This window comes from Trinickia violacea, from assembly GCF_005280735.1.
GTDB classification, from domain to species: domain Bacteria; phylum Pseudomonadota; class Gammaproteobacteria; order Burkholderiales; family Burkholderiaceae; genus Trinickia_A; species Trinickia_A violacea.
The window spans coordinates 2,910,786-2,967,689 of the sequence record NZ_CP040078.1; the positions used below are offsets into that span (position 1 = coordinate 2,910,786).

The following is a 56,904-nucleotide window of genomic DNA, read 5'->3' on the forward strand; positions in this document are numbered from 1 at the left end:
CGCGCGCAGATGCTTCGGGAAGTTTTCCGGCATCAGCGCGTAGGCCGGCGCTGAGCCCATCGTGTAGCAGAGCATCAGCACGATCAGCGCAGCGAGCACGACCGGCAGCGACGGGAAATGCGTCATGATCCAGAACGCCGGATACAGCAGCAGGATCAGCGCGATGCGGCCGATCACCGTGAGCGGCTTGCGGCGCCCCATGCGGTCCGACCACGCGCCGTAGACCGGGCACATCACGAGCGAGATCGTGCTCGACGCGACGCCGGCCAGCATCGACATCTTCGGCGGCAAGCCAAGGTACTGGATGCAGTACGTGGGCATGTAATACATCATCACGTAGGTCGATACCGACATGCCCATGATCGAGAAGATCGTCAGAAACCAGTTGCGCACGTACAGGCCGCGCTTGGGATCGTCGCGGCTTGCCACGGCTTTCGCTGCGGGCGCCTCTTCGCGGATGTGGCGGCGCAGGTAGATGCCCACCGGCGCGATCAGCGTGCCGACCAGGAACGGAATGCGCCAGCCCCAGCTATGCATCGTCTCCGCCGACAACAGGAAGCCGAGGCTCGTCGCAAGACCCGAGCCGAGCAGCGCCGCCGCGCCCTGGCTCGCGAGCTGCCAGCTCGCGCGAAAACCCCGGCTCGCGGTGCCGCCCATCTCCAGCAGCGTCGCGGTCGCCGCACCGAACTCGCCGCCCTGCGCAAAGCCCTGCACGAGCCGCGCGACCACGATCAGAACCGGCGCGGCCAGCCCGATCTGCGCATAGGTCGGCGCGAGCCCGATGGCGGCCGATCCAATCGCCATCAACAGGATGGTGAGCGTGAGCGCAGGCTTGCGGCCGGCGCGGTCCGCGTAACGGCCGAGCACGATGCCGCCGAGCGGACGCATCACGAAGCCCACGGCGAACACCGCGAAGGCGAGCAGTGACGACGTGATCGGGTCGTTCGCCGGGAAGAACTGGTGGCCGATCGTCAGCGCGAAGTAGCTATAGACGGTGAAGTCGAAGAACTCGAGCAGGTTGCCGATCACCGCCGCCAGCACGATCTTGCGCTGTTGTCCCGGCGACATCAGAGGCGCTTCGGCACCCGGCGCAGCGACGCCCGGAGCTTCCACGTCCGTGCGAGCAAGCGAATTCGTCGCCGTGTTCATGCGCGCTCCTTGCTGAGAAAGCGTTCGACGAGACGCGTCCAGAAGGCCGCGCCGATGGTCAGGTTTTCGTCATTGAAGTCGTAACGGGCGTTGTGCAGCATCGGCCGTCCTTCGCCGTTGCCGAGCCGCACGAAGCAGCCGGGGCGCTGTTGCAGGTAATACGCGAAGTCCTCGCTGCCCGCGATCGGCGGGAACGGCGCGATGACGTGCTCCGGCCCGACCAGCTCTTCGGCCACCCGGCGCGCGAATTCCGTCTCGGCCTCGCTGTTGACGAGCACCGGATAGCCGCGGATGAAGTCGATCTCGGCCGTCGCGCCGTAGGCTTGCGCCTGCGAGTCGACGATCGCGCGGATGCGCGCTTCGAGCGTCTCGCGCACTGCCGGCGAGAACGAGCGCACGCTCATTTCGAGCACGGCGTCTTCGGGAATCACGTTCGGCGCGTACCCGGATCTGAACGAGCCGACGGTCACCACGGCGGCTTCGTTCGGATCGACGTTGCGGGCCACCACCGTTTGCAGCGCCATCACGATACTGCTGCCCACCACGACGGGATCGACGGCCAGATGCGGCCGCGCCGCGTGACCGCCACGGCCGACGATACGCACCTTGACGGTGTCGGACGCGGCCATCAGCGGCCCCGCGCGAAAGCCGAACGTGCCGACCGGCACACCCGGGTGATTGTGCAGTCCGAAGATCGCATCGCACGGGAAACGCTCGAACAGGCCGTCGGCGATCATGCGCACGGCGCCGCTGTCCGACCCGGCCTCTTCGGCCGGCTGGAAGATCAGGTGCACGGTGCCGTCGAAGCGGCGCGTCTGCGCGAGCTGCTGCGCGGCACCGAGCAACACGGTGGTGTGGCCGTCGTGACCGCACGCGTGCATCTTGCCGTCGTGGACGCTCGCATAGTCGAGGCCCGTCTGCTCGTGGATCGGCAACGCATCCATGTCGGCGCGCACGCCCACCGTGCGCGGGCCCGTCCCCACCTTCAGCGACGCGACGAGCCCATGCCCGCCGACGTTGCGCGTCACGTCGTAGCCCCAGGCTTCGAGCTTGTCCGCCACGAAGCGCGCCGTCTCGGCTTCCTCGTAGGACAGTTCGGGATGCCGGTGGATGTGGTGACGGATCTCGTCGAGTTGCGGACGTGCGTCGGCCAGATCGGCGACGGTGCAGTAATGGCTTTCGCTCATGGTTCGGTGCGGCTCCTTCTTGGACGCGTGCGCAATGAATGCGGTGGATAGGCGGTGGCTCATGGCGGCGAAAGGAAAATGTCATGCACGAACCGCCAACGATTCCGGCCGAGTATTGCACCGACGAAAAATTCGACCCATGACGGAAACCAAGCGAAAATGTTGCCTTTAAGGCAACGATTGGCGTGGCGGCGCAAGCTGCATTCACGCGGGAGGGACAGCGGCATGGGCGAGACAGATCGCGGCGTGAGTACGCCGGCGGACAGAGGCATCGACGAGATCGGCGAGCGCTCGCTGCGCTACCTCGCCGAAATCGCCGCCAGCGGAGGGGTGCGGATGGCGGCCGAGGCGCTCGGCGTGAACGCATCGGTGATCAGCCGGCAGGTGGCGGCGCTGGAGCGCCGGCTGCGCTTTCCGCTGATCGAGCGGCGCGGGCGCCACGTGGTCGTGACCGAAATCGGCCAGGTGCTCATCGATCACTACCGCGACGGCCAGCGTCGCCAGCGCGATCTGGCCGCGCGGCTCGAAGAGTATCGGCACCTGAAGCGCGGCCGGGTCGCGCTCGGCGTCGGCGAGGGCTTCATCGGCAACCTGATCGCCCGCGCGCTGCAGCGCTTTTCGAGGACGTATCCCGACATCCTCGTCGAGATCCGCTCGGGGCCGACGCCCGTCGTGCTTTCGCTGGTGCGAGACGATGTCGTCGATATCGGCCTGTGCGCGCGTTCCGCCGACGACCCGGCCATGCGGATCCATCCGTTTGCGGCGAGACCGCTCTGCGCGGTAGTCGCGCCGTCGCATCGCTTCGCGAAAATGACGATGGTGCCGCCGGCCGAACTTGCGCATGAGCGCCTCATCTTCATGACCGAAGCGTTCGGCGTGCAGCACTTCGTGCAGTCATTGCTCGACGACGTGCGGTTGAACGTGATGCCCGCCTATCGCGTAGACCTCTTCAACACGGCGCAGACGCTGGCGGCTGCGGGTCTCGGCGTCGCGTTCATGTCCTCGATCACCGCGCGGCGCGGGATCGAACTCGGCGAGCTGGTTGCGGTGCCGATCGATCACCCGATCGCGGCGGGCTTCGCGAGCCAGATGATCACGCGCGTCGGGCGGCGGCTGTCGCCGGCGGCCGATCATTTGTGGAAACAGCTGGCGCAGAGCTTTTTGCAAGGCGGGGGGAAATAGACATGACAATGCATCCCGATCCCCGGCCCGCCACTCTCGCCGACCGTCAAGCCATCGAGGCGATCGTCCGAGACGCCTGCTGGACAGAGACTGTCCGTCAACCGAACATGGCCGTTATGTCGCGTCCCGCTTGCTCGGCTTCCCCGATTAGCCAGTCGAGAAATTGCCTGGCTATCGGGGAGTCCGCTACGGATTGCTTCCAGCAAATAAAGTATGGGAATGGCATGGGTAGAGCAATCTTGAACGGCAAGACAAGATCGTGTCGCTTGATGCTATCAATGGCAAAGAAGCCCTGTCCCAGCGAAATGCCTCTCCCTCTAATCGCCGCATCGATTGCCATGCCGGACACGGAGTATGTGAGTGGTGCCAACACTTCAGGTAGCGGTACGCCAACCGCATGAAACCAGTCTTTCCACGTGGGCGGCGACATCTTTCCCCATCCCCACTCAACGTGAATGAGCGGGTAGCGCAAGATATCCGCTGGTTGCGAAATCGGCGCTTCCGACTGCAGTAGCGAGGGCGCGCATACGGGTGCGACTCTGTCGGTGAAGACAATGTGATAGGGCGTTCCGTCGTCCGGAGGCGCGCCATAAGTCAGCCGGACATCGGCACTTCTCGCACCGATATTGGTTTCGTGGTCGACGACCTCGACATGAACCTGCACGTAAGGGCAAATGGCGTGCCATTTGTCCAATCTGGAGGCAAGCCAGTGGGTCGCTACCGACGGAAACGTCATCAGGGTGAGCCGGCGGCCCGTCTGTGCCTTGAGCGCTGCCTGGGCGTCATGGAAGCACTCGAATCCCCGGGAAATGTGCGAGTGGTACAACTCGCAGAGTGGCGTCGGTCGCAGACCGGTATTCTCCCGGTCGAAAAGCGTAACCCCGAGAAAGTCTTCAAGCACGCGAATCTGCTGACTAATCGCCCCGGGCGTAACGTGAAGCGCCTCTGCGGCGGCCACGGCACTACCGTAACGAATGACGGCATCGAATATCTGCAAGGCTCGAAGAGGCGGAAGGCGATTCATGTCGTTGACCTAGACAATGCCGATGGGAATGCCAAGCCGGGAAGCATTGTCGACTCGCGAAGCCAGTCTAGCAAGGACTGGCGCGTGACGGGTCGCTTGGAAAACGGTCGCCTTCAAGACATCGCATCAAGAGGTGATCACGTCATGCACTGCCGCACGCTTACGGTTGTACATCGGTCTTGAACCACTTTTCCGAAAGCCGCTTGACGGTACCGTCCGCCAGTGCTTCCGCGATGGCCGTGTCGAACTTTGCTTTCAGATCCGTATCCTGTTTGCGAAATCCAAGACCTTCTCCCGGCCCCCAGATCGCACCGCCGATCGCGGGTCCGGTGACTCGGATTCGGGCGGTGTCCTTGTTGTCCGCAATTCCGGCGTAATAGGTGATGTCGTCGAATGCCATGTCGATGCGTCCATTGACCAAGTCGAGGTCACGTTCGGCGGAGGTCTTGTAGAAGCGTACGGACGCGACGTTCTTGAAGTTGTCGGTGATGAACTTGGTGTAAACCGTGCCGGATTGGATACCGATCGTCTTTCCTTTCAGCTGATCGCGTAGCGGGGCGATCGTGGGCCCGTCGGTCTCCGGGTCACCCGTCAGCTTGAGGAAACCGGTTTTTCCGGCCGTATTCGTCAATCCGTGCCCATCCACCACCGCAAACGCGGCCGGCGTAGCAGCGTAGGGCTTGGAGAAGGCAATGACCTTTTCGCGATCCGGTGTGATGGCAAGCGCGTCCATCACGACGTCGAATTTGCCGGCCTGCAGGCCGGTGATCAGTCCGTCAAAGTCCTGGGCGACCGTCTCGCACTGCAGGTTGACGCGCTTGCACAGATTGTCGAGCAATTCGGGCTCGAATCCCGAGATTTTTCCGTTCGGCAAAGTCAGGTTCCAAGGGGCGTAACTCCCTTCCAGGGCGACCTTGACGGTCTTCCATTCCTTCGCTTGAACACCGTTTCCCGTCAATGCCAGTGCGCTGAGCATTGTGACGAAAGAGACCTTCAACGCATTTGCGAAAACCGTCTTCACTCCACACCTCCATATCCTTGATATCGAACCATGGCCGCCGGCTCGCCGTCCTGGCTTCACCATCGTTGCCGGCGGTATCCGCTTCAGCTGTGCAACGTGCCCGCGATGTTCTCGACGATGCTCAACAAGTCGCCCTGCTCGACCAGCTTGTGCACTTCCACCATGTCCGGATAGAAAAAACGGTCGCCTTCCGCGGTCGGGGCTACCTGCCGAATTCGTGAATAGACCGCCGCCGTCGCCGGTGACGCGTCGGCGGGATCGAAGAAGTCAAGCGCCTGCGCGGCGGTGAGCAACTCGATCGCCAGAACGTGCTGCAATTTGCGGGAGGTGGCGTAGGCTTTCCGTGCGGCGTGATAGGCGAAGCTCACCGGGTCTTCCTGATTGCCGCTCGTCGATACGCTGTCGACGCTGGCGGGTTGCGCGAGGTTGCGCATCTCGCCGAGCAATCCTGCCGCCGTGTACTGAATGATCATGTAACCGCTGTTCAGCCCCGGTTCTTTTGCAAGGAACGCCGGCAGTTCGCTGAAGTATGGGTTGACGAGCCGATCAGTCCGGCGCTCCGAGATCTTCGCGAGTGTCGTCATCGCAATACAGAGGAGATCGCAGGCAATGCCGACGAACGTGCCGTCGAAGTTGGCACCGGAAATCGCGGTACCGTCGTCTTCCTCCGGGTAGATCACGGGATTGTCGCCGCACGATCCCACCTCATCGAGAATCGCGTCATATGCGTCATTGATCGCCCGCTTGGACGCCCCGTGCACCTGAGCAATGCCGCGAAGGCTGTAGGTGTCCTGCAATCTGTAATCCGAAAAGCGATCGCATAGCGCACTTCCGGCCAGCATTCGCCGGATGTTGTCGGCGGTGTTGCGTTGATGGACATGCTTCTTGACGGAGTGGTACCGGGCATCCAGCGAGCGAGTGGTTGCCTTGAGCGGCTGCAGAGACATCGATGCCGCAATGTCGGCAGTCTTGGCAAGCTCGATCGCGTTGTAAAGCGAAAGCATCCCGATCGCGGTTACCGATGTGGTGCCGTTGGTGAGTGCAAGCCCCTCCTTGCATCGCAGCGAGTGCGGCTTTAGCCCCGCGCGCTCCAATGCCTCGGCGCCACTCATGCGCTCACCGCGGTAGTCAGCCTCTCCTTCGCCGATCAGCACGAGAGCCATATGTGCCTCGGGTGCGAGATAGCCGACCGATCCGTCGCCCGGCGCGAACGGCGTGATGTCGTTGTTCAATAGCCCGGCGATTTGCTGCAGCAATTCAATGCTTACGCCGGAATAGCCCTTGCCGAGGCTGATCAGCATCATGAGGAGCGTGGCGCGAACAATTTCGCGAGGCAGCGGCTCGCCGACCGAGACGGCATGCGAGCGCACGATATTTCGTTGAAGTTGTTCCGCGTCGCTCGGACTGATGACGCGTGTCGAATTCGCACCAAAGCCGGACGTTACGCCATAGACGAGCCGATTCTGGCTGAGAAAAAGATCCACCAGGCGGCGCGAATTCAACACGCGTTCGCGATAAGCGGAAGAAAACGACACGCGCGCGCCATATCGGGCTATTGCAATGAATTGCTCGATCGAAATGTCGACTTGATCGAGATTGACCTCCAAAATTTTATTTGGCCGAGATTGAATGTGCGCCAAAGACATTCTAAATATCCTCCGTCGAATGCGTGCAATGAAGCGGGCAGCAACACCGGGTTGAAGGTGGAGCGCTTGCTTGAGATCATTGCTGGCAAGCGTAGAGTCGCTTGCCGCGGCACACAAACGATTTAATTTGAGGCTCGGGTTTAGATATTCTAAAGCGCGTATTTCGTTCGATGCTGGATTTGTCCGAACAAAGGACAATTGCCGCACACCTCGACCAATGAGATGCGCGGACCAAAGGAGAGATAGCGTTATCGGAGATTCTCGATATTTTGATTTTTTATCAATTGAAATCTCCCTTCATTCTCACATGCTTGGTGCGTAAGCAACCCTCACAGCCGCTGCCCTTCTTTGACTCGCAATCGTGCCGGCAAGCCGTACATCAGAATCGCCGCACAGAGCAGTGAAAGGCAGCCGATGACATACAACGCAGGTGTCGTGCTGCCGGTGACGTCCTTGATACGCCCCACCATTACCGGGCTGACAATGCCTCCCAACTGGCCCAACGTGTTGATCAGCGCAATCCCTCCCGCGGCGCCGACGCCCGTGACGAGTTTAGGAGGCAATGCCCAGAAAGCCGGGATAGACGCGATCGTGCCGGCGCCCATGATCGCGAGCGCGGCGATAAGGAAGCTGACGTGCTTATCGAATATTCCCGCAGCGAAGAAGCCGATTGCAGCGAGGAACATCAGCGCGACGACGAACCGGCTGCGATGACCGCTGGCGTCGGATAGACGGCCGACCAGCACCATCGTGGCCGCCCCGCACAGATAAGGCACCGCCGTGAGAAAGCCAATGGTGGTCGGATTGACGATCCCCGAAGAGCGAATCAACTGAGGCGCCCAGAAATTGAGGCCGTACGAACTGACTTGAATCAGGAAGTAGATCAACCCGAGTGTGAGAAAGCCGGGAGTCTTCAATGCTTCGAGCAACGAGTGCCCGCAGATGTCCTTGTTCTGCTCGGCGATACGCTGGGACAACAAAGCCTGCTCACTGCATGTGAGCCAAGCGGCGTCCTCGACACGGTCTTTGAGCATGTTGAGCACAAGGTAGCCGAGCCCGACACATGGCAAGCCGCCGACCAGAAACAGCCAGTGCCAGCCGCGCATCGATAGGACGCCTTCCATGCCTGACAGGACGAGTCCCGCGACAGGCGCGCCGACGATTCCAGCGAAAGCCGAGGCCAGGAAGAGCAGCGAAGTGATGCGGCCGCGATAGTCGACTGGAAACCATAGCGTCAGGTAGAACAGAACGCCGGGCGCGAACCCCGCCTCCATCGCACCGATCAAAAATCGCAATGTGTAGAACTGCCACTCGTTATGGACGAGGGCCATCAGGGCGGTGGCGATGCCCCACGAGATCATGATTCTGGCGATCCAGCGGCGCGCGCCAACCTTGTAAAGCATCAGGTTGCTGGGCACTTCGAACAGCACATAGCCGACCACGAACAAGCCCGCGCCCAGGCCGTAAGCCGTGTTGCTCAAGCCGAGATCGCTCTGCAGCGCGAACTTGGCAAAGCTGATGTTGATGCGGTCGAAGAACGCGAACAAGTAGCACACCATGACAAGGGGCATGATTCGCCACGCAACCTTGCGCACGACATGCGATTCATTGGCATCCGCCAGTCGTGTCTCACGCAGGGTCGATGATGTGATCTCGTTCACAAGTGTCTCCAGTAGTCGCCGCGCCCATTGGTGCATGGGCTGGGGCGATCAGTTAGTCAGGCGCTCTTGACGGCGCTGGGAGACATCTTGCTGATGCGGTCGGTCGCGGAGAAGGACAAAGAGACGAAGTCAGCTTTCGCGTTTTGCGAAAGCACGCGCTCTGCTCAAAGCCAAGTGCCCCCCTGACGTTCATTCGGCTCCTCCGAAAGCGCATCGAAACCGTGAATCCAGTCCAAGTGATGCATCACGCTCTCGCGTTCGCCGAGCCGGGCATTGCGCGCCTCGGCGGCCGGCCCGTCCGGCAGATGCAGCACGTCCGCAGTCGTGATCGAGGCGTACTGCACCTTGCGCGTGCGCCCCCGGCGCAAGCGCTCGTAGGCCTCCTGCGCCTCGCGCCAATTCCCCGGACCCGCCTTGGCCAACTGCGCAGCCAGCACCACGGCATCCTCGATCGACTGGTTGGCGCCCTGGCCGTGGTGCGGCACCAGTGCATGCGCGGCATCGCCGATCAGCGTCACACGGCCCCGGCTCCAACGGCCGAGCGGCGGACGATGGAACAGGCCCCAGCGTTGGCTGATGGGCACCGCCCCGATCATCTGCACCACCGCCGGATGCCAGTCCCCGAACACGCGCAGCTGCTCGCCCTCGCTAGCCGGCATGACCCACTCGCGCGACGGCCACGGCGACGGATGGCGCTCGACCAGCAGAAAATTCTGGTCGCCTTTGCCGCCGATCGGATAGTGCAGCAGATGGCCCTGCGGCCCGATCCAGAACTGGATGGTCTCGGGATCGGGCAGCAAGTCCATTCGCTCGGCCGGCACCACGCCGCGAAAGCCCGAGCAGCCTGAATACAGGGCGTCGTCGTAGCCAAGCATCCAGCGCCGCGTGATCGAGCGAGCGCCGTCGGCGCCGATCACCAGATCGGCCTCGATGCGTTGACCGTTATCGAACGTCAAGCTCACGCGATCCGGGTGCTGCGCGAGATCGATCAGCCGATGGCCGAGGTGAATGCGATCGAGGCCCACCGCCTGGGAGAGCACGGCCTGCAGATCAGCACGATGAACGCCCCAGTACGAGCCGCCGAATTGCTCGCGATAGCTGGGTGCGCCCCGGTGATGTCCGATGACCGCGCCGCTGCGTCCGTCGCGATAGACCAGCGCAGGGATTTCCGCGCACACGCTGTCGAAAGCCTCGCGCAGTCCCATGCGATCGTAGAAGCGCGTCGCATTGGCCGACAGCGCGACAGCCGCCCCGACCTCGCGCAGCTCGTCGGTCTGTTCATAGAGCTGCGCATCGATGCCGTGCTCGCGAAGCGCGAGCGCAAGCGTCAGGCCGCCAATGCCGGCGCCGATGATGGCTATCCTCAGATCCATCTGCTTCATCACTATGTCTCCGATATCCAGGTTTATAGGCTTGAGGTGGCGAGGCATCAGGCGAGAAACGTGTCGAATGCGTGCGCCGTGTCAGTATTTTCAGGACGTGAGACTCATCCCACAATAAAATGCAATGAATCTGCTTCATCACTGGATTGAATGAGCGAGTGCGAGGCCCAAGCCATGGAACTGAGCGATGTCGACCTTAATCTGCTGCTGCTTTTCGAACGGTTGATGCAGGAGCGGCGCGTCTCGACCGTCGCCGAGCAGATGAACATGAGCCAGCCGGGCGTCAGCAATGCGCTCGCCAAGCTGCGTCGCCGGCTCGGCGATCCGCTGTTCGTGCGCGGGCCCGGCGGTGTGGTGCCCACGCCCTTCGCGCTGCGTTTGGCGGAACCGGTCTCGCAAGCGCTCGCGACCCTGCACGCCGCGCTCAATCCCGAGACCGGCTTCGATCCGTTGCTTGCCACGCGCACGATGACGATCGGCATGACCGATATCGGCGAGGTCGTATTCCTGCCCGCACTACTCGAACGCCTGTCGCGCGTGGCGCCTGGCATCGCACTGAATACCGTCCGAAACGCGAGCGTCAATCTGAGCGACGAGATGGCAGATGGCCGAGTCGATCTCGCCATCGGCTTGCTGCCGCAGCTCAAGGGCGGCTTCTATCAGCGGCGCCTGTTCGATCAGCGGTACGTCTGCCTGTTCCGGCGCGGCCATCCGCTCGAGAACACGCCGCTCACGCTCGCTGCCTGGCGCGAGGCCGAGCATCTGGTGGTGGTCTCGGCGGGCACCGGCCACGGCCAAGTAGAAGACTGGCTGAAAAGGCGCGGCGTGCGGCGCCAGGTACGACTGACGGTGCCGCACTTCATGAGCGTGGGCTACATCCTGCAACGCACCGATCTGATCGCCACGGTGCCGGAGCGCCTCGCCCTGCAATTGGCCACGCCCTTCTCGCTCAGCGCGAGCGCGTTGCCCATGTCGCTGCCGGCCGCGCCGATCCATCTGCTTTGGCATACACGAGTCCATCAGGACGAGGGCAATCGCTGGCTGCGCGCGGTGGTAGTCGATCTGTTCGCGGACACCGCAACGCCTGCGCGCAAGGCGAAGTCCGGGCAAAAGAAAGCGTGAATGGGGGCGAAAAGCGGGCCGTAAATCCATCGCACCTTTTTGCAGTCGCAACATGCGCATCCGATATCTTTATCTGAATTTACTATTTAGCCTTTGCATAACGCGGTGTTAGCCTGAATTCGACTCGCAGACGTGCCGTTGCCCAACCCCGTCTGCTCCCACAGCCATTCCTTCAATGCGGCGGATACCCGCAAGGAGCCAACGTGAGCGTCGAATTCATCGGCATGATCCAGCAGCGCAAGGTATCGGAAACCCATCTTCCGCAGGGCCCCGCGATCGATACCGAATACGTGCGTGCATTCGCGCAGGCGCACGAAAATGCCGGCTTCAATCGCATTCTGGTGCCCCACAGTTCGACGAGTCCCGACGCGACCATCACGATCGCGTACGCGGCGAGCGTCACGTCTCGGGTTCATTTCATGCTCGCGCATCGCCCGGGTTTTGTCGCGCCGACGCTCGCGGCACGGCAGATCGCCACGCTCGATCACTTCTCGGGCGGCAGGCTCGCCGTGCACTTCATCTCCGGCGGCAGCGACGAAGACCAGCGGCGCGACGGCGACTATCTGAGCCACGACGAGCGTTACGCTCGCACCGACGAGTATCTGCAGATCCTGCGCCGAGTCTGGACCGAAGATCAGCCGTTCGATCATGAGGGCCGTTTCTACCGCTTTGAAAAAGCTTTCTCCGATGTGAAGCCCAAACAGACGCCGCACGTGCCGATCTATTTCGGCGGCGCGTCCGAGCCTGCGCTCGCGGTCGCCGGCAAACACGCGGATGTCTACGCCTTGTGGGGCGAATCGAAGCAGCAGGTGCACGAGCAAGTGACTCGCGTGCGCGCCGAAGCCGCGAAGCATGGCCGGACCGTGCGCTTCTCGGTGTCGTTCCGCCCCATTCTCGCGTCGACGGAAAAAGCGGCCTGGGAGCGTGCCGAGCACATTCTCGAAGAGACGCGCCGCCTGCGCGTCGAACAGGGCTTCTCACGCGGCGGCCCGCAGCAAAGCGAAGGCGCACGGCGCTTGCTCGCCGCGGCGGGCGACGGCGTGCGCGCGGACGAGCGGCTTTGGACGGCTGTCGCGAAGGAGATCGGCGGCCGCTCGAATTCGACCGCCCTCGTCGGGACGCCCGCGCAGGTCGCGCAAACGCTTGCCGAGTACTACGAACTCGGCGTGACGACCTTTCTGATTCGCGGCTTCGATCCGCTCGAAGATGCCATCGACTATGGACGCGAACTGATTCCCGCCACACGCGAGCTGACGTCACGCGTACGCCGCGCTGCTTGATACCGCTTGATTCCGCTTGATACCGCTTGATACCGATCACCATCGCGCCATGAGCACCCTCGCCACTGAGCAACCCAAGCTCTCGTTTCGTAACCCGCCCATCCGCAAGTTCTGGTTCGACAACGACGATCAAGCGCCCCAGCGCTCGTTTGAGGAAGAACGTTTGCATCGGCAGCAGCGCCTGGCCGGGGCCTTTCGTCTGTTCGCACAAAACGGCTTTGCACAAGGGCTGGCAGGCCACATCACCGCGCGCGATCCGGAGTGGACCGACCATTTCTGGGTCAATCCGCTCGGCCGGCATTTTGGGCGCATGCGGGTGTCGGATCTGTTGCTGGTCAATCGCCATGGCGAAATCGTGGTGGGCGAAGGTCCTGTGAATCAGGCCGCCTTCGCCATTCACGCGGCGATTCACGAAGCGCGCCCCGATGTCGTCGCTGCGGCGCACACGCATTCGCTGTATGGCAAGGCATGGTCCACGCTCGGCCGCAAGCTCGATCCGCTCACGCAGGACTCGTGCGCGTTCTACGAAGACCACGCACTGTTCGACGATTTCCGCGGCGTCGTGCTCGACACGACGGAAGGCGCACGCATCGCCGATGCGCTCGGGTCCTACAAGGCGGTGATCCTGAAGAACCACGGCATTCTGACGGCAAGCCCTTCCGTCGAAGCCGCGGCATGGTGGTACATCGCGCTCGAAAACGCATGCCACACGCAATTGCTGGCCGAAGCCGCAGGCGCCCCGCAGCCGATTCCGCACGACATGGCGGACTTGACGCATCAGCAGATCGGCCGCGCGAACGGCGCACGGCATGCGTTCGAGAGTCTGTATGAAGGGCTCGTCGAGATCGAACCGGAGCTGCTCGACTGATGGCCATCGACAAACTGCGGCGCTTCGTCGGCGAGATTGCCGCGCTCGTCGATTCGGGGGCGTGCGAAACCGAACTGCTCGAACACGGCGCGAATGTCTTGCGCGAACTGGTCCGCGTCGACGACTGGCTGCCCGACGCTTACGCCCAACCTTCCGTCGAGCGCTATCAGCAATTCCTTCTGTTTGCCGACGCGCGCGAGCGCTTCAGCGTCGTCAGTTTCGTGTGGGGTCCGGGGCAGCAGACACCGATTCACGACCACAGGGTATGGGGCCTCATCGGCGTGCTGCGCGGTGCCGAGCTGGCCGCGCCGTACGCCAGACACGACGATGGCACGCTGCGTCAAACCGGCCATGAAGTGCGTCTTGATGCAGGTGATGTCGAAGCGGTGTCGCCTGCCATCGGCGATATTCATCGTGTGCGCAACGCATTTGAAGACCGCACGTCGATCAGCATTCACGTCTATGGCGCGAATATCGGCGCGGTGCTCCGCTCGACCTACTCCTCCGACGGCCGGCCAAAGCCTTTCATTTCCGGCTACTCGAACGAAACGCTCCCGAATCTGTGGGACATCGGCAAGGAACTGCAACACTCATGACGTCATATCCAGTCCGCACCTATGAAGACGTGCGCGAAGCGCTGCTGGCGCGACGTGAAATCGCCCTGCTCGACGTTCGCGAAGAAGACCCGCATGCACAATGCCATCCGCTCTTCGCCGCGAATTTGTCACTCTCGAAGATCGAGCTCGACGCCTATACGCGCTTGCCGCGCCGCGACGTGCCTATCGTCCTGTTCGACGCGGGCGAAGGCTTGGCCGAAGAAGCCGCCGACAAGCTCGCCTCGCTCGGCTACACGCGAATCGCGTTGCTCGCGGGCGGCCTCGATGGCTGGATTCGCGCCGGCGGCGAGGTGTTTCGCGACGTGAACGTGCCGAGCAAGGCGTTCGGCGAATTCGTCGAAGCGAAGCGGCATACCCCATCGCTGTCCGCCGAAGCGGTCGATACGCTGCTCAAGGACGGCGGCGACGTCGTGGTGCTCGATGCCCGGCGCTTCGACGAATATCAGACGATGAACATTCCGGGCAGCGTCAGCGTGCCCGGCGGCGAACTCGTGCTGCGCGCGCGTGCGCTCGCGCCGAATCCCAAGACGCGTGTGATCGTCAATTGCGCGGGCCGCACGCGCAGCATCATCGGCGCGCAATCGCTCGTCAACGCGGGGTTGCCGAATCCCGTTGCGGCGTTGCTCAATGGCACGATCGGCTGGACACTCGCGGGACAAACGCTCGAACACGACAGCCAACGTCAGTTCGATCTCCAAGCCGGGCTCGACGACGCGTCGCTCGCCGCTTCGCGCAGCGCGTCGCGCGCGCTTGCCGACCGCGCCGGCGTGAACCGCATCGCGCTCGCCGAGGCCGCGCGCTGGGCTGCCGATTCGTCTCGCACCACCTATCGCTTCGACGTGCGCACGCCCGCCGAGTACGAGCGCGCACACGCGCCAGGTTTTCAGAGCGCACCGGGCGGGCAGCTCGTGCAAGAGACGGACATGTTCGCGCCCGTGCACGGTGCGCGCGTCGTCCTGTTCGACGACGATGGCGTGCGCGCGAACATGACGGCCTCGTGGCTCGCGCAGATGAACATCGAGGTGGTTGTCGTCGATGGTGCTTCGGCTTCGGATCTCACCGAAAGCGGCACTTGGCGGAGCGCAAAGCCTGAGCCCGTATCGACACCCATCGTCTCCGCAAGCGAACTCGCCAAGCTCCTCGCGGACCCGGCGAGCGGCACGCTCGTCATCGACGTCACGTCGAGCGCGAATCACGTGAAGGCGCATATACCGGGCGCGTACTGGATCGCGCGTTCGCGTCTCGTCAACGCCATCGACGATCTGCGCGCGCTGCCCGATGCGAAGCGCTACGTGGTCACGTGCGCAACGAGCGCGCTTGCGCCGTTTGCCGCGCCTGACATTGCCGCGCTGACGGGCAAGCCCGTGCATGTGCTCGAAGGCGGGACGTCGGCGTGGATTCGCGCTGGCCTGCCCACGGAGAGCGGAAGTGAACGCTTGGCGTCGCCGCGCATCGATCGCTATCGGCGCCCGTATGAAGGCACCGACAACGCACGTGAAGCCATGAACGCGTATTTGGAGTGGGAATACGGGCTCGTCGCGCAACTCGAGCGCGACGGCACGCATGGGTTCTTCGTGATTTGACGACAGCGCCCAAATGCAATGCTCGCAATGCGGACAACCCACATAGGCGGTCCGCTTGCTTCGACCTTATCGTCACGCGGCTCGCGAAAGCTGCGCCGCCTTGAAGCTCTGCTTCACACTCTCGGCAAGCACGGCAAGCGCCGACTGCATCTTCCCGAGCGCTCGCGCCCGCACGATCCACACCGCGATCTCGGGCTTAAAGTCGCTGACCTGCACCACATCGAGTTGCGCGGCATGCGCGCTGACGCGCAATAGCGGCAGCGGCACGAGTCCCAACCCGACCCCATCGGCCACGAGACCCAATTGCAGTTCCATGCCGAGGGTCTCGAGATTGAGCTTCAGCGAATAGCCTTGCGCCGCGAGCGCCTGCTGCAACCCCGCACGAAATCCGCAGCCGTCGGGGTTCAACACCCAACCGTGCGGCTGGCATTCGGCAAGCGTCAGCGAGCGCTTCTTCAAACGGCCCTTTTGCGCGACCACCGCCATTTTCAGGGTACCGAGCGCCTCGCCCGCGAGCGTCTCCGGCAACATGCGATTGGCCGGCAGCAGCACGATCGCCGCATCCAATTCGCCGTCTTCCACCTTCTGCAGCAGCGGATTGCCCCATCCTGTCGAGACACGCGCCTGCAGTTCCGGATGCGCGCCGCGCAGCGCGTGTAACGCCTTGAGCATCGCGAAATCGGCGACCGTCTGCGCGACGCCCAGGCGCAGGACCCCGGCGAGCGGCGCGTCGTCCGTCACGAGCTGCCTGAGCGCATCCACTTCGCGCACGATCGCACGGCATTGCTCGTACACGACGCGGCCCATCGGCGTCGTCTTCAGCGGCTTGGTGTTGCGGTCGAGCAGCTCGACGCCGAGCGCTTCCTCGAAGTTCTGGATACGGCGCGTGACGGCAGGCTGCGTCAGCTCGAGAAAATCGGCCGCCTGACTCAGCGACTGACTGTGGACAACGGCGACGAATGCCTCGATTTCATCGAGTTTCATGGATGATTTTTGCTCAATGGTGCGTTGAAACCACCTGCGGCTGCACGGCGGATGCGGGAGCTTAACGCGTTGTTGCCGCCGCATTCAAGCGCCTGCGCGCTTTTCTCGCTCGCATATTAGTAAAGAAGAACAATGCGTTTGCCTTATAAAAAGCGCGTACGTATCGTGTGCTTTTCGGCGACTTCGCTTATGCAACTTCGCCTACGCCACTTCGTTCAGCCACCGCATTTCTCATGCCCCATTCCGCGCATCGTTTCCTGCCAAGCCTTGTTGCCCGCCTCCTGCTCGGCACGCTCTGCGCCGCCGCAACGCACGCCGTGCTTGCCGACACCACCTTGAAGGTCGGCGATCAGCAGTTGCAGACACGCGGCATTCTCGAAGCGTCGGGCAACGTCGACGCGTGGTCCACTTGGGACCCCTACGTCGCGCTCGCCGAGATACGCGATCACGACCGCAGCATCGCGAACGGCGTGAACCTGTCTTCCGGCCTCAGCTTCCAGGCCGCGACGGAAACTTCGATCAAGAGCAAGCACGCCGAAATCGCGGACTTCCTGAAACGCGTCGCGGCGGGTCAACGCTGGGCGCTGTCGCATCCGGATGAAGTGGCGGCGATGCAATCGAAGGTCACGGGATTGCCGCCCGACGTGCTGAAGACCATGTATCAGCGCGCGCAGCTGCATCCCGTTTCCATCGACGGTGGCCTCATCGCCGAACAACAAAAGACGGCTGACCTCTATCACCGCGCGGACGTCATCAAGACACGCCTCGATGTGGAACCGAGTTTCGACAAGCAATTTCCGCTTGCCGCGCCTTGACTTCGCGCCCGCGTCCGAACTCATCGATACGGACTTTGCCCATGACCCGCCGTCATCCCGATAGCGCACTCGCCGACGTCGAGCGCGACGCCGTGGCGCTGGAGGCGCTCGCCGACCTCGACCATCCGCGCGCCGACGCCTGGCTCGCCGCGCTCACGGACGAATTCAGCGCGAGCGCCGCCGCGCTCGACGCCGGCCCGATCTTTCCTCACGACAACCTCGCACGCCCGCGCCGTGCCGGCCTGCTTTCGCTGACGGTGCCGAGCGCGCTCGGCGGACGCGAAGCGAGCCTCGCGCAAACACTGAAAGTGATCCGCGCCGTCGCGCGCGGCGAGCCGTCGACGGCGCTGATTCTCGTGATGCAGTGCCTTTACCATCTACGATTGCAGGCCAATCCGAATTGGCCTGTGCCGCTGAAAGAACGCATCGCGCGCGACGCCGTCGAACGCGGCGCGCTGATCAATTCGCTGCGCGTCGAGCCCGAACTCGGTTCCCCTTCGCGTGGCGGCCTGCCTGCAACGGTTAGCCGGATCGAAGGCGATCACTGGATTCTGAACGGGCGCAAGCTCTACTCGACGGGCAGCCCGGGCCTTACCTGGTTCGCCGTTTGGGGACGCACGGACGAAGCCTCGCCGCGTGTCGGCACCTGGCTCGTGCATCGCGACACGCCGGGCATCCGCTTCGGCGAGCCATGGAACCACCTTGGCATGCGCGCGACGGGCAGCCATGAAGTGATCTTCGAGAACGTGCGCGTTCCGCTCGATCATGCGGTCGATCTGCAAGCGCCGGGGCCAGGGCAAGGTCTCGACCCTGTGACGAACGTCTGGATGAACGTGCTGCTGCCGGCGATCTACGACGGCGTCGCTCGAGCCGCGCGCGACTGGTTCGTGCAATGGGCCGCGCATCGCGTGCCCTCGGGATTGAGCGCACCGCTTTCCAGCCTCGACAGCTTTCAGCAGACCGTCGGCCGCATCGACGCCTTGCTGTTCAACAACCGCGTCTTGCTCGACGCCGGCGCGGCGGGTCACGTGAGCGCGGCGGAGGCGCCGACGATCAAGTACCTCGTCAGCAAGCACGCAATCGACGCCGTCGCACTCGCGCTCGAAGCCAGCAGCAATCCGGGCCTGAGCCGCAACAACGCGCTGGAGCGCCACTATCGCGACGTGCTGTGCGCGCGCATCCACACGCCGCAGAATGACACCGTACTCGGCAATCTTGGACGTGCGGCGTTTGCGGGGGGTTGAGACCGGGTCAGCGCAGCGGTGCTGACCGCCGACGGATCCACTCGGCGAACGCCTCGTCTTCGATACGATAGTCGCCGAGGGCAAGCCGCGTTACCGCATTTTGCGTCTGCAGCCGCCGCAAGGCATGCGCGGCGGTATTCTTCGTGGCCGGCTTGCCAAGCAGCGCCGATAGCCTGCCGAGCCCGGCAACGCCATGTATATCGGTTTCGCCACGTGCGATTAGCGCGATGACGGCCTGATCGGCTGGGTTCATGCCAGACCACTGTTTAAGGAAGTTTTCGTCCGAGAAAACGGAGGCCCGGGTATGCACGAGCGCGGCCTCTGCGCCCTGAACCTGGTACAGCATGTATCGCTCGATGAACCGTTTAAAAAACTCCGGTGTGCGGTGCAGCTCGTCAAAGGCATGCTTCCCCTGCTCGAGCGTCAATCGGTTGCGCGCCATGCTATTCATCAGCTTGATCGTAAACGCGACGAACTCTTCACCGAGCAGCGGAAATGACTCGAGTGCCGCCCAGTTATAGAACGGCTCTGAAGCGCGCGCGAACATTTCTCGCAAGGTGGTTTCGGAGCTGCCGGCAAAAATCACCTTGATTCGATCCTTGCGAATGTCGAGCGCAGCGCGCAAAGCGTGGGCGAAATCACTGTGGTCGGCGCGCGCGAGCACCTGCGCTTCATCAATGACCAGCAGCAGCGGTTTCTTCTGGCGGTCCAGCTGCCGGAGCAATTCGCGAAGTGCCGAGGCGCGGTCGATTTCCGGTGTCGAGAGTTCGGCCTCGAGCGAACCTTCGGCGCCGCCGGGAATTTTGGCGCTCGCCTTGACTTTGCGGATCGGCTTGCCCAATCGCGCGAGCACGGCCTTGACGCCCTGCGGCTCCAGCGCTTCCGCGAGCGCCGACACGAGCGCCGAGTCAGGCGAAGAGCGGCTGTCCCACAGGTTCGTATACGCGACGAGGTAACCATGCTCCAGCGCTGCTGGCAGCAGGTCCCGTCGCAGGAATTCCGTTTTGCCCATGCGGCGGCGGGCAAAAAGACCTCGGGCCGACGAAAGCTTGAGATCAAAGGCTTGCAGATAGGCATCAGCCAGTTCGGGCCGGGCAAAATGCCACGGATCCGGCTGGAGAGTTTCATGCGGTTTCATGGATTACGATAAGTATCAAAATCGATGATACTTCATGATACCGGCAGCGGATATCCTCGTAAACGGAAGAACTCGGCGGGACAACCTCGCGGCAAGCGCCGCTCAAACCAGCACATCCGCAAACACCCGCGCGGCAAACCGATCCGAACTCGTCCCTTCATTCAACACGCCGACCGATTTCAGATCGTCGGCATACAGCGCGATTTCCTTGAACGCGTCGCCCACTGGGTGATGGCGGTCCGTATGGCTTTTGAGCATCGCGGTCAGTTGCTCCACATTCGCCCCCGGCGCATTCGGCGCGAAGATCGCAGCGGCTTCGGCCGGGTGATCCGCGGTCCACTCGGTGGCTTCGAGCAGCGCTTGCGTCAGCGCCTGCGCAGTCGCGCGGTCCTTACGGACGAGCGAGCCGCGCACACCCAATACGCAGCACACGCGGTTGGCGTACTCGCCGCACAAGTTGTTCGACACTTCTTGCAAATGGTCCGTCTCGCGCAGCGTCCAGATGGTCGGATCGCCATCGGCGATCGCGTGCACTTCGCCCTTTTTCAGCGCTTCGCCCAAGAGCGGCGCCGGATATTGCCGCCAGCGGACCTCGTTGTCGGGATCGACACCGATCTTCTTCAGCGAGATCGCGAAGAAATTCTTCGCCGGGCTTGCCATGTCGCTCACGCCCACCGTGCGGCCCTTGAGTCCTTGCAGATCGACGATGCCCGAGGCCCGCGTCGCGAGCAGCCGCATGCAGCCGCCGTGGATGCCCGCCGTCAGCTTGACGTCGAAGCCCTGTTCCAGCGGCTTGATCCAGCGCAGCGCCATGCCGACACCCGCGTCCGATTTGCCCGTCGCGATGGCTTCGAGCAGCTGATCGGTCGAGCCCGCGAAGTTGACGAGTTCGACCTCCAGACCGTGCTTGCGAAAAAAACCCTGCTTGACGGCGACCGGGACGGGTGCGGTGCAGATCGCGCCCGCGTTCCACGAGAGCTTGAGCGGCTTCAACCCCTCGTCCGCGGACGCGCGCACGGCGGGCAACCCGAACGCGGCGCCGGAAAGCGCCACCGCGCCCGCCGCCCGTGCCGTGTTGCGCAGCCACGCGCGGCGCGCGAGGTTCGAAGGTGTGTTCTCGTCAAAGAGAGTCATGACGTTGCTTCCCCAATGTGTGATGGGATCTTTTTTCGCGCCGCTGCCTTTGCTACGTATCGAGGCCCAACATCCCCAAGACCTCGCGGCGCAACGATACGAGTGCCGGGTCGTCGCGATGACGCGGATACGGCGCGTCGTTGCGGACCTGCGCCACGATGCGCGCCGGCCGCTCGCTCAGAACGATGACGCGGTTCGCGACAACCAGCGCTTCTTCCACGTCATGCGTGACGAACAGCACCGAAAAGCCTTCTGCCTGCCACAAGCGGACGAGCTCGCCCTGCATGCGGATGCGCGTGAGCGAATCGAGCTTGCCGAAGGGCTCATCGAGCAGGAGCAGGTGCGGATCGTTGACGAGCGCGCGCGCCAGCGCCGCGCGTTGCGCCATGCCGCCCGAGAGCTGATGCGGAAAAGCGTTCGCGAATGTTGCGAGGCCAACCAGTTCGAGCGCTGCATCGATACGCTCGCCGGCGTCGTGCCGCGCGCCGCCGACAAGCGCCTTGCGTTTCGCACGCTGCGCCTGCGGCCCTAGCGCGACGTTGTCACGCACGGTGCGCCACGGGAACAGCGTCGGGTCCTGGAATACGACGACGCGCGAGGGGTCCGGGCCCATGACCCGTTCGCCGTCCGCATGTATCGAACCGCGCTCGGGCGCATCGAGGCCCGCGACGAGACGCAGCAAGGTCGATTTCCCGCACCCGCTCGCGCCGAGTAGCGCGACGAACTCGCCCGGCTCGATGGTGAGGCTGAGATCGTCGAGCACGGGCAGCACGTCGCCGCGCAGTGCGAACCGATGACTGACGTTGCGGATATCCATGCGAGCGCCCTGCCGCTTTCGAGGGGGCGCGGAATGGACGTGAGAAGGGGCGAGCGAAGCGGCTACCATTTGAGCAATCCTTTTTGCCAAGCGAGCACACGGTCGCGCACGCGGAACAGCAGCGTGATGAGCCCGGAGCACATCAGCGCCATCACGAGCAGCGCCGCGTACATGTTCGGATACGCCGCCCAGCCTTGCGCCCATTGCAGATACCAGCCGAGGCCCGCTTTCACGCCCATCATCTCGGCCACGATCAGCACCGCAAACGAGGCGCCGAGCCCCATGAAAAGTCCCACGAACACGGAAGGCAATGCAGCGGGAATCGCGACGCGCAGAATCAGGAACGTGGGCCGCGCGCCGAGTGTGCGGGCCACGTCGTAGTAGGCCGAATTCACGCTCGCGACGCCCGACCACGTGAGCACGGCAACCGGGAACGCGGTCGCGAGCGCGGTCAAGAACACGCTTGCGCTGAAGCTCGACGGAAAGAAGAAGAACGCGAGCGGCAGCCACGCGGTGGCAGGCAACGGGCCGATCAGACGCAACACGGGATGCAGCCAATAGCCGACCGCTTTCGACCAACCGATGCTGACGCCAATCACGAAGCCTGCGAGCGCGCCCGCGACGTAGCCATAGGCGAGCAACACGAACGAATGCAGGACGCTCGACGCGAGCCTCGGCAGATCGTCGGCGAACACGGCGATCAACGCTTGCGGCGGCGCGAAGAACGGCCGCGGCAGCCATTCGAGTTGCGCGGTGACGACCTCCCACGTGGTCAGCCCCAGCGACAGTGCAAGCAGCCACGGCGTCGCGTTCAGCCAGGCTCCGAGACTCAAACGGCCCGGCTGCGTCCGCACCTTTGCCGATGCACCAGAACGCCAAGCAACGACAGCGATGGCCAGCGACAGCGCGGCAAGCAACAGCTTGACGATCAGCAGCTCGCGCGTGTGGGGCCAGTCGTCGAGCGCCGGCCACCATTGCGTCACGGCCGCGCCGCCAAGCCATCCAAAGACGGCCAGCACTGCGACGACTCGCTTGCCGCTCGCGCGCGAAACGGGTGTGTCGTCCGCGGGGAAACGGGCGACGTCGAGAGTCTGAGTTTGCGTAGACATGGTGATGCGTTCCGTCAAAGCGAGGTCATGCGGCACCGGCAATGCGAGTGTCCGAAATCGCGCGCACATCGATGCGGCGCGGCAGGATCGCATCGCGATACGCGCGGTCGGCCACTTTCTGCAGCGCCTCGATATCGGCGTCGTTGACGAAGCGCTGCTTTAGCGACGCGCGCTTCGTGATTTGCCTCGCGGCGTCGAGCGGCGAGCGCGTGAGCGTCGCGTAGATCTGCGCGTAGGCGTCGGGATTCGCGAGTGCCCAGTCGCCCGCGCGCTGATAGCGAACGAGGACGTCGGCGATGGCCGCGCGTTTCTTCGCGTCTGCCAGCGCCTCGCCCGACGCGGTGATGAAGCCGAGCCCGCTGTTGATGCCGGTGCCGTCGCGCAGAATCCGCGCTCCATGCTGCACGGCGATGCCGTAGTACGGATCGAAAGTCGCCCACACCTCGATCGCACCGGATTCAAACGCGGCAAAGGCATCGACGGGCAGGATGAAGCGCACCGACACGTCGTCTTTCGTGAGCCCCGCTTCCGCGAGCGCGCCGTACAACTGGAACTGCGAAATGCTGCCGCGCGCCGACGAAACGTGAACCGTGCGCCCTTTCAGATCGGCAACGGTGCGGATCGTCGAGCGGGGGCCGACGAGAATGCCGAGCTGCGCGCCCGAACCGACGCGCGTCGCGACGATCTTCAGCGTCGGGTCGCCGACGGCCGCCGCGAGAACCGGCAGGTCGCCCGCCGGCGCAAGATCGACGGAGCCCGCGCGCTGCGCTTCGAAAAGCGGCGCCGCGCCCTGGAAGTTGGCCCAGCGGTAGGCGTACGGTGCGCCGTCCAGCGCCTTGGCGGCTTCGACGAGCGCCCGGGTGCCGCCGGCCTGATCGCCGAGCACCAGCGTCAAGCTGTCGGCGGCGCTTGCGCGGCGCACACCCGAGGCGAAAGCGGTCGCGGCCAGCGGCGCCGCCGCGAGCGCGCGCAGCACGCGCCGTCGCACGAATAAAGACGTTGAAACAGAAGCGGTCATAGGTCCTCGCCGTCGATAGTGAGCACAGCGTAACGACGAAGGACCGGCGTGAGAATTATTCTATTTTTATATGTTTATCTCGATCCAATATTTACCGTTTGCATGTTTTGGCGTGTGGGTAAAATCGGAGTCGGCCGTGCGTGCCGGTCACCTTCGCCGGCCGCCCCCCCGACGAAAGAGGCGGTCCGCTCGTGCCTCCCGTCAACCCGGCGTATCTGACCGGCTGCTGGAGTCGCCGGACGCCTGATCGCCCCGCCTGATTGCCCCCTTCCCCCGCGACACTATGACCTAAGTAAATTTTTTCTATCGCCCAGATAGACACTATCGATTTGCAAAAACGATAGCGTTCCTTCAGTATAGAGCCTGGTTACACGCCAACCGTTCTATCCACCCACTGCTGAAGGAAACTCTATGTCGCTCATCAACACCCAAGTCCAACCGTTCAAAGCACAAGCATTCCACAACGGCAAGTTCGTGGAAGTCACCGAGCAGTCGCTCTTGGGCCGGTGGTCGGTCGTGATCTTCATGCCGGCTGCCTTCACTTTCAACTGCCCGACCGAAGTCGAGGACGCAGCAGAAAACTACGCCGAGTTCCAAAAGGCCGAGGCGGAAGTCTACATCGTCACGACCGACACGCATTTCTCGCACAAGGTGTGGCACGAAACGTCGGAAGCCGTGGGCAAGGCGAAGTTCCCGCTGGTCGGCGACCCGACGCACCAGCTGACCAACGCGTTCGGCGTGCACATCCCGGAAGAAGGCCTGGCGCTGCGCGGTACCTTCATCATCAACCCGGAAGGCCAGATCAAGACGCTGGAAGTGCATGACAACGCGATCGCTCGCGACGTCTCGGAAACGCTGCGCAAGCTGAAGGCCGCGCAATTCGTCGCCAAGAACCCTGGCCAAGTCTGCCCGGCCAAGTGGAAGGAAGGCGCGAAGACGCTGACCCCGTCGCTCGACCTGGTCGGCAAGATCTAAGGCTCTCCCGAGTCTGCATCGTCAGTCATTGATTTGACGAACCGGCCGGGGTCCTCCCGGCCGGCACCGAAACACCACGTTCGTAACCTCTCAAGCATCGGGGATCATCATGTTGGACGACAACCTCAAAGCCCAGTTGGAAGCCTATCTGCAACGCGTGAACCAGCCGTTCGAAATCGTGGCATCGCTGGACGAGCAGCCGAGCTCGCGCGAGCTCGAGACGCTGCTGCAGGCCATCGGCGGGCTGTCGGACAAGATCACCGTGCGCACCGACGGCAACGACGCACGCAAGCCGTCGTTCAGCTTGAGCCCGGTGGGCGGCAAGCAAAGCCTGCGCTTTGCGGCTATCCCGCTCGGCCACGAATTCACCTCGCTCGTACTCGCGCTCCTCTGGACCGGCGGCCATCCGCCCAAGGTCGAGCCCGAGCTGATCGAGCAAATCAAGGCACTCGACGGCGACTATCGCTTCGAGGTCTACATGTCGCTGTCCTGCCATAACTGCCCGGACGTGGTGCAAGCGCTGAGCCTGATGGCCGTGCTGAATCCGCGCGTGCAGACCGTGGTGATCGACGGCGCGCTGTTCCAGAGCGAAGTCGACGAGCGCCAGATCATGGCCGTGCCGAGCGTGTATCTCAACGGCGAGATGTTTGGCGCCGGACGCATGGACCTCGCGGAAATCGTCGCCAAGCTCGACACGGGCTCCGCCGAGCGCGAAGCGGCCAAGCTCGACGCCAAGGACGCTTTCGACGTGCTGATCGTCGGCGGCGGCCCCGCCGGATCGGCGGCTGCGGTCTACGCGGCGCGCAAGGGCATCGACACCGGCATCGCCGTCGAGCGCATGGGCGGCCAGGTCAACGATACGTTGTCGATCGAGAACTACATCTCGGTGCTCGAGACCGACGGCCCGAAATTCGGCGCGGCGCTCGAAGCGCAAGTGCGCCACTACGGCGTCGACATCATGTCGCAACAGCGCGCCGTCGAGCTGATTCCGGCCGCGCAGCCGGGCGGCCTGGTCGGCGTACGGATGGAAAACGGCGGCGTGCTGCAGAGCCGCAGCGTCATCCTCTCGACCGGTGCGCGCTGGCGCAACGTCAACGTGCCGGGCGAGCAGGAATACAAGAACAAGGGCGTGGCCTACTGCCCGCATTGCGACGGCCCGCTCTTCAAGGGCAAGCACGTCGCAGTGATCGGCGGCGGCAACTCGGGCGTCGAAGCGGCGATCGATCTGGCGGGCGTCGTGGCGCACGTCACGCTGATCGAGTTCGCCGACCAGCTCAAGGCCGACGCGGTTCTCGTGGCGAAGCTCAACAGCCTGCCCAACGTGACCGTGAACGTGAACGCGCAAACCACCGAGATCACGGGCGACGGCAACAAGGTCGATGGCCTGCGCTTCAAGGACCGCGTGAGCGGCGCGGAACACACGGTCGCGCTCGAAGGCGTGTTCGTGCAGATCGGCCTGGTGCCGAACACCGAGTGGCTCAAGGGCACGGTGGAGCTGAGCCGGTTCGGCGAGATCGTCGTCGATGCCAAGGGGCACACGAACGTGCCGGGTGTCTTTGGCGCGGGCGACTGCACGACCGTGCCGTACAAGCAGATCGTGATCGCGGCGGGCGACGGCGCGAAGGCGGCGTTGAGCGCGTTCGATTACCTGATTCGCACGCCTTTGGTCGAAGAGACGGCTGCGATCGAGGCATGATGCGCCATCACTGATGGCCGCGTAATCCGCGGGCACGTGGTATTTCCCGCGGAATGCGCCAACCCGGGACCTGAGATCCTCGCACGAGAGGCTCAGGTCCTTTGTCATTTCAGGCGTGGGAAGCAAGGGCGCGGATCGTGGCGATCAACCTATACTGACCACTCCATGTCTTGCGGATGTCACCGTGTCAAAAACGCTCCATTCGGATCCATCGCTCGACGACCCTCGTCCGACACCGCCGCAACAACCGGATCTGGACGATTGCTGCCATAGCGGCTGCTCACCCTGTGTGTTCGATTTGTATGACGAGGCGCTGGAACGCTATGAAGCGGCGCTTGCTGCTTGGGAAGCGCGGCAAGCGGGAAAAAAGAAAGGGCGTCGATAAACGGCTCACAGAATCGCCATCGATTCCGTCATGTTCTGCCGCATGTAATCGAGGAAACGCTTCTGGAACAGCATGGTGTGCTCGTGGGCTGCTTTTTCTGCCGCATCGCCGTCTTTACGCGCGATCGCGTCAATCAACTCCTCATGGTCACGTCCCAGCTTCCCTGCCGTGGGCGAGCTGACCGTGAAATCAAAATGCAGATGCAGCAACCGCTGCCCTTCACCGAGAAGCCGCTCGTAATAGCCGACGAAGTAGGGATTGTTCGCCGCGTGCGCAATGGCCATGTGCAGCGCTTTGTTCGTTTCGGACATCGCCTGGAAGTCGCCGCTTTCGACCGCCCGCATGTAAACGTCATCCGCTTTGCGGATGCGCGCGAGGTCGGCGTCCGTGCGATGCAAGGCGGCCAGCCGGGTCACCGCGCGCTGGATGAGGTCCAACGCCGAAATGTACTTCGGGAATTCGGCGATTTCGAACGGCGTGACGAGCGTCGTCCGGTTCGGAAGTATGGTCACCAGCCCTTCGCTGATCAACCGCGCGAGAGCATCGCGAACCGGGGAGCGAGAAAGACCGAACTGTGCCGCGAGCGACACTTCGTCTAATGGGGCCCCGGGTCTGAGTTGCAGCGTCAAAATCTGCTTTCGCAACTCCTCATAGATGTACCGTCCGCCATGTCGACGGCCGTTGGACTCAGTCTCCGTCGTGCCTTTGTTCATCGTTTCACCACCATCGTCGTGGGCCCGAAAAGACGGGCGCGCGTTCAAGTTTAGCATCGCGCGTACCACGCCTCTTAGGCTTTCGGAAAGCCCGAGCCCCACGTATCGCTCAGCATGAAGCCCGCTGCCAGCGGGTCGTCCGGGTCGACGCCGATTTGCTGAAAACCGTAGACCCACGCCCGCCCCTGAACACGCGGAAGCACCGCCGGCTTTCCTCCCACGTAGGTCTTGCCAAGCAGCTCGACGTTGAACTCCCCGCCTATCGTCGAGCGCGATTTCAGCCGGCTGCCAACGTCCGCCAAGCCCCGAGCAGCCAGCGTCGCCAGATTGGCCGAGCTTCCTGTTCCGCACGGCGACCTGTCGACCCGGCCGGGAGGCAGTGTCGTGCACGTTTGATACAGCTCGTCGCTGATGCGATGACGAAACATCACATAGGCGACTTCGTTGATCTGCGGGTAAAGAGGATGCTGTATCCGAATCTGCCGATTGATGATGTCCTTCAGCGCAACGCCAAGCTCAGCCAGTTCGCGGGCGTTCTCGGGGGCAATGGCCAATCCCGCTTGCTCGACGTCGACAAGCGCGTAATAAACACCGCCGAACGCGATGTCCGCTTTGATTTTTCCGAGCTGCGGCGTATCGAAGCTGAAGTCCAGCTGCTCGACAAACGCGGGAACCATGTCGAGCGAGACCCCCGTGCAGCGCCCGTCCTTGCATGTTGCGCGAGCGGTGACGAGGCCCGCCGGCGTGTCGAGGACCACGGTCGTTTCGGGCTCTTGCATCTCCACCATGCCGAGCTCGAGCAGCGCGGTGACGACGCAGATGGCGTTGCTCCCGGACATCGGATGCGCCTTGTCCGCCTGCAGCACGATGAACCCGGCATGCGCCTCCGGGCGAGTCGGCGGCAGCAGAAGATTGACCGACATCTGGAGGCAGCCTCGCGGCTCGAGCACGACCAGCCTGCGCAGACTGTCGTCGACCTCGTTGATGTAGTTCATCTTGTCGAGCATCGTTTCACCGGGGATGCCGACCACGCCTCCCGTGATAACTTTGCCGATCTCGCCTTCGCAATGGACGTCGACGAGTTGAAGTGTTTTCTTCCAGCGCATGAATGCCCCACGTTACTTGATGTACCAGCCCCACGGCTTGTCGCTGTCATACCGCGTGATCTGCTTCGTTTCGAGGTAGTTGTTCAGGCCCCACTCGCCGAGTTCGCGGCCGATGCCGCTTTGCTTGTAACCGCCCCACGGCGCTTCGGTAAAGGTAGGCTGGCTGCAGTTGATCCAGACGATGCCGGCGCGCAGCGCTCGCGCCACACGCTCGCATCGCTCCGTATCGCGCGACATCACGGCTGCGGCAAGACCAAAGCGCGAGTCGTTTGCGGATCGTACCGCTTCGAGTTCATCGTCGAACGGTCGAATGCATACGACAGGTCCGAATATCTCCTCCTGCCACACCCAGCTATCTTCGGGGACGTCCGCAAAAACGACGGGCTCCATGAAGTAGCCCTTGTCGAGATGCGACGGCCGCCCGCCACCCGTTACCAGCCGAGCGCCTTCTTCCTTGCCGCGCACTACCGCTTCGAGCACTTTCTCGTACTGTCCCTGGCTGACGAGAGGTCCGAGCAGCACGCCTTCTTCAAGACCGTTGCCGATGGTGATGTTGCGTGTTTCCTCTTCGAGCCGCTGTAGCAGACGATCGTAGATGCCGCGTTGCACGAGAACCCGGGACGTTGCCGAGCAAACCTCGCCCTGGTTCCAGAAGATTCCGAACATGATCCACTCGACGGCCGCATCGATATCGCTGTCGTCAAAGACAATGAACGGCGACTTGCCGCCGAGTTCCAGGCTCACGTTTTTGATGTCGCGCGCCGCGGCCTGCATGATTCGGCTGCCGGTTGGGACGCTGCCCGTGAACGCCAGTTTGTCGATGCCGGGATGCTCGCTCAACGGCGCTCCGGCTTCTTTGCCAAGACCGGTTACGACATTCAGCACGCCGGGTGGAAGATCCGCGGCCGTAGTGATGTCCGCCAGTTCCAGCGCAGTCAGCGGAGTCAGCTCCGAGGGCTTCAAAACCATCGTACAACCGGCCGCCAATGCAGGCGCGACCTTCCATGCGGCCATCAGCATCGGAAAATTCCACGGGATGATGGCCCCGGCGACACCAATGGGCTCCTTGCGCGCGATCGAGCGGAAGCGGTCGTCCGAAAGCGCGATTGTCGTTTCTGCGTTCTCGTCGAGCTTCTCGGCGAGACCCGCATAGAACTCGAAACAACCTGCCGCATCGCCCAAATCCCAAAGCGCTTCGGGAAGCGGCTTGCCGTTGTCGCGAACTTCGACTTCAGCGAGTTCCTGGAGACGATCGCGAATGCCCTTGCCGATTCTGCGAAGAACAACCGCGCGCTGCGCACCGCTCATACGTGGCCATGGCCCCTCGTCAAAAGCCTTGCGAGCGGCCTTGACCGCAAGGTCGATGTCTTCCGACGTTGCGGCAGCGACCTTCGCAAGCACTTTCTCGTTGCTCGGGTCGACTGATTCGAAGGTTCCGCCTTTGATGGGAGCAACCCACTGGCCATTGATATACAAATGCTCGTACGATTTCATGACGTTGGTCTCTTCAGGAGAAGCGGTACGCGCTAAAGGGCGTGAGGTTCTGTTTTACTGGACGACCGGCAACCATATCGGCAATGAGACGTCCGGTCGTGGCGCCCAGCGTGAGACCGAGCTGTCCGTGGCCAAATGCCATGAAGACATTCTGCAGACGGCGCGAGCGATCGATGATGGGCTTTGTGTCCGGCAGGAACGGACGGTAGCCGACGCCATACTCGACAGCGTCCGTTCTGAGCTCCGGCAATACCCGCTTGGCCTTTTCAAGAATGATGTCGGCGCGCTTGAAGTTAGGCTTCGCGTCACGCCCGGCGAACTCGATCGTCCCGCCAATCTGAAGGCCGCGCGTCATCGGAGTGAAGCAGAAGCCGCCGTCGGCATAGATGATGGAGTGGCGGAATTCGACGCCGGGATTCGGCAGTACCGCTTGGTACCCCGCGATTCCCTCCAAGGGCACGCTGACACCCAGCGCGTCGAAAAAGCGTCGGGAGCCCACACCCGCGGCGACGACCACGCTGCCAGCCTGAACGCGCTCGCCGTTTGCCAGCGTCACACCGGTTGCTCGTCCATTCGACTCGTCGATGCGGGCAACCTCGGTCCGCACGCGCCGGCCACCTTGCGAAACGAAGCTCTCCGTCAGCGCGGCGATAAAACCTTCGGTATCGCTCACCGCACGCCAGTCGGGAAACAGCAAACCGTGAGCGAAGCGTCCCGCCAATGCGGGCTCCAAGTCGCCGATTTCTTTTGCGTTCAGCCGCTGCGACTTGAAACCGAGGGATGTGCGCAGGTCGAGATGCGGTTGCTCGTGAGCGATGCCGGCAGGGCTGTCGAACACTTCCAGAATCGGGCGTTCGCCCATCAAAGTCTTGTCTTCACAGGCATCCAGCAGAGGGGCAAAGTCGGCATAGACGTCATGTGTCAGGGTCGCCATCGCTTGAGCAATCTCGACGATTTTCGAACGACGCGCGCACATCAGGAAGCGGAAGAACCAGGGCAGGATGCCCGGCAACGCACTGGGGCGCAGCGCAAGCGGCCCCTTCTGATCCATCAACCAGCCGGGCACTTTCATCAAGATCCCAGGTTTCGACAGCGGGATGATTTCGCTCACCGCCATCTGCCCGCAGCTCCACTTTGCGGTGCTATTGCCGGGTGCCTCCGGGTCCACGAGCGTGACGGAATAGCCTGCGCGCTGGAGGTAGAGCGCGCAACACACGCCAACGATGCCGCCGCCTATGACGGCAGCGGTTTCCTGCGATGCAGGCATCGGATTGGCCGAGGAAAATGGATGAGGAACCGCGTTCACTTTGAAAACTCCTGCAGACCGAAGCCAAGCGCGTACGGCTCCGAGTCGTCGACGTAGTGCTCTGAGCGCGCGGTTATCCATGCGCGCCCCTCGATGCTAGGCAGCACTGCATCAAGACCGCTCTTCAGCTTGATCGTCGATTCGACTCGACCGATAAAGCAGCTACCGATAAGGCTTTGATGCGTAAAGGTACGCCCCTCTCGCAGAAGCCCTCTTGCATGACGCTGCGCCACGCGCGCCGACGTGCCGGTTCCGCAGGGAGAACGGTCGATCAGACTCTCGCCGGCAATCACGACTGCGCGCGCATCCGCGTCCTTCGAGACCGGTGCGCCCGTCCACATGCAGTGCTTCACGCCGCGAATCTTGGGGTGATCAGGGTGAACGACGTCGACCGTTTCGTTGACGAGGGCTTGCATCTGGCGCCCCCACTCGAGCAGTTCATCCGGCGTGAAATGCTCGCAGCCGGGAAAATTCGGCTGCACTTCGACTATCGGATAGAAGTTTCCGCCGTACGCAATATCGACAGCCAGCTTGCCGAACTTGGGATGCACCACCTCCACGTCTTGGTAGAGAAGGAAGCTCGGAACATTCGTAAAGCGGACAGATTTGACGCGGCTGCCGTCTGTTTCATAGCGAGCGGTGAGCCGCCCGGCAGGCACGTCGACGACAATCGTGCCGGGCAACTTCGGATGAACGAGACCCGCTTCGAGCGCGAACGAAATGGAGCCGATCGATGCATGTCCGCACATCGGCAAGCAGCCCGACGTCTCGATGAAGAGCAGGCTCATGTCCGACTCTGCGGTCAGCGGCGGATACAGGAGGGTCCCGGACATGTGCGAGTGGCCGCGGGGCTCGAGCATCAGAGAACGACGAATCCAGTCGTACCTTGCGACAAAATCTTCGCGACGCTCATTCATCGAGTCGCCCGCAAGCGCGGGCGCCCCGTCGACCACCATGCGCACCGGCATACCTTCCGTGTGGCCTTCGATACACCTGAAACTATGTCTCGTCATTCCCGAGGTCTCGTCGAAATCGCGCCGACGCGATGTTTCGGCCGGCGCGCGTGCTTCACACCTGCGCAGCTTCAAACACCGCCCTGAACGCTGCTTTCTCTTCGTCGGTCAGCGGCTTCAGCGGCATCCGTGCTGCGCCTACCTTGAAGCCAGCCAGTTCACAACCGTATTTCACCTTTTGCACGAACTTGCCGGCTTCCATGGTGGCCATGACTGGAAACAAGGAACGCATCACGCTCTGGGCACCCCGGATGTCGCCTGCGCTGAACTTGTTGTAGAAGTCGACAACCGGTTTCACAAAACAGTTCGCCGGTCCGCAAATCCAGCTCGTGGCGCCCCAGAGGAAGAAGTCGAGCGCCTGGTCATCGGAGCCGCAGGACAGCTGATAGCTGCCCTTGTACTTCTCGCCGATTTCGATGGCGCGCAGGAGATTGCCGCTGCTTTCCTTAATGCCGACAACCCGCGCGTTATCCTTGAACGCGTCGAGCACGCCGAAGCCGACTTCGACGTTGGTACGCACCGGATAGTTGTACAAAATCACATTGACGTCCGGCACTGCTTCGAGAATCGCTTCATAGTGGCCGACGAGCTCTTCCTGTGAAGGCAGCGCGTAGTACGGCGGCGCGATCAAAACGTTCGTGTAGCCGGCGTCGCGCACCAGGCGAGTCTGCTCGATCACTTCACGCGTGCACGAACCATTTGCCCCTGCAATGAGCAAACCGCGATCGCCGACCACTTCCCGAACGGTCTTCAGGATGGCGCGGCGCTCATCGTGCGTCAGCGCGTAATATTCGCCCGTCGAGCCCAGCGGCACGAACCCGCTGACGCCTGCCTCGAGCTGAAACTCGAGGATGGACGCAAGCGTGTCGTGATCGACCGCGCCGGACGCATTGAACGGCGTAACAAGCGCGGGCAAAATTCCTTTCATCTCCATGAGTGGTTCTCCACGTAACGATGGACTGGTTGGGTTAATAGGCAAAACGCCTGAGAAATCGCGTCTCGACCACGCCGACCAGACGCGTCAGCGGGAAAGCGACGAGGAAGTAAATCATCGCGACGGTTGTCAGAAATTCCACTGGCCGTGCCGTACTGTTCGAAATGTTCTGACCGACAAACATCAGGTCGGCAACGCCAACCGAGGAAATGAGCGCGCTCTCTTTGAAGAGGCTGACGATGTTTGACAGGAAAGGCGGAATTGCGCGCAGCAAGGCCTGCGGAAAAATCACGTAGAGAATCTTTGCCTGCGGCGAGAGGCTCAACGCGATGCAGGCATCGTGCTGCTCGGCGGAGATGGACTTCAGCGCGCCACGAAATGTCTCGCTGGTGATAGCCGCCATGTACAGCGTCAGTGAGATAACCACTGACAGGTAGGGCGGTATCGGAAGCCTGAACACCACCGGAAAGCAGAAGAAGACCCAGAACAACTGGATGAGCAACGGTGTCCCGCGGAAGAATTCGACGTAAAGCGTCGTCGCTGCTTTCATCCACCGCGAAGGGGACATCCGCAGCAGACTTAAAACGAATCCGGCAAGGCTTCCAATCACGGCACAGCTGCTCGTGAATGCGAGCGTGAGCCCCAAACCTTTGAGCAAGACCAGCCAATAGGGCAACACAGTCGAGAAATCGAGTTGCATGGTCTTCTCCTCAACGCTGGACCGCGAGGTCCTGCCGACGCTCGATCACATGAACGAGCCTTGCAATGGGCAGGGAAAGCGCAAAGTAAATTAGCGCGACCACCGTGTAGGTCTCGAGGGGCCGATACGCCTCGGTCGCGAGGCTCTTGCCGACATACATCAGGTCCGCCACCGCCACGATGGCTACCAGCGCGCTCTGCTGCAGACTTCCAATGCCGTTGGTCATAAGAACCGGCATCGCGCTTCGAAGCGCCTGCGGCAAAATCACATGGACGGTCCGCTGCCACGGCTTCAAGCCTAGGGCGACGCATGCATCGAGATGCTCTTTCGGAACGGCCTGCACGCCCGCGCGGTAAGCCTCCGCGTTGAATGCGGTCAGATTCAAGCCGAGGGCCAGCACGCCCATTACGATAGGGTCGATGAAGACATCGACCATCATCGGAATGCAGTAGAAGAACCAGACGATTTGCAGCAGCGCCGGCGTGCAACGGAAGAACTCGATAAACAACTGCGCCGGCCAGCGCACGATGATCCAACGGCTCATGGCCAGAAGGCACAGGAGAAAGCCGAGCACCAGCCCCATGATGTTGGATGCCACCGCAAGCTCGATGGTGACCTTGAGACCCGCGAGCAAAGCGCCAATGCTGCCCGCCAGAAAATTGAAATCGAAGTGGTAGTGCATGGCGGGCCTCAATCGAGATGCAGCACTTTCTCGAGGAATTCCCGAGTGCGCGCTTCCTTCGGGCACTTGAACATGTCGGCAGGCGCACCCTGCTCTACGATTTTTCCGCTTGCGCAAAAGACGACACGCGTCGCGATATCACGCGCGAAATGCATGTCGTGCGTCACGATGATCATGGCCATCTTCTGCTCGGCAAGCTGGAGCATCACGTTCTGCACTTCAATGACCATCTCGGGGTCCAAGGCCGAAGTGACTTCGTCGAACAACATCAGCTTCGGCTCGAGCATCAGGGCGCGCGCGATCGCAACCCGTTGCTTCTGGCCGCCGGAAAGCTGGCTCGGATACGCGTGAAGTTTGCTTTCGAGACCGAGTCGGGCAAGGTACACGCGTGCCCGCTCCGTCGCCTCCGCTTTGGAGATGCCGCCGACCTTGACGGGCGCCAGGATCAGATTGCTCAGCACGGAAAGATGAGGGAAGAGCGTGTAGTGCTGAAACACCATGCCGATCTGCTTTTGCAGCTTGGCGTCGATGCGTTTCGATCGACCCGAATCCGCGCCGTGGATATACGGCTTGCCCTGAAATCCTATCTGTCCGCCCTGGACTCCCTCCAAACCCATCATGACGCGCAAGAGCGAGCTCTTGCCGCTTCCGCTCGGGCCGATGATGACGAGGCGGTCGTCGGCGCGCATGTCGAGATTCATGTGGTCCATGACGACCAGGTTTTCGCCGTAGGACTTGTAGACGTCCCGGAACTGCACAAAGTCGCCGATGGTCGAGGGCGAAAAATCTGAAACCGTCGGCGGTACGTGAGATGGGGCAACCATGGTTTGCGGTGACAACATGAAATCTCTCCAGCGGAGCGCGCCCTGGAGGCGCGCGGCGTGTGAACCGAATTACTTGTTCGGCACGAGCATGGCCTGAACCGACGTCTTGATCAGACGGTTGACCGCGCCCGATTTGACTTGCTGATTGAGATACGCGTTGAGCACGTCGAGGTCGGCCTTGGACGTTTCTTTCCGGACGCCGAATGCGACTTCCTGTTGGGCGAGCGGCGGATTGGGCTGAATGGCGACAGCCCATTCCGGGTGTGCCTCCGTCAGCAGCATGTTGGTGATGTTCGCGTCCGCCAAGAGATCCGCTCGCTTGGACATGAGCGCCAGACGTGTCTCGTCGTTGCCCGGCAAGCGCATGATTTGAGCCTGCTTGATGACGGCCGAAATCGCTTTGTCCTGCGCGGTGCCCGACATCACGGCGATGGTCACGCCGGGCTTGTCGATATCGGCCAGGCTGCTTGCACCCTTGAGAACTTTGGGATTGTTTTTGTTGTAGACCAGCGAAACGTTGTAGTCGGTAGCAGGCGCGGAGAAGGCGATGGCCTTCTCACGCTCAGGCGTGTCGTTGAGCGCCATCGACAAGTCCCATTTGTCCGATTGCAGGCCGGCCACGATGTTGTCCCACGTCGTGTCGACGAATTCGACTTTCACCTTGAGAACGTTCTGCCCAAAGTTCCGGCAGAGGTCCGAAAAGAAGCCGCTGTATTCACCGGTCTTCGGGTCGCGCATGACATACGGGGGCGCGACCGCGGCGCCGCAGCGCAGCACTCCCGCCTTCTTCACGCTCTGCCAAGCGCTGGTGTCATCGGCGCGGGACGCCGCGCTGACCATCACGCAGCTGGCTGCGGCCAAACACAAAAGCGCCTGATGAGTGAAACGAGACAGCCGGACCATTTTGACCTCTCAAATAAGGGTAATCCCGAAGATGAAGCGCGATCACACCACACAACTCTGCGTTCTTCTATGTGTGCAGCGTTGTATGCATATTAAAAAGTCAAAACTTGGCCTGTCAACTAGGCGATTGCCCTAACCCTTCGGAAATTCGAATACGCATCCGTGCTGCGCACGCGTAGATGAACGACTAGGAGCGGTTCAGCAATTTGAGGGAACCCGAGGTGTACGACGCTTCAAAATCGACTACCCTGATTGAACTTCGCCGCACTTGCCTACCCGAAGCAACGATGAACAATCGCGATATCAACCAAATCCCCGACGGGCGCGCCGACCTGCTCTGTTTTCTGGTCGCAACGGCCGCTGCGTCTTACGCACTGACCCAAGAGTGGCGAGTGGACCACGTGGTGGCCAATGGCCGCGCGTGGCTCGCTCGGCATCTGGTGTCGATGGATTGGCTCGAGCGTGTGGAAATCGGCCAACTTGCGCTGAAAATTGCCGAAAGGGAACTGCTGACAGCAGGCATCGCCGTGCGGCTCTCCAGCGTTCAGGCACTCTTCACGGACGAAATGGGGCTCAACTATTCGAGCACCATGATTCAGAGAATGCTGAACCTCTGCAGGGAGCACGCCGAATCTCTGTAACCGGCGGGTGGTGGCGACGGACTCAGGGTGCCACCCAGCTTCCGTGCCAAATCCCGTTCTCGCGAACGAACTTTGCGCGAGCATGACCGTTTGGCGCCAGATCGAGATAGTCGAATCTGTTCACCTCAACAGTCACGAGGCAAAAGTTCTCAAGGCCAGCGTTCGGGTCGACGTTCCCTTGCTCGGCTGTCGCGTGCGCGTCTATCGGCGACTTGATGACCGTGCCAGGGACCAGCGGCGCGCGGTAGACAATTAACGTGCGAGGCCTGCTTGCGCTCCAGAAAGCGCTTCGCTCCTCCACGCTATCCACCACCCGCGCGACGCCTTCGGCACGGATCTGGATGCCCGCGTCCAGATCACAGCCAGTGAGCGCAATCCGGCTATCTTTCCTCAACTCCGAGACCTTTTCCGATCGCACGTCGGTATGGAAGGTCAATGAGGCTTCTTCTTGACTTACCCCCCTCAGCACGATCGTGCGCGCCTTCGGCGCCCCGTCCAGCCCCAACGTCGCCGCCTGGAGCATGGTGAAAGGCGAGCGCGTCGCTCCGGCATCTGCACCGGAACTCAGTAACGACCATATCCGGTCGAGTAGATCGGTCATTTCGCTCATAGACGGATATCGAACTCTGGGCGTGCTTTACAAGGCTCGCACGATGCCGCCGTCGACCCGAATATTCTGGCCGGTCATGTAGCCGGCGCCATCCGACAGCAGGAACGTCACCGTTTTAGCAATCTCCTGAGTCTTGCCAAACCGGCCGACCGGAATGCGCGCGACGATTTCAGGCGTCTCCGGCCAGCTGTCGATGAAGCCGGGCAGAACCGAGTTGATCCGGATGTTGTCCTTGGCGTAACGATCGGCATACAGGCGCGTAAATGCACTGAGTGCCGCGCGCAGCGCGGAAGAAACCGGCATGGCCTGCTCCGGCGCGTCTGCCGCGAAACTTGAAATATTGACGACCGCTCCGCCGCCCTGCTTCAGAAAAACCGGCGTGACACGACGTAGTACGCGAGCGACGTTCAGCACGATCAGATCCAGCCCTTCGTGCCATTGACTGTCCTCGATGGCAAGGAGATCGCCCTTGGGCGGATGGCCCGTATTGTTCACGACCGCATCGATACGGCCATACTTCGCGAGGGTTTCGGAAACCAAACGATCGATATCCGCCTCCTCGGTGACGGACCCCGCAATGCCGAATCCACCCAATTCCTCCGCCAGCTCGACAGCACTGCCCGATGGCGACATCAGCGCCACCCGATAGCCATTCGCCGCGAGATCCTTGGCGATCGCCGCCCCCATGCCCTTGCCAGCCGCCGTCACCAATGCCACTTTTTCTACAGTCATCCTGCTCTCCTTTAAGCTGCCGGCAGAGCGCCGCTTCGGGGCGTCTGCCGGCCTATCAAAGCCAAACTCTACGGCGATAGAACGAAGCCGTCGAATCATGATTTCTTCGGTCAGACTGTAGAATTTCTACTGCATGAGAGACCTGTTGCGAACCCGCCGGCTTCCACCGCTCAACGCGCTTCGCGCCTTCGAAGCATCGGCACGACACCTCAATTTCCGCTTGGCGGCCGATGAGCTCGGCGTCACGCAGGGGGCCGTTGCGCAACAGGTGAGGCATCTTGAAGATGTTATCGACGTTCAACTGTTCCGGCGATTGCCGAGGGGGCTTGCACTCACTGGAGAGGGACTCGAGTATTTATCGGTGGAAGCACCCACGTCGATCCCATGGAAGGACCACGGTTCAACCAGTCGTTACTCGCCATTGATGCGGCGATCGCCGGCCAGGGTATCGCGCTGACCAGTGAGCCGCTTGTCGAGCGCGATATTGCGGAGGGTCGTTTGCGGCGAGTTTTCGACTTTTCGTTTCCCACGTCGCTCGGCTTCTACGTCGTGTACCCACAGGCCAATGCCCATCGGGAAGCGAGTGAATCGATGCGCAAGTGGCTTTTCGCCCAGCACGAATAGGCGTGTGTTTTCCCAGCGCGCTGCGCCGTATTACGCACGAGCTGTTGCCAATCGCGTGCCGGCAAACGGGTCCTTGCTCCAGTCGACGGTCGCGGGTGCGCGGCTAACGAGCTTCTTTGCCGGCTTCGCTGCGGCGAAGTGCTCCAACGACTGCCCAGCGCTCGTGGCTTGGACGAGCCATTGCGGCATCGCGCCTTTGCCATCCCACGTGTCGCCGAATGCGTTGCGATAGCGCACCGATTTCTGCTTGCTCCGGTCTTCAGCAAGCGCCGCCGCGAGATCCGCCACCTTAATGCCAACCTGCGCCATGCGGCGGCGCAGATACGCAACCATGCTGTCTCGCTTACGCTCGTCCATTTGCTTGCCCCTCGGCTCGGTTTGGAATGCGCTCAGTATCGGCATGCATAAGGGCCAAGTCGATCTCCATTCCTGAAAACATTGTTCGTGCTGGAATGCAAATCGCCCGTCGACCCTCTCACAGCCAGTCGGTTTCAAAGCCGCACGATGTAAGCGGCACGCAACCGCTCTCCGTCAGCACCACCTGCTGCTCGAGCTTCACGCCCTGATTGCCTCCCTCCGCGCCGATATAGCTTTCTACGCAAAGCGTCATGCCGACTTCAAACCGGCCGTCATAACCGCCGCCTTCCCAATCGACCTGATGCGCGATGTTCGGATATTCGTCGACCATGCCGATGCCATGCGCCACGCAGCTATATCTGTTCTTTAGATACCGCTCGGGTATCTTCCAGGCCCGTTCCGAGAACTCGCGGAACGCCATGCCTGGGCGCAACAGGTCCATGTTGAAATGGACTTGCGAATAGGCCCTTTCATACAGCTTTCGCTGTTCGTCGGAGGGTTGAGTATGGCCTACCGTCCACGTCCGGGAGATATCCGAGCAGTAGCCGTTCGGTCCGACCATGTCGGTATCGAACGCCAGCAGCTCGCCGTGCTGCAGAACCCGTGAAGAGCATTCATGCATCCATGGATTGGTCCGGTCTCCCGACGCGAGAAGACGCGTTTCAATCCACTCTCCACCGTGCCGAATGTTCTCGTAGTGAAGGTTGGCCCAGAGGTCCTGCTCGGTCATTCCCGGCCGAAGCTCGCGGTGCATGCGCTCGATCCCCTTCTCGCATGCGCGTAGCGACTCGCCCATGAGCACGAGCTCTCCCGAAGACTTCACCGCGCGAGCCATCTCCATCATGGCCTGCCCATCAACGAGGTTCAGGCCATGCTGAGTCAGATAGGCCGCGCCGAGGGGATCGAGCCGGTCCACCGCCAGACGGAGTTCGTTCGGCGCACGCTGGCTCAGTACGTCGACAATCTCGGCGCCCCACACGTCGACGCGGCGCTCCGCTTCGGTGCCCGCGTTGAAGAAGGTCCAGCTGACCGCGCTGCGCAGATCGAGGTCCAGATTCAATCCGTCCCACACATGCTCGCAGCTATGAAATTCCCAGGCGATGACGCGGCCATCGGCAAACACCATCACGTATCGCGACGGGTTGCGGCCCGTCCAGATCTGCATGTTCGATGTATCCGTCGCGTAGCGGATATTGACCGGGTCGTAGAGCAATATGGCGGGGCAGTTGTTCTTCCGCAGTTGCTCCCGCACCCGGGCTAGTCTGTACGCGCGGACGTCGAGCAAAGTTGTTTCCGTCCCTTTCTGGTCGGCGACAGCACTCGTGTCCATCGTCTCGCCGCACGCGACGTTGCCTCGGTTCATAGGGTGACCTGTCACAGTTCAAGCACTAAATCGGAGGTAGGACGGCTGCAGCAAAGCAGGTGGAAACCCTTCTGAACTTCTCTGTCCCGAATCCCGCCGTTGTGATGCATGTCCACCGTGCCTTCGAGCACCTTGGTTTTACAGGTGCCGCACACGCCTTGGGTGCACGACGATGCGACTGGCACGCCCGCCTTTTTCGCCGCGGCAAGCACGGTTTCCGATGGGCTCATCGTGAACGTCTTCGCCGAGCGGGAAAGCTTCACCGTATAGGTTTGTTGCGCAACGTCGCCTTTCGATGGAGCTGGCTCCGGCGTCGCACCCGCCGTGATGTCGAAGCTTTCCTGGTGATAGCGCGCCGGGTCATGACCGCCTTCTCGAAGCAATGCCCTGACCGCGCTCATGTAGCCCGCCGGCCCGCACGTGAACACCTCCCGGTCTGCGTAATCCGGTATCCACTCCGACAGGAGCGCGAGACTGAGCCGCCCCATCGCTCCGGCCCAATCCGCTTCATCTCCGATGCTTTCGCACACAAAGAAAAGGCGAAGACGGGGCGACAGCTTCGCGAGCCTCTGCAATTCAGCGCGAAAGACGATATCGGCGGGCGTCCTTGCGCTGTGGACGAACGCGATATCGCGGTCGAGCCCGAGGTCGATGCCGGCGCGCGTCATCGACATCAACGGCGTCACGCCCGAACCCGCCGACAGGTAGATCGACTTTGCCGCAGGAGCACAGGTCGGCGTGAAGGTGCCGGAGGGGCCGTACCCCTGCAACTGACATCCCGGCTTCATGTTGTCGTGGAGCCAATTGGACATGACGCCGCCCGGAACCCGTTTTACCGTGATGGACAGCAGATAGGGGCGCGTCGGAGGCGACGAAATCGTGTAGCAGCGCTCGACCGGTTGCCCCTCCACGTTCGCCGACACCGTCATGAATTGACCCGGTTCGAAACGCACGGGCAGTCCATCGCCCGTGCGGAACTCAAAGCTCTTGACGTCGTGGGTTTCGTCGACAACACGGCAACACGTCAGCGTCTGCCGCTCGTTGCTCGCCCAGAGCTTGCCGCCGCTTTCCCACGTGCTGGCGTGGGTGAGCCTGTCGGCCGCTGTGGGTGCGGAGTCGAAGATGCTTTCAACAGCGTTCATGGCCTTAGCTCTTCAAACACCGTGCGCGTTCAATCGCGCTGCGTACCAGCGCGAGAACTGATCCACATAGGTTTCCGTGAAAGGCGAGAACGTGCCCGGTGCGTACGCCGGGTCCTGGGTGCCTTCATGCGTGATTTCGACGAGGTGCTTGTCTTGCGTATTGGTCGCAATCCAAACTTCGGTTAAATCCTCGATGTTGTAGTCCACGCCTTCAACGGCATCGGCATGCACGAGCCATTTGGAGCGAACCAGCGTCTTGTCGGGAGCGAGCGGAATGATGTAGCTGATCACCGCATGGTCGCTCATGACATGCGTCCACGAATTGTGCGTCCAGAGGTGCGTATCGCCGAGGTCGCGCCGCTGAAGATTGCCGAACAGCTTGGTGCTCGCGACCTGGGTGCTGAGGGTCTGCGATTCGCCGTTACCGGCGATGACGAGCTGCTGCGTTCTGAACTGCGTGACCGCATCTTCGTCCAGCCACTCGACAGTAGCGCCGACAAATCCGTCGCGCTCCCAGCTTGCCTGGCAGGCTGCGTTGCGGGCCCTGTACTCTTCGAGTGCGCGAAGCGATTCTTCGCTGAGATTCTCAGGGCAGAAGCCGAAGTCTTCCGGCAGAAACGACGCCGTCAATTCCGGATGGGTGGCCTGGCAGTGATAGCACTCGCGATTGTTTTCCATCACGAGTTTCCAGTTGCCGTTCTCGATGATTTCCTGTTCGAAGGCAATCTTGGTGTTACGAAGGTCGTAGGGTGCGAAACGCGGCGCCATCGTTGCTTCGAGCTTCGAGATGTCTTCCGGCGCATGCTCGTCGAGGCATACGAAGATGTGCGTCCCCACGATCTTCGTGTGCACCGGAAGCAGACTGCGGCAGGTCGGGTCGAAGTCCTTTCCCATGTGGGCAGCGTGGCGCAGGCTTCCATCGAGGTCGTATGTCCACTGGTGGTAAGGACAGACCAGCATGCCGACCGTCGACTTCCCCGCCTCTTTCAGACGCGCGCCGCGATGGCGGCAGACGTTCCGGTAGGTTCGAACGTTTTCGTCATCGTCACGCACGATGATGATGGATGCCTTGCCGATATCGACGGTCGAAACATCGCCCGGCTCGGGGACATCCGCCGTCACCCCGACCAGAATCCAATGTTTGTGAAAAAAGACCTCGACGTCCGTTTCGAAAACATCCTGGCGGCCGAACAGCTCGCCGGGCATGCCGTGACCGGGCCGACGGCTTCGAATCAACTCGCCATGGGTCTTGAATTGCACTTCAGACATCGCCGCTCTCCAATGTTCAAGGTCTCGGGACTTCGATGGTTTCCGCTATGACTTGAGTATTGGATTGACGAAAATGAGCGTCAACGCGCTTTATTTTCGGTCTGGCATGACTTTAGATTATGCGAGAGCCGAGCCTCCGAACCCGCTTACGGAGCATGCCGCGAGCCCTCGCAAACGCATCAACGCTCGATGGAATCCTGCCGCAGCCAGTCGATCAGACCGTCGATTGCGGGGGTGATGGTGCGCCCGTGCGGCACCACGGCGTAATACGAGTCGCTGGCTTTGAACGAGGCGACCGGCAGCCTGACGAGTTCACCGGCCTCGATGAGATCGTGGACCATTCGTCCCCACCCAAGCGCGATGCCCTGGCCGTAACGTGCAGCCTGAACGGCGTCCGTATAAAGGCTGCATCGCAAAGCGAAGTTCAGCTGCAATGGTCTCAAGCCTACAGCCTGGAACCATGCGTCCCATCCCATCCAGCCCTCCGACGTTGGGTCCGAATCGATGAGCGGGGCGTGAGCAACGTCCTGCAACGTTTCCGGTGTACCGTGCGACTCCGTCCACTTCGGCGAGCAGACAGGGAATACCTCTTCGTCGAAAAGCAGCGTTGCGGTGCCGTCTCCCCATCGCCCGTTCCCGTATCGAACGGCGACATCGATCTCCTTGTGCCGGAGGTCGGCGGTGAACATCTGCGTGGAAAGGCGAAGCTGAAGATTCGGTTGAGCCTTCTTGAGAGACGCGAGCCGTGGCAAGAGACGAAAATGCGAGAACGCGGAAGTTGCCGCAAGCACCAATTCCTGCTGAACCGGGCCGCTCCCTAACCGGTCGAACACGCCGGCAATTTTCTGCATCGACTCGGCGACGACTAGATATAGCGCCTCACCTTCCTCGGTGAGCTCGATTGAGCGGTGCAGACGGTGAAAGAGACGAATCCCCAGCGTTTCCTCGAGGAATTTGACCTGCCGGCTCACCGCGGCCTGCGTGACGCCGAGTTCGTTCGCCGCGAGGGTAAAGCTGCTTAAACGCGCGACCGATTCAAACTCGACAAGCGCGGTCATCGAAGGAATGAGCCGCCGGTATCCCTTAGTCCCTGTTGCCGGTTTCATCTCGACTCTCTGGTCAAAATACGTCAGCGACTCACGTGCCTGCTACGTACCCGCTATGTAACGGCTAATGCAGGTGATTGGCTCTGCGGTCGAGCCACGCGATAGGCGTTCGGCGACTCTCCAAATTCTTTTCTGAACTCGCGGCCAAGATGAGAGGCATCCGAGAAGCCGCACGACGAGGCAATATCGGCGACTGTACGGTCCGAACTCGTTAGTAGCCACGAGGCCATTCGTATCCGGATCTGCCGTCCGTAAGCGTGGGGCGATTTGCCCGTCTCGGCGGCGAAGAGGCGCTCGAGTTGCCGGACCGACATCTCGAGACGTCTAGCCAGTTCCGCGAGGCTCAGTGGCTGCCCAATGTGCTGCTCCATCAACAGGATCGCGCGCCTGACCTTGGGATGCGTAGCGGGCTCGAGTCCCGGCGGATGGGGCTGCGGGGCGTTGCCTTTCTGGGCGTCGTCGACCAGCATGATGCGCAGCGCCTTCTGAACGATCGTGGCCTCGAAGTGCCGCAGCAGGATCGCCGCTGCCACATCAATCGAAGCTCGCCCGCCTGAGCAGGTAATGCGGCGTCTGTCGATGACGAACAACCGGTCCGCGACAAGATTGCGTTCGTCGGCGCCCGGAAAGCGTTCGACGAAATCCCAGTAGTGGAACCAGCTCACGCACATGCGATAGCCGTCCATGACCTCTGCTCGCATCAAGGCGAATACGCCCGTGCAAATCCCGACCAAGGTGGCAGGCGTTCGCGCAGCGTCACGAATGAACTGAAGCGTGGCTTTGCTCGCGGACGGCCCCGAATGCAGCAAACCGCCGACGACGACAACGTAATCGAATGTCCCGGCTTCCTCGAAGGTCGTCCATGGCGTGACCTGGATTCCACAGCTTGCCCTGACGGGAACCAGCGATTCTCCGACGATGGTCCACGAACAGCGAACGGGCCGGCTCATGTCGCCTTCGTCGCTGGCCAGCCTGAGCAGATCGACGAAACCCGAAAACGCCGTCAACGTGAAGTTCGGCAATAGCACGATTCCAAAGCGGAGTGGCCGGGAGGTGCCGGCTTTGGAATGGATGGGCTCGTTAAACATGAAGCAAACGTTATTTGATGGTCTCTGCTTCGGCGCCTTGCCATTCGCGCATCATCACGCCGACCTCCTCGCCAAGCCATTCACGGAATTGCAGATACTCGGGCCGAAGCTTTGCGTTTTTGTGCGTGATCAGATAGTGGTGGCGGTCGTGGAATACGAGCGCATCCTGCACCGGCCGAATCAGAAGGCCCTGCTCGACCTGGCGATGGACAAGGTGGTGCCAGCCAAGCAGCGTCCCCTCGCCCGCTTCGGCCTGTGAGACCAGGAGCCGATAGTCGTTGCTCTCCAGGTGTTCGTTCTCGACCAGCCGCTCCGAACCGTCGCCTTGCTGAAACCAGTTTCGCCATACGCGCCAATCCACATGCTCGCAAACCTGGGCGCGCCCCAGCAACGAGAGATTCAACGTGGGATGCGAGAGCAGGTCCAGCGGCTTCAACGACCTGCCGTGGAAATGACGCTCGTAAAACGACCGGTTGCAGACTGGATAGACAATGTCGTGGAAGAGCGGCTCGACCTCGTATTCCGGTTCGCGAGGTGGATTCTTGGTGATGATGACGTCGGGCTCCATGAGCTCGTCGAGCTCCATGAAATGCTCCGTCACCATCACGTGCAACCGGATATCCGGAAATCGCTTGCGGAGCGTGGGGAGCCTGGCCGCCAGCCACAGTGCCGAGAAGGTATGGGAGACCCAAACGGTCAGCGCATGTTTGTCGGAGCGGCGTACCGCTTGGGCCGCCTCCGCGATATTCATGATCGAAAGATATGAGGCGTTGTAGAGAATGCGCCCGGCGTCCGTAAGCGCAATGTGCCTTCCCGTGCGCTCGAACAGCGCCACGTCGAGCGAATCCTCGAGCTCCTTGATTTGTCTGCTGATAGCCGCCTGGGTGACGCACAGCACCTCGGCCGCCTGGGTGAAGCTTTCGTAACGGGCTGCCGTGACGAAACATCTCAGCGCCCGCAATGACGGCATTTGGGCGAGAAGCCGGTCAGCAAATAGCTGCTTCTTTTGCATCGTTGTCACCTTTCAGGCGGGAGCGTGGGATTCAGTCCGAGGACGATCTGACGGTCGCCGCCGCCTCTCTGTGCAACGGCGGCTGTCACGCCGCGAGCCGAAAAACACCTCAGACAAAATAGTGTGCGATTCCCGTGGCTCACTGGCAAGCGTGATCCACCCTAGGCCGGGTCGCACGCAACCGAGGCTCGCAACCGAGCCGCACCCGAAGAGCCGACGAACAGGCCACCCCGCTTCGCAGGTCAATCCCCGCCTACCGTCGTTATCGCCACCCACTTCCCATCCTTGACTTGATAGAGCGTTGAGGTCGGATGCTTCAAGTCACCGTACGAATCAAATGCAATCTTCCCAGTGATGCCGTCGTACTGGGTAGTTCGCAGTACAGGCATGAACACCTCGGGCTTTGCTGAGCCCGCCTGCTTCATTGCGTTGATCGCCACCCAGGCGCTGTCATACGCAAAGGGAGCAAACGTCAAACTGTCTGCGCCAAATCTTTTCTTGAATTTATCCGAGAATGCCTTTCCTTGCGGAAGGGACTCGATGGGCCGTCCATACTCCCACGCCATTGCGCCTTCGGCAGCGCTGCCCGCGATGCTGATGAAGATGCTGTCCGCGATACCGCCGCTGCCCACGAACTGTGTTTTCATGCCCAGTTGCTTCATTCGCTTGACCAGGAGGCCGGCTTGGTTGTCCAGGCCGGAGAAGAAGAGAAGGTCGGCGTTCACCGCCTTGATGTTCGTCAGCTGAGCATTGAATTCGACGGCTTTGTCATTGGTATATTCCGCCGTCACTATTTGCCCGCCAGCCGCCAATGCTGCCTTCTTGAATTCATCCGTTGCGCCCTGACCAAATGCCGTGCGGTCGTCCATCAGCGCAATACGTTGCGCCTTGGTTACCGTTACCGCGTACTTTCCTGCACTTCCGGAGTTCTGAGCGTCGGTGGCAATAATGCGAAACACGTTCTTCAGGCCTTGCCGGGTGATGGCGGGGGCCGTTGCAGCGGGGTCTATCAAAGGGATGCCCGCTTTGGCAAAAATCGGGGAAGACGGCAATGCCACACCCGAGTTGTAGTACCCCACAACCGCCACCACTCCGTCGTCGACCAGTTTCTGGGCCACCTGCACGCCGATGCGCGGGTCACCCTGATCGTCGACCGTGTTCAACTCGAAGCGAACCTCCTGTCCGCCCAGCTTGATATGTTGGGCGTTAGCCTCTTCGATGGCGAGGAGGACGCCATTCTCCATATCCTTCCCGTTCTGAGCTCCAGCTCCCGTCAACGGGGCCGACAAGCCAATCTTTACGGCCTGCTGTGCGAAAGAGGGAACGCACGCTAGCGACATAGCGACGACAGTCGAAGCGGAGACAAGCATTTTTCGTGAGGTGTTGAGCATTGGTTTAATCTCGGTTGGTCATAATCCCATCGACGCGATGGAATACATTCTTAAATATTTATTAGGATTCCACTAGGTGCTTCCCGTCATCGAGAAACGATTGTCGACCCCGTATGAGCCACGACTAGCACCGTACAGCCGTCTTTCGATGAAGTACTATGCCGCGAGCCGGCTGGGTAGGACACCGTCTGCCCGGGAAGGAAATCGGTACCGTCGTCATCGGTAAACACGCCTTCGATAATCAGAATCAACTCGGTCGAATCGTGCTGATGTTCTAGCGAGCGCGCGCCGGGTCGCAGACGCATCCAGTAGCTGCTCCACGCCCCATTCTCGTCATATGCAACTGGAATCCAGAAGAAGCCAGGAAGCGCCGTTTCCCCAATTTTCATCGGCTGCCAGTCGCGCTCATCAATCGAGTACCAGCGACGACCGTCCTTGACCTTCAATCCAAAAAGAACCCTTTCATCGCGCATATATCTTGATGCCTCGCTATCAGCGTGCCTGGATTCGTCTCAGCACCCCATCGAGTGCCTCCGCGTAATGTTCATAGGCCCCACGACGAGACAGTTCCGTGTGCACCTGCTCGTTGATGCCACCTGGCGTCATGCATTGCGTCACCATTTCTGAAAACGGCTGCTTCGTTCGGGTGGCGTCATGGGCGAGCCCAACGCAGTAGCCCGACAAGAAGGCTCGCGCCGCCTTGTACTCGAGCCCTTGCCGCACAAGCCAAGCTGCTTGGGTTTCGAGAACGGCGTAGAAGCTCGCCATCGTCGCCGTCACGGCAGACAGCGCGTCAAACTTGCGTTCGTCGTCCACCTCCACGGCTTCCCCCAACTTCGAAAAAATGGCCTTCGCCACGTCGTCGGGGGGACAGATTGCAGTGCTTCCCTTGCCCTCGGCGACCGCTGGTAACGGAACGGCGCGCGCGACCCTGTCCACAGGTTGAACGAGGCGGCGCATCTCGGCGAGGGAAATACCTGCAATGAAACTGATAACGTGATGACGCGAAGCAAATTGGAGTTCGCCCAAGACCTCCGCAGCAATTTTTGGAACGACCGCCAGGCAAACGACGTCCGACGTCTCCAATACTTCCTGATTACTGGCGCAGGCGTGAATCCTCCCATCAAGCGTCGCGAGTTCCGCAGCGGTATTCGCATTACGAGGCGATAGCGATATCCGATCGAATGGAACGCCGAATCTGACCATTCCGGCCACGACCGCTTTCGTGATGGTCCCTGTCCCGATGAATCCAAGTCGCATGACGCCTCAAGTCAGTTGAAGTGCGGCAACGTCGACCGGAGCCGCACTCAAAGAATCAACGATCCGACCTTGTAGGCCGGCCCCCATTTGCATGACTCGCTTCAGTCGAGCTTCAGCCAGGTGGTCTTCAGCTCGCAGTACTGGTCGTGCGCATAGACGGATTTATCACGGCCGCCGAAGCCCGATTGCTTGAATCCGCCGAACGGCGTCGACAGGTCACCCTCGCCGAAGCAGTTCACCGTCACCGTGCCGGCGCGGATTCGGGCGGCAATCTTGTGGGCGTGATTGACGTTGTCCGTCCAAAGCGATGCCGCCAGGCCATAGCATGTGTCGTTGGCAATTCGGACGGCCTCGTCGATATCGGCATACTCGATCAAGCACACGACAGGGCCAAAGACCTCTTCGCGAGCGATGCTCATCTCCGGCGTGACGTTATCGAAGATGGTCGGCTCGACGAACCAACCGCCCGTATCGGTACGCGTAGCCTTGCCGCCGCACACCAAGCGAGCCCCTTCGACTTTCGCTTTCTCGATGTGTGCGAGCACTTTTTCATAGTGCTTTTCTTCAATCAGAGCACCGAGCTTGACGTCAGGGTCGAGCGGATCGCCCGTTTTCCATCCTTCCAGCACCGCCTCGACCTTTTCGAGCAACTGCGCTTTCAGGGCCGAGGGCACCAGAATGCGAGAGCCGGCACTGCAGTTCTCGCCCATGTTCCAGAAGGCGGCAGCGACCGCTTGCTCCGCGACAGCGTCGAGATTCGCGACATCGGGCAGCACGACTTGAGGGTTCTTGCCGCCGCATTCGAGCACGACCCGCTTGAGGTTCGTGTCCGCCGAGTAGTGGAGGAATCGCTTGCCGGTTTCCGTTGAGCCAGTGAAAGCAACGAGGTCGACGTCGGCATGCCGGCCCAACGCTTGGCCCGCGCTTTCCCCGAAGCCGGTCACGACACTGAAGACGCCTGCGGGCACGCCGGCTTCGATTGCGAGGTCGGCAATGCGCAGCGTCGACAGCGAGGTTTGCTCGGCAGGTTTCACGATGACGCTGTTGCCGACAGAAAGCGCCGGGCCGATTTTCCAGGCAAGCATGAGCGCCGGGAAATTCCACGGCAGAACCGCGCCCACGACACCAATCGGTTCGCGCGTGATCATGCTCACGACGCTCGTGCCCGACGGAGACAGCGCGTCGTATCGCTTGTCGGTGACCTCCGCGTGCCAGCGGATACAGGCCGCCGACTCGGGGATATCGAGCGCCATGCACTCGCTGATCGGCTTGCCCGCCTCGAGCGCTTCGAGGAGCGCCAGTTCCTCGGCGTTTTCCTCGATCAGTTGCGCCAGCCGCAACAGCACGGCCTTTCGCTGGGCCGGCGCGGCCTTCGACCACACGCCGGACTCGAACGCATCCCTGGCTGCTACGACCGCGCGGTCGATGTCTTTCGAATCGCACTTCGCGATATCGGCCAGGACCTTTCCCGTCGAAGGATTCAGGGTTCGGAACGTTTCATTCGAGGCAGCCGGACATCGTTGTCCGGCGATAAGCGCCCGTCCATCGAGCGACAAGCATTCTGCTTTCTGCTTCCATTCCTGATAAGTCGTCATGTCCTGTCCTCAAATATTCAAAGCTCGGCCCCCGCCGAGAATTCCTTGACCCAGATAGCCGCGGATACCGCGACGTCGGCAATCGGACGAACCGGCAGCGAGCGCGGATGCGGTTGATTCAAAAGCTGGCGAATGAGTTCGTTGTCCTGTCCGAGCGCGTACTCGGCGATGAGCTTGCCTGAAGCCGATCCTCTGCTCAGGCCGAGGCCATTGCACCCGACCGCTTCAAAGACACCGTCGTCACGGCGCCCAAAAAGAGCCCCATTGTTGACAGACAAACACAAAGGTCCGCCCCAGGTGTACTCGAGTTCGACGTCCTTCAACATCGGGAAGCGCCGGTCGAACGAGCGTTGATGCAGGCTCTTTGCCTTCGCCAAATCGGCCGCGGACACTTCGAGATTGGGTCGAAACGCGAAGTGGTTGCGAACGCAGATGCGGTCGTTGATCAGACGTCGAACTGTCGAGCCCATCGGGTCGGCCGGAATCAGTGCCCACGATTGCGTTCCGCCAAGCCGCTGCACTTCTTCCGGATTCATCGCGCGTGTCATCGAAGCAAACGTGTACACGGGCAACAGGCCGTTCGGATGTCCACCGAATGTCGCTGCATACGCGTTGGTGCATAGCATCACGCGCTTCGCCACGATCTTGCCGCTCGCAAAGCTCAGAACCTTGTTTGGACCCTGGTCCTCTATTCCCTTTACCGCGCTAAGCTCGAAGATCTTCACGTTTTCCGGCAAGGTCGCAGCAAGGCCACGCATGAGGGCCGCCGGCTGAACTGTGCTGCACCCCGGCGTAAACAGCGCGCCCTGATAGAAGCTCGTGCCGGTAACCTTCGCGATGGCCGCTTCGTCGAGCCATTCACAAGCTTCGTCGATGCGAGCAAGCCCTTCGGCGAAGTGAGCCAATGCAGCGTGACCCTTCTTGTTCACCGACGCGTGAAATTTTCCATCGTCCCGCCAATCGCAGTCGATGTTGTGTTGCTTCACCGCAGCGCGCACATAGTCGATGCCGTGCCGTTGCAAGCGGACGTCTGCCTTGTCTGCTTCCACACTTCGCGAGTAGCTTTCGCTGCTGATGTCGTGCGGCAAATCGACGAAGAATCCGGAATTTCGTCCGGCTGTGGTGCGCCCTATACGATCCGCCTCGACCAGCGCGATCGTGGCATCGGGCGCAAGCTCAGCGAGCCGTCGGGCAGCGCACAGACCTGTAATGCCGCCGCCGACAACGACCCAGTCATATCGAAGTTCGGAGGACAGCGTAGTGACAGCGGGCGGCGGGGGCAGAGTTTCCCACCACCCGTTCACACCGTCCGGAGCAGGAAACCGCACGAATTCCAGATTCGAAGCCATGCAAGTTACTGCGCGTTGCGCAACATGGGTTGAACGAGCTTGGCAAACGCACTGCGCTCCTCTTCGGTGAGTCCACCGAGCGGCGCCCGAGCAATACCGACTGGCACACCCGCCAGCTCGCATCCGTATCGAACGTATTGAATGAATTTCCCGCTGCGCTCCAGCAGTTCGAGTACCGGCAGCAATTGCGCCATCAGCTTGCGGCCGGTCTCGAAGTCGCCGCGCTTCACGCACGCGTCGAAGAGCGCGGTATGCGCTTCCGGCAGGAAGTTGGACGCGCCTCCGACCCAGCTCTTGGCTCCCCACGCGAAGAACTCGAGCGCCTGGTCATCCATCCCGCAGCTCAGCACCAGCTTGCCGCTAAAGTGCGTAGCAAGGTGATGCAGATGCGAGACGTCGCCGGTGCTTTCCTTCATCGCGATGAAGTTCGGCCGCTCGAGCAGTTGTTCCAGAACGCCATCGCCGATTGCCGTCCCTGTTCGCGCCGGGAAGTTGTAAAGCATGATGGGCATGTCGAGACTGTCGTCCACTTTCAGCATGTGGGTCAGCAGCTCTTCCTGTGTGGGTTGAGCGTAGTACGGGGCGGCAACCAGCAAGGCGGCCATGCCGGCGCGTTTCGCTTCATGCCCCAGGCGAATGACTTCCTTCGTCGTCGTCGCATTGATGCCGGCAGTCAGATACGTCTTGCCGCCCGCCGCTTCCGCGACGGTGTTGAACGTCTGAACCCGTTCGTCGAAACTCAGCGCATAGTATTCGCCCGTGGTCCCGCCGACCCCCAGGCCCGAAACACGGCCTGCAAGATTGGCGGCATGCTTGCCGAGCAAATCATGGTCGATTTCGCCGTCCGCCTTGAACGGTGTGACGAGCGGGGTATGGACTCCCTCGAAGCTCATTTTCAATTCTCTCTTCAATAAAAACGCCGCATTGGCTAAGCCAGTGCTTCTGCGTGTGAATAGATGGGGAACTGGGTACAGAGGTCTCGCACCCGGTTACGCACTGCGCGCTCGACCCGTTCATCGCCACTGGGCTCTCGTTCAAGCGACGACAAGACCTCGAGAATCATCTGGCCGACTTGCTCGAACTGCTCAGTACCGAAGCCGCGCGTGGTCCCCGCAGGGGTGCCGAGACGGATTCCCGAGGTGACGGTCGGGTTCTCCGTATCGAACGGGATACCGTTCTTGTTGCAGGTGATGCCCGCGCGCTCCAGCGCTTTTTCGGCCTGCGTGCCGGTTAGCCGCTTCGAACGCAGGTCGACCAGCAACAGGTGGTTGTCGGTCCCGTCCGTCACCAGGTTCAGGCCGCCCGCCTTCAGGACGTTGCCGAGTGCTTGAGCGTTGCGCAGCACCTGGTCGATGTACGCGGTGAACTCGGGACGAAGCGCTTCGCCGAACGCGATCGCTTTACCGGCGATCACATGCATGAGCGGACCGCCCTGCAACCCCGGGAACACGGCCGAATTGATTTTCTTGGCAATGTCGCCGTTGTTGGTCAGGATGAATCCGCCTCGCGGCCCGCGAAGCGTCTTGTGGGTGGTGGACGTCACCACGTCGGCGAAGCGCACAGGGTTCTCGTGTCTGCCCGCCGCGACAATGCCCGCGATGTGTGCCATGTCGACCATCAACAAGGCATCCACGCTATCGGCGATGTCGCGGAACGCAGCAAAATCCAAAGCACGCGGATAGGCCGAATAACCCGCGATGATGAGCTTGGGACGATGCTCCTCGGCGAGCCGCCGGACCTGCTCGTAGTCGATGCGGTACGTGTCCGGACGCACGCCGTATTGGACGGCGTTGAACCACTTGCCGGAAAGCGCGGGACGGGCTCCATGCGTCAGATGCCCGCCCGCATCGAGCGACATGCCCATCACCGTATCGCCCGGCTTCACGAGTGCGAGCATCACCGCGCCGTTCGCTTGGGCTCCCGAATGAGGCTGCACGTTGGCGTATTCGGCTTCGAACAGCGCTTTCACGCGATCGATGGCAAGCGCTTCGATCCTGTCGACGTGTTCACAACCGCCGTAATACCGCTTTGACGGGTACCCCTCCGCGTACTTGTTGGTCAGCACCGTCCCTTGCGCTTCCATCACCGCCGCCGAGACGATGTTTTCGGAGGCAATCAGCTCGATCTGCGTTTGCTGCCGGCGCAACTCCAACGCAATCTCCGATGCGATAACGGGGTCACGGCTCTGGAGGGTTTCAGCAAAAAAGCGCGAGTTCTCGTTCACTTGGTCACTCCGGAATAAATCGTGTAGTGCATGTCTTGCAAGACTGCGAAATCAGTCGACGTGAGGCAGATTTACTGCTGCAACCAGGCTTTCAGCTTTTCCGGATGCGCGTCGACGAACTTCTTCGCTGCTGCGGCGTAGTCGTTCGTGGTGTTGCCCTCGAATTCGATGGCTTCGACGTCAGCGAGCGTCAGCTTGAAATGCTTGAAGAAGACGTCCGCACGGGGAAACTTGGTCGCGAACTGCTTGGATGCGAACGCGTGAACCTGCTCCTCGCCGCCCAGCGTGCCCTTCGGGTCCTTGAGGTAACGCATCTGCCATTTCTGGAAGAGCCAGTGGGGGCTCCAGACCGTGGCGACGACCCATTGCTTCGACTGATAGGCGCGCGAAACGCCCGCGAGCATGCCGGCCTCGCTCGACGACTGCAGGTTGTACCCGTTCAAGTCGTAAGCCTTGATGGTCTTTTCGGATGCCTGCATCAGGCCGCCGCCCGGCTCGATACCGTCGATGGTCCCGCTCAGCTTGCTCTTGACGTCCGGCTTGTTGAGGTCGGAAATCGACGACAGCTCCGACTCCGGAACATAGGCCGGCACGGCCCAGCCGTTTCTTCCGCCGGTGTAGATGATGCTGACGTCATCCATGTCGTTCTTGTACTTCGCGTAATACGCGGCGTGAGTCACCGGCAGCCAACCGCCTACCATGATGTCGAGGTCACCTCGGGCGACGCCTTGATACTGGATGCCGATATCGGCCTGCACAAACTGAACCGGTTGCTGGAGGCTGGTCTCGAGCGCGTATTTGGCCACGTTAGCCACAGCCAGGACGTCTGCCCAGTTCGTTACCGCCATCTTGATGGGTTCGGCCGCAACAGCGGAGCCAACACCAACGCTCATGGCCACGGCCGTCGACACCACCAGTTTCGCAATGAGCGATTTTAAGAGACTGATTTTCATGTAGTACTCCTACTTGAGTATAAAAGTTGACGGCCGCTTTGAGGTAGCGTGTCTGATCTCCAAACTCCCTACTGCACTTGGCAATAGCACCGCAGCCGTTCGGTGCGATACCGCCAGTCTTCCTTCAACAAGGCGGTCGCCCTTCCACGCGACCGCGCTCCCGCAAAGTCGTCAGTCAGGTGCGCGCCGCGGCGCGGGCGCCAGGCTTGGCCATTCGAGCGCCGGGTTTGGCCTTCTTCGACTTCACACCGAAACTCTCCGTCAAGCGATCGAGCACGATGGCAAGCAACACGACGCCAAGCCCGCCCTCGAAGCCAATCCCGATGTCCAGGCGTTGAATGCCGCTCAGCACATACTCGCCGAGCCCACCGGCACCGATCATCGATGCGATGACCACCATCGAAAGCGACATCATGATGGTTTGATTCACGCCTGCCATGATGGACGGCAGCGCGTTCGGCAACTGAATTTTCCAGAGAAGCTGCCAATCGGTGCTGCCAAACGAGCGGCCTGCTTCCAGCAACTCCTCGCGCACCTGCCGGATGCCCAAAGTCGTAAGGCGCACGACGGGCGGCATGGCGAACACGATGGTCGCAATCACGGCCGGAACCCGGCCCAAGCCGAACAGAATGACGGCGGGAATCAGATAGACAAAGGCCGGCATCGTCTGCATAAAATCCAGCAGCGTGCGCAACACGACTTCCACCCGCTTATTCCGTGCGCCCCAGATGCCCATTGGCACGCCGATGACCAAACTGAAGAACGTTGCGGCAACAACGAGCGCGAGGGTGGAAACGGTTTGAGCCCACAGCCCCATGTAATGGATCGCCAGAAGCGCAATGCCCACGAACACCGAAAACACGACACCGCGCCGCCACAACGCAAACGCCATGAGGAGGACGAGCATGGCGATGAACGGAATGGCGCCCAATCCGTCCTCCAGCAGCTTGACCACTGCGCCTAGCGCGGCAGAGAAAGCATCGAAGCCGCCCCGGAAATGCTGGAAGAGAAAATTGACGGCGTCTTCCGCCGACTTGCCGATGATCGACGAATTCATGCTGCTCTCCGTTCCATGACCTGCTTGAGTATCGTCCGGCAGGACACCACGCCTGCGAGGTTCCCGGCCGTGTCGGTGACGGGTACGTCGTGTTCCTGGCTCAACGCGATGTCGGCGAGCTGGTGCAAATCCGCATCCAGTGAAACGGCGTTCACTTCGCGGAGCAGCGCGTCCCGGACAGGGCTCGTACCCGCCTTGTGCAGCGATGCCGGCGTGACACAGCCTTGGTACCTGCCCGCTTCGTCGCATACGTAACCACACTCGACGCCGCTATCGATCAGGTCGTTGAGGTAACGCTCCGAGGATGTGCCGATGTCACAGGAAATCAGTCCCCGCTCCACGCGGGCCATGAGACTCGAAGCCTTGAGAAACCGCGAAACGTCAACATTGCGGAAGAAGTCGCGTACGTAGTCATCGGC

At 61.6% G+C, this 56,904-nt stretch carries 53 protein-coding genes and 2 pseudogenes (2 of these 55 running past the window's edge); 13 read left to right on the top strand and 42 right to left on the bottom strand.

The features are described from left to right. Together FAZ95_RS35140 and FAZ95_RS35145 are read right to left on the bottom strand one after the other, a co-directional pair. Positions 1-1,068, bottom strand: partial view of an MFS transporter gene (locus FAZ95_RS35140; protein WP_137337749.1) — the 5' portion only. 189 nt of this gene lie to the left of the window's left edge; 1,068 of the gene's 1,257 nt are visible here — the first part of the coding sequence; the start codon lies at positions 1,066-1,068; the stop codon falls past the left edge of the window. A gap of 77 nt (positions 1,069-1,145) precedes the next feature. Beyond that, a complete protein-coding gene (locus FAZ95_RS35145) occupies positions 1,146-2,336 on the bottom strand; it encodes a M20 aminoacylase family protein (RefSeq protein WP_137336981.1) in 1,191 nt (396 codons plus the stop codon). Between the two features lie 225 nt (positions 2,337-2,561). Between FAZ95_RS35145 and FAZ95_RS35150 the strand changes: the two genes are divergently transcribed. Continuing rightward, positions 2,562-3,518 carry a LysR family transcriptional regulator gene (locus FAZ95_RS35150; RefSeq protein WP_137336982.1) on the top strand — a complete coding sequence of 319 codons (957 nt, stop codon included), beginning with the start codon at positions 2,562-2,564 and terminating at the stop codon, positions 3,516-3,518. A 97-nt stretch (positions 3,519-3,615) separates the two neighbouring features. Here the strand turns inward: FAZ95_RS35150 and FAZ95_RS35155 are convergent, their stop codons facing one another. The 5 genes from FAZ95_RS35155 to FAZ95_RS35175 all read right to left on the bottom strand — a co-directional run bounded on the left by FAZ95_RS35155 (position 3,616) and on the right by FAZ95_RS35175 (position 10,252). Then, positions 3,616-4,542 (bottom strand): LysR substrate-binding domain-containing protein, encoded by a 927-nt coding sequence (locus FAZ95_RS35155; protein WP_137336983.1) that lies wholly within the window; start codon positions 4,540-4,542, stop codon positions 3,616-3,618. A 160-nt stretch (positions 4,543-4,702) separates the two neighbouring features. Beyond that, the gene (locus FAZ95_RS35160) at positions 4,703-5,518 is read right to left on the bottom strand and encodes a transporter substrate-binding domain-containing protein (RefSeq protein WP_137337750.1); all 816 of its coding nucleotides are present in this window, start codon (positions 5,516-5,518) and stop codon (positions 4,703-4,705) included. A 128-nt stretch (positions 5,519-5,646) separates the two neighbouring features. Next, entirely contained in the window at positions 5,647-7,407 is a 1,761-nt protein-coding gene (locus FAZ95_RS35165; RefSeq protein WP_254700117.1) for an HAL/PAL/TAL family ammonia-lyase, read from the bottom strand. A gap of 131 nt (positions 7,408-7,538) precedes the next feature. Continuing rightward, entirely contained in the window at positions 7,539-8,870 is a 1,332-nt protein-coding gene (locus FAZ95_RS35170) for an MFS transporter (RefSeq protein WP_437437763.1), read from the bottom strand. Positions 8,871-9,034: 164 nt separating this feature from the next. Then, a complete protein-coding gene (locus tag FAZ95_RS35175) occupies positions 9,035-10,252 on the bottom strand; it encodes an FAD-dependent monooxygenase (RefSeq protein WP_137336985.1) in 1,218 nt (405 codons plus the stop codon). Between the two features lie 174 nt (positions 10,253-10,426). Here FAZ95_RS35175 and FAZ95_RS35180 point away from each other — a divergent pair, with 174 nt between their 5' ends. The 5 genes from FAZ95_RS35180 to FAZ95_RS35200 all read left to right on the top strand — a co-directional run bounded on the left by FAZ95_RS35180 (position 10,427) and on the right by FAZ95_RS35200 (position 15,722). Beyond that, on the top strand, positions 10,427-11,374 hold the full coding sequence (locus FAZ95_RS35180) for a LysR family transcriptional regulator (RefSeq protein WP_137336986.1): 948 nt from the start codon (positions 10,427-10,429) through the stop codon (positions 11,372-11,374). Between the two features lie 203 nt (positions 11,375-11,577). Beyond that, positions 11,578-12,654, top strand: coding sequence for an LLM class flavin-dependent oxidoreductase (locus FAZ95_RS35185; protein WP_137336987.1), 1,077 nt, complete (start codon positions 11,578-11,580; stop codon positions 12,652-12,654). 49 nt (positions 12,655-12,703) lie between these two features. After that, complete coding sequence (locus FAZ95_RS35190) at positions 12,704-13,522, top strand: class II aldolase/adducin family protein (protein ID WP_137336988.1); 819 nt, start codon at positions 12,704-12,706, stop codon at positions 13,520-13,522. Then, on the top strand, positions 13,522-14,118 hold the full coding sequence (locus FAZ95_RS35195; RefSeq protein WP_137336989.1) for a cysteine dioxygenase family protein: 597 nt from the start codon (positions 13,522-13,524) through the stop codon (positions 14,116-14,118). Before FAZ95_RS35190 ends, FAZ95_RS35195 begins: the two co-directional genes overlap by 1 nt. Beyond that, a complete protein-coding gene (locus FAZ95_RS35200) occupies positions 14,115-15,722 on the top strand; it encodes a rhodanese-related sulfurtransferase (protein ID WP_137336990.1) in 1,608 nt (535 codons plus the stop codon). The genes FAZ95_RS35195 and FAZ95_RS35200 overlap by 4 nt, the downstream gene beginning before the upstream one ends. 72 nt (positions 15,723-15,794) lie before the next feature. On the opposite strand, the gene FAZ95_RS35205 is transcribed toward FAZ95_RS35200, so the two are convergent. Beyond that, positions 15,795-16,706, bottom strand: coding sequence for a LysR family transcriptional regulator (locus FAZ95_RS35205; RefSeq protein WP_137336991.1), 912 nt, complete (start codon positions 16,704-16,706; stop codon positions 15,795-15,797). 380 nt (positions 16,707-17,086) lie between these two features. Here FAZ95_RS35205 and FAZ95_RS35210 point away from each other — a divergent pair. Beyond that, positions 17,087-17,521, top strand: a pseudogene (locus tag FAZ95_RS35210) (type 2 periplasmic-binding domain-containing protein); the annotation flags it as partial. Between the two features lie 41 nt (positions 17,522-17,562). Next, positions 17,563-18,765, top strand: coding sequence for an acyl-CoA dehydrogenase family protein (locus FAZ95_RS35215; protein WP_137336993.1), 1,203 nt, complete (start codon positions 17,563-17,565; stop codon positions 18,763-18,765). Between the two features lie 7 nt (positions 18,766-18,772). Here the strand turns inward: FAZ95_RS35215 and FAZ95_RS35220 are convergent, their stop codons facing one another. From FAZ95_RS35220 to FAZ95_RS35240, 5 genes are all read right to left on the bottom strand, one after another. After that, on the bottom strand, positions 18,773-19,903 hold the full coding sequence (locus FAZ95_RS35220; protein WP_137336994.1) for an ATP-binding protein: 1,131 nt from the start codon (positions 19,901-19,903) through the stop codon (positions 18,773-18,775). 102 nt (positions 19,904-20,005) lie between these two features. Beyond that, on the bottom strand, positions 20,006-21,037 hold the full coding sequence (locus FAZ95_RS35225) for an ABC transporter substrate-binding protein (RefSeq protein WP_137336995.1): 1,032 nt from the start codon (positions 21,035-21,037) through the stop codon (positions 20,006-20,008). 52 nt (positions 21,038-21,089) lie between these two features. Beyond that, positions 21,090-21,923, bottom strand: coding sequence for an ABC transporter ATP-binding protein (locus FAZ95_RS35230; protein WP_137336996.1), 834 nt, complete (start codon positions 21,921-21,923; stop codon positions 21,090-21,092). After that, complete coding sequence (locus FAZ95_RS35235; RefSeq protein WP_137336997.1) at positions 21,917-22,963, bottom strand: ABC transporter permease; 1,047 nt, start codon at positions 22,961-22,963, stop codon at positions 21,917-21,919. Before FAZ95_RS35235 ends, FAZ95_RS35230 begins: the two co-directional genes overlap by 7 nt. 25 nt (positions 22,964-22,988) lie before the next feature. Further along, positions 22,989-23,981, bottom strand: a complete 993-nt coding sequence (locus FAZ95_RS35240) for an ABC transporter substrate-binding protein (protein ID WP_137336998.1) — start codon at positions 23,979-23,981, stop codon at positions 22,989-22,991. Between the two features lie 411 nt (positions 23,982-24,392). Here FAZ95_RS35240 and ahpC point away from each other — a divergent pair, with 411 nt between their 5' ends. From ahpC to FAZ95_RS35255, 3 genes are all read left to right on the top strand, one after another. Next, positions 24,393-24,956, top strand: a complete 564-nt coding sequence (ahpC, locus tag FAZ95_RS35245) for an alkyl hydroperoxide reductase subunit C (protein WP_137336999.1) — start codon at positions 24,393-24,395, stop codon at positions 24,954-24,956. 109 nt (positions 24,957-25,065) lie between these two features. Further along, positions 25,066-26,652, top strand: a complete 1,587-nt coding sequence (ahpF, locus tag FAZ95_RS35250; RefSeq protein ID WP_137337000.1) for an alkyl hydroperoxide reductase subunit F — start codon at positions 25,066-25,068, stop codon at positions 26,650-26,652. A 184-nt stretch (positions 26,653-26,836) separates the two neighbouring features. Further along, a complete protein-coding gene (locus FAZ95_RS35255; protein WP_137337001.1) occupies positions 26,837-27,037 on the top strand; it encodes an oxidoreductase-like domain-containing protein in 201 nt (66 codons plus the stop codon). A gap of 5 nt (positions 27,038-27,042) precedes the next feature. Here the strand turns inward: FAZ95_RS35255 and FAZ95_RS35260 are convergent, their stop codons facing one another. The 10 genes from FAZ95_RS35260 to FAZ95_RS35305 form a co-directional block, all read right to left on the bottom strand. Further along, positions 27,043-27,750, bottom strand: coding sequence for a GntR family transcriptional regulator (locus FAZ95_RS35260; protein ID WP_175425842.1), 708 nt, complete (start codon positions 27,748-27,750; stop codon positions 27,043-27,045). A 74-nt stretch (positions 27,751-27,824) separates the two neighbouring features. Beyond that, on the bottom strand, positions 27,825-28,856 hold the full coding sequence (locus tag FAZ95_RS35265; RefSeq protein ID WP_137337002.1) for a proline racemase family protein: 1,032 nt from the start codon (positions 28,854-28,856) through the stop codon (positions 27,825-27,827). Positions 28,857-28,868: 12 nt separating this feature from the next. After that, entirely contained in the window at positions 28,869-30,350 is a 1,482-nt protein-coding gene (locus FAZ95_RS35270) for an aldehyde dehydrogenase family protein (protein ID WP_137337003.1), read from the bottom strand. A gap of 13 nt (positions 30,351-30,363) precedes the next feature. Continuing rightward, positions 30,364-31,617, bottom strand: a complete 1,254-nt coding sequence (locus FAZ95_RS35275) for an NAD(P)/FAD-dependent oxidoreductase (protein ID WP_137337753.1) — start codon at positions 31,615-31,617, stop codon at positions 30,364-30,366. A gap of 35 nt (positions 31,618-31,652) precedes the next feature. After that, a complete protein-coding gene (locus FAZ95_RS35280; RefSeq protein WP_137337004.1) occupies positions 31,653-32,669 on the bottom strand; it encodes a 4-hydroxyproline epimerase in 1,017 nt (338 codons plus the stop codon). Positions 32,670-32,724: 55 nt separating this feature from the next. Continuing rightward, complete coding sequence (locus FAZ95_RS35285; protein WP_137337005.1) at positions 32,725-33,603, bottom strand: dihydrodipicolinate synthase family protein; 879 nt, start codon at positions 33,601-33,603, stop codon at positions 32,725-32,727. Between the two features lie 34 nt (positions 33,604-33,637). Beyond that, on the bottom strand, positions 33,638-34,303 hold the full coding sequence (locus tag FAZ95_RS35290; protein WP_137337006.1) for an amino acid ABC transporter permease: 666 nt from the start codon (positions 34,301-34,303) through the stop codon (positions 33,638-33,640). Positions 34,304-34,313: 10 nt separating this feature from the next. Further along, positions 34,314-35,051, bottom strand: a complete 738-nt coding sequence (locus FAZ95_RS35295) for an amino acid ABC transporter permease (RefSeq protein ID WP_254700121.1) — start codon at positions 35,049-35,051, stop codon at positions 34,314-34,316. After that, complete coding sequence (locus FAZ95_RS35300; protein WP_137337007.1) at positions 34,994-35,827, bottom strand: amino acid ABC transporter ATP-binding protein; 834 nt, start codon at positions 35,825-35,827, stop codon at positions 34,994-34,996. The genes FAZ95_RS35295 and FAZ95_RS35300 overlap by 58 nt, the downstream gene beginning before the upstream one ends. 51 nt (positions 35,828-35,878) lie before the next feature. After that, positions 35,879-36,670 (bottom strand): transporter substrate-binding domain-containing protein, encoded by a 792-nt coding sequence (locus FAZ95_RS35305; RefSeq protein ID WP_254700122.1) that lies wholly within the window; start codon positions 36,668-36,670, stop codon positions 35,879-35,881. Between the two features lie 329 nt (positions 36,671-36,999). On the opposite strand from FAZ95_RS35305, the gene FAZ95_RS35310 reads away from it, so the two are divergent. Continuing rightward, the gene (locus FAZ95_RS35310; protein WP_137337009.1) at positions 37,000-37,353 is read left to right on the top strand and encodes a hypothetical protein; all 354 of its coding nucleotides are present in this window, start codon (positions 37,000-37,002) and stop codon (positions 37,351-37,353) included. A gap of 22 nt (positions 37,354-37,375) precedes the next feature. On the opposite strand, the gene FAZ95_RS35315 is transcribed toward FAZ95_RS35310, so the two are convergent. Together FAZ95_RS35315 and FAZ95_RS35320 are read right to left on the bottom strand one after the other, a co-directional pair. Then, complete coding sequence (locus tag FAZ95_RS35315) at positions 37,376-37,954, bottom strand: pyridoxamine 5'-phosphate oxidase family protein (RefSeq protein ID WP_137337755.1); 579 nt, start codon at positions 37,952-37,954, stop codon at positions 37,376-37,378. Between the two features lie 36 nt (positions 37,955-37,990). Continuing rightward, complete coding sequence (locus FAZ95_RS35320; protein ID WP_137337756.1) at positions 37,991-38,695, bottom strand: SDR family oxidoreductase; 705 nt, start codon at positions 38,693-38,695, stop codon at positions 37,991-37,993. Between the two features lie 133 nt (positions 38,696-38,828). Between FAZ95_RS35320 and FAZ95_RS40600 the strand changes: the two are divergent. Next, positions 38,829-39,319 (top strand): annotated as a pseudogene (locus FAZ95_RS40600) (LysR family transcriptional regulator). A gap of 30 nt (positions 39,320-39,349) precedes the next feature. On the opposite strand, the gene FAZ95_RS35330 reads toward FAZ95_RS40600, so the two are convergent. The 17 genes from FAZ95_RS35330 to FAZ95_RS35410 all read right to left on the bottom strand — a co-directional run. After that, a complete protein-coding gene (locus FAZ95_RS35330) occupies positions 39,350-39,676 on the bottom strand; it encodes an H-NS family nucleoid-associated regulatory protein (RefSeq protein WP_137337010.1) in 327 nt (108 codons plus the stop codon). A gap of 118 nt (positions 39,677-39,794) precedes the next feature. Beyond that, a complete protein-coding gene (locus FAZ95_RS35335) occupies positions 39,795-41,006 on the bottom strand; it encodes a M24 family metallopeptidase (protein WP_175425902.1) in 1,212 nt (403 codons plus the stop codon). 44 nt (positions 41,007-41,050) lie between these two features. Further along, a complete protein-coding gene (locus FAZ95_RS35340; protein ID WP_137337012.1) occupies positions 41,051-42,181 on the bottom strand; it encodes an FAD-binding oxidoreductase in 1,131 nt (376 codons plus the stop codon). A gap of 12 nt (positions 42,182-42,193) precedes the next feature. Then, positions 42,194-43,450: an aromatic ring-hydroxylating oxygenase subunit alpha gene (locus FAZ95_RS35345; protein WP_137337013.1), complete on the bottom strand. Its 1,257-nt coding sequence runs from the start codon at positions 43,448-43,450 to the stop codon at positions 42,194-42,196. 179 nt (positions 43,451-43,629) lie between these two features. Then, the gene (locus FAZ95_RS35350; protein WP_137337014.1) at positions 43,630-44,556 is read right to left on the bottom strand and encodes a LysR substrate-binding domain-containing protein; all 927 of its coding nucleotides are present in this window, start codon (positions 44,554-44,556) and stop codon (positions 43,630-43,632) included. A gap of 53 nt (positions 44,557-44,609) precedes the next feature. Then, complete coding sequence (locus tag FAZ95_RS35355; RefSeq protein WP_137337015.1) at positions 44,610-45,644, bottom strand: GlxA family transcriptional regulator; 1,035 nt, start codon at positions 45,642-45,644, stop codon at positions 44,610-44,612. A gap of 10 nt (positions 45,645-45,654) precedes the next feature. Beyond that, the gene (locus FAZ95_RS35360) at positions 45,655-46,656 is read right to left on the bottom strand and encodes a LysR substrate-binding domain-containing protein (RefSeq protein WP_137337016.1); all 1,002 of its coding nucleotides are present in this window, start codon (positions 46,654-46,656) and stop codon (positions 45,655-45,657) included. 242 nt (positions 46,657-46,898) lie between these two features. Then, positions 46,899-48,047: a branched-chain amino acid ABC transporter substrate-binding protein gene (locus tag FAZ95_RS35365; RefSeq protein WP_137337017.1), complete on the bottom strand. Its 1,149-nt coding sequence runs from the start codon at positions 48,045-48,047 to the stop codon at positions 46,899-46,901. A gap of 86 nt (positions 48,048-48,133) precedes the next feature. Then, on the bottom strand, positions 48,134-48,520 hold the full coding sequence (locus FAZ95_RS35370) for a cupin domain-containing protein (RefSeq protein ID WP_137337018.1): 387 nt from the start codon (positions 48,518-48,520) through the stop codon (positions 48,134-48,136). Positions 48,521-48,539: 19 nt separating this feature from the next. Beyond that, entirely contained in the window at positions 48,540-49,307 is a 768-nt protein-coding gene (locus FAZ95_RS35375; RefSeq protein WP_137337019.1) for a pyrroline-5-carboxylate reductase, read from the bottom strand. Between the two features lie 101 nt (positions 49,308-49,408). After that, positions 49,409-50,902 (bottom strand): aldehyde dehydrogenase, encoded by a 1,494-nt coding sequence (locus FAZ95_RS35380; RefSeq protein ID WP_137337020.1) that lies wholly within the window; start codon positions 50,900-50,902, stop codon positions 49,409-49,411. A gap of 17 nt (positions 50,903-50,919) precedes the next feature. After that, positions 50,920-52,251, bottom strand: coding sequence for an NAD(P)/FAD-dependent oxidoreductase (locus tag FAZ95_RS35385; RefSeq protein WP_137337757.1), 1,332 nt, complete (start codon positions 52,249-52,251; stop codon positions 50,920-50,922). A 5-nt stretch (positions 52,252-52,256) separates the two neighbouring features. Then, the gene (locus FAZ95_RS35390; protein WP_137337021.1) at positions 52,257-53,144 is read right to left on the bottom strand and encodes a dihydrodipicolinate synthase family protein; all 888 of its coding nucleotides are present in this window, start codon (positions 53,142-53,144) and stop codon (positions 52,257-52,259) included. A gap of 35 nt (positions 53,145-53,179) precedes the next feature. Then, positions 53,180-54,475 carry a serine hydroxymethyltransferase gene (glyA, locus tag FAZ95_RS35395; protein ID WP_137337022.1) on the bottom strand — a complete coding sequence of 432 codons (1,296 nt, stop codon included), beginning with the start codon at positions 54,473-54,475 and terminating at the stop codon, positions 53,180-53,182. Between the two features lie 71 nt (positions 54,476-54,546). Beyond that, complete coding sequence (locus FAZ95_RS35400; RefSeq protein ID WP_137337023.1) at positions 54,547-55,428, bottom strand: glycine betaine ABC transporter substrate-binding protein; 882 nt, start codon at positions 55,426-55,428, stop codon at positions 54,547-54,549. Positions 55,429-55,603: 175 nt separating this feature from the next. After that, entirely contained in the window at positions 55,604-56,485 is an 882-nt protein-coding gene (locus FAZ95_RS35405; protein ID WP_137337024.1) for an ABC transporter permease, read from the bottom strand. Beyond that, positions 56,482-56,904, bottom strand: partial view of a quaternary amine ABC transporter ATP-binding protein gene (locus tag FAZ95_RS35410; RefSeq protein ID WP_137337025.1) — the 3' portion only. The gene runs 867 nt beyond the window's last position; 423 of the gene's 1,290 nt are visible here — the last part of the coding sequence; its start codon lies off the right edge, out of view — the gene reads right to left on this strand; its stop codon occupies positions 56,482-56,484. The genes FAZ95_RS35405 and FAZ95_RS35410 overlap by 4 nt, the downstream gene beginning before the upstream one ends.

What these genes read in the sequence shown, in the direction of transcription:
- FAZ95_RS35145 (WP_137336981.1), bottom strand. Translation starts at nt 2,336, where the DNA reads ATGAGCGAAAGCCATTACTGCACCGTCGCCGATCTGGCCGACGCACGT.
- FAZ95_RS35150 (WP_137336982.1), top strand. Translation starts at nt 2,562, where the DNA reads ATGGGCGAGACAGATCGCGGCGTGAGTACGCCGGCGGACAGAGGCATC.
- FAZ95_RS35155 (WP_137336983.1), bottom strand. Translation starts at nt 4,542, where the DNA reads ATGAATCGCCTTCCGCCTCTTCGAGCCTTGCAGATATTCGATGCCGTC.
- FAZ95_RS35160 (WP_137337750.1), bottom strand. Translation starts at nt 5,518, where the DNA reads ATGCTCAGCGCACTGGCATTGACGGGAAACGGTGTTCAAGCGAAGGAA.
- FAZ95_RS35175 (WP_137336985.1), bottom strand. Translation starts at nt 10,252, where the DNA reads ATGAAGCAGATGGATCTGAGGATAGCCATCATCGGCGCCGGCATTGGC.
- FAZ95_RS35180 (WP_137336986.1), top strand. Translation starts at nt 10,427, where the DNA reads ATGGAACTGAGCGATGTCGACCTTAATCTGCTGCTGCTTTTCGAACGG.
- FAZ95_RS35190 (WP_137336988.1), top strand. Translation starts at nt 12,704, where the DNA reads ATGAGCACCCTCGCCACTGAGCAACCCAAGCTCTCGTTTCGTAACCCG.
- FAZ95_RS35195 (WP_137336989.1), top strand. Translation starts at nt 13,522, where the DNA reads ATGGCCATCGACAAACTGCGGCGCTTCGTCGGCGAGATTGCCGCGCTC.
- FAZ95_RS35200 (WP_137336990.1), top strand. Translation starts at nt 14,115, where the DNA reads ATGACGTCATATCCAGTCCGCACCTATGAAGACGTGCGCGAAGCGCTG.
- FAZ95_RS35205 (WP_137336991.1), bottom strand. Translation starts at nt 16,706, where the DNA reads ATGAAACTCGATGAAATCGAGGCATTCGTCGCCGTTGTCCACAGTCAG.
- FAZ95_RS35215 (WP_137336993.1), top strand. Translation starts at nt 17,563, where the DNA reads ATGACCCGCCGTCATCCCGATAGCGCACTCGCCGACGTCGAGCGCGAC.
- FAZ95_RS35220 (WP_137336994.1), bottom strand. Translation starts at nt 19,903, where the DNA reads ATGAAACCGCATGAAACTCTCCAGCCGGATCCGTGGCATTTTGCCCGG.
- FAZ95_RS35225 (WP_137336995.1), bottom strand. Translation starts at nt 21,037, where the DNA reads ATGACTCTCTTTGACGAGAACACACCTTCGAACCTCGCGCGCCGCGCG.
- FAZ95_RS35230 (WP_137336996.1), bottom strand. Translation starts at nt 21,923, where the DNA reads ATGGTAGCCGCTTCGCTCGCCCCTTCTCACGTCCATTCCGCGCCCCCT.
- FAZ95_RS35235 (WP_137336997.1), bottom strand. Translation starts at nt 22,963, where the DNA reads ATGTCTACGCAAACTCAGACTCTCGACGTCGCCCGTTTCCCCGCGGAC.
- FAZ95_RS35240 (WP_137336998.1), bottom strand. Translation starts at nt 23,981, where the DNA reads ATGACCGCTTCTGTTTCAACGTCTTTATTCGTGCGACGGCGCGTGCTG.
- ahpC (WP_137336999.1), top strand. Translation starts at nt 24,393, where the DNA reads ATGTCGCTCATCAACACCCAAGTCCAACCGTTCAAAGCACAAGCATTC.
- ahpF (WP_137337000.1), top strand. Translation starts at nt 25,066, where the DNA reads ATGTTGGACGACAACCTCAAAGCCCAGTTGGAAGCCTATCTGCAACGC.
- FAZ95_RS35260 (WP_175425842.1), bottom strand. Translation starts at nt 27,750, where the DNA reads ATGAACAAAGGCACGACGGAGACTGAGTCCAACGGCCGTCGACATGGC.
- FAZ95_RS35265 (WP_137337002.1), bottom strand. Translation starts at nt 28,856, where the DNA reads ATGCGCTGGAAGAAAACACTTCAACTCGTCGACGTCCATTGCGAAGGC.
- FAZ95_RS35270 (WP_137337003.1), bottom strand. Translation starts at nt 30,350, where the DNA reads ATGAAATCGTACGAGCATTTGTATATCAATGGCCAGTGGGTTGCTCCC.
- FAZ95_RS35275 (WP_137337753.1), bottom strand. Translation starts at nt 31,617, where the DNA reads ATGCCTGCATCGCAGGAAACCGCTGCCGTCATAGGCGGCGGCATCGTT.
- FAZ95_RS35280 (WP_137337004.1), bottom strand. Translation starts at nt 32,669, where the DNA reads ATGACGAGACATAGTTTCAGGTGTATCGAAGGCCACACGGAAGGTATG.
- FAZ95_RS35285 (WP_137337005.1), bottom strand. Translation starts at nt 33,603, where the DNA reads ATGGAGATGAAAGGAATTTTGCCCGCGCTTGTTACGCCGTTCAATGCG.
- FAZ95_RS35290 (WP_137337006.1), bottom strand. Translation starts at nt 34,303, where the DNA reads ATGCAACTCGATTTCTCGACTGTGTTGCCCTATTGGCTGGTCTTGCTC.
- FAZ95_RS35300 (WP_137337007.1), bottom strand. Translation starts at nt 35,827, where the DNA reads ATGTTGTCACCGCAAACCATGGTTGCCCCATCTCACGTACCGCCGACG.
- FAZ95_RS35310 (WP_137337009.1), top strand. Translation starts at nt 37,000, where the DNA reads ATGAACAATCGCGATATCAACCAAATCCCCGACGGGCGCGCCGACCTG.
- FAZ95_RS35315 (WP_137337755.1), bottom strand. Translation starts at nt 37,954, where the DNA reads ATGACCGATCTACTCGACCGGATATGGTCGTTACTGAGTTCCGGTGCA.
- FAZ95_RS35320 (WP_137337756.1), bottom strand. Translation starts at nt 38,695, where the DNA reads ATGACTGTAGAAAAAGTGGCATTGGTGACGGCGGCTGGCAAGGGCATG.
- FAZ95_RS35330 (WP_137337010.1), bottom strand. Translation starts at nt 39,676, where the DNA reads ATGGACGAGCGTAAGCGAGACAGCATGGTTGCGTATCTGCGCCGCCGC.
- FAZ95_RS35335 (WP_175425902.1), bottom strand. Translation starts at nt 41,006, where the DNA reads ATGGACACGAGTGCTGTCGCCGACCAGAAAGGGACGGAAACAACTTTG.
- FAZ95_RS35340 (WP_137337012.1), bottom strand. Translation starts at nt 42,181, where the DNA reads ATGAACGCTGTTGAAAGCATCTTCGACTCCGCACCCACAGCGGCCGAC.
- FAZ95_RS35345 (WP_137337013.1), bottom strand. Translation starts at nt 43,450, where the DNA reads ATGTCTGAAGTGCAATTCAAGACCCATGGCGAGTTGATTCGAAGCCGT.
- FAZ95_RS35350 (WP_137337014.1), bottom strand. Translation starts at nt 44,556, where the DNA reads ATGAAACCGGCAACAGGGACTAAGGGATACCGGCGGCTCATTCCTTCG.
- FAZ95_RS35355 (WP_137337015.1), bottom strand. Translation starts at nt 45,644, where the DNA reads ATGTTTAACGAGCCCATCCATTCCAAAGCCGGCACCTCCCGGCCACTC.
- FAZ95_RS35360 (WP_137337016.1), bottom strand. Translation starts at nt 46,656, where the DNA reads ATGCAAAAGAAGCAGCTATTTGCTGACCGGCTTCTCGCCCAAATGCCG.
- FAZ95_RS35365 (WP_137337017.1), bottom strand. Translation starts at nt 48,047, where the DNA reads ATGCTCAACACCTCACGAAAAATGCTTGTCTCCGCTTCGACTGTCGTC.
- FAZ95_RS35370 (WP_137337018.1), bottom strand. Translation starts at nt 48,520, where the DNA reads ATGCGCGATGAAAGGGTTCTTTTTGGATTGAAGGTCAAGGACGGTCGT.
- FAZ95_RS35375 (WP_137337019.1), bottom strand. Translation starts at nt 49,307, where the DNA reads ATGCGACTTGGATTCATCGGGACAGGGACCATCACGAAAGCGGTCGTG.
- FAZ95_RS35380 (WP_137337020.1), bottom strand. Translation starts at nt 50,902, where the DNA reads ATGACGACTTATCAGGAATGGAAGCAGAAAGCAGAATGCTTGTCGCTC.
- FAZ95_RS35385 (WP_137337757.1), bottom strand. Translation starts at nt 52,251, where the DNA reads ATGGCTTCGAATCTGGAATTCGTGCGGTTTCCTGCTCCGGACGGTGTG.
- FAZ95_RS35390 (WP_137337021.1), bottom strand. Translation starts at nt 53,144, where the DNA reads ATGAGCTTCGAGGGAGTCCATACCCCGCTCGTCACACCGTTCAAGGCG.
- FAZ95_RS35400 (WP_137337023.1), bottom strand. Translation starts at nt 55,428, where the DNA reads ATGAAAATCAGTCTCTTAAAATCGCTCATTGCGAAACTGGTGGTGTCG.
- FAZ95_RS35405 (WP_137337024.1), bottom strand. Translation starts at nt 56,485, where the DNA reads ATGAATTCGTCGATCATCGGCAAGTCGGCGGAAGACGCCGTCAATTTT.